52 protein-coding genes, 1 tRNA gene and 1 riboswitch (2 of these 54 only partly in view) are annotated in these 56,410 nt (G+C 63.6%); of the genes, 24 read left to right on the top strand and 29 right to left on the bottom strand.

Translation table 11 applies throughout. The features are described from left to right. A protein-coding gene (locus J3A64_RS14405; RefSeq protein WP_210066170.1) for a pseudouridine synthase crosses the window boundary here: on the bottom strand, window positions 1-164 show its 5' portion. The gene continues 766 nt to the left of window position 1, outside the view; the window shows 164 of its 930 coding nt (coding positions 1-164); it begins with the start codon at window positions 162-164; its stop codon lies beyond the left edge, outside the window. 152 nt (window positions 165-316) lie between these two features. Between J3A64_RS14405 and J3A64_RS14400 the strand changes: the two genes are divergently transcribed. Continuing rightward, entirely contained in the window at window positions 317-982 is a 666-nt protein-coding gene (locus tag J3A64_RS14400) for a helix-turn-helix domain-containing protein (protein ID WP_210064625.1), read from the top strand. Further along, on the top strand, window positions 975-1,667 hold the full coding sequence (locus tag J3A64_RS14395; RefSeq protein WP_210064624.1) for an SRPBCC domain-containing protein: 693 nt from the start codon (window positions 975-977) through the stop codon (window positions 1,665-1,667). The genes J3A64_RS14400 and J3A64_RS14395 overlap by 8 nt, the downstream gene beginning before the upstream one ends. Before the next feature lie 23 nt (window positions 1,668-1,690). On the opposite strand, the gene J3A64_RS14390 is transcribed toward J3A64_RS14395, so the two are convergent. Further along, window positions 1,691-2,266 (bottom strand): TetR-like C-terminal domain-containing protein, encoded by a 576-nt coding sequence (locus J3A64_RS14390; protein WP_286176332.1) that lies wholly within the window; start codon window positions 2,264-2,266, stop codon window positions 1,691-1,693. Window positions 2,267-2,353: 87 nt separating this feature from the next. Here J3A64_RS14390 and J3A64_RS14385 point away from each other — a divergent pair, with 87 nt between their 5' ends. Next, the gene (locus J3A64_RS14385; RefSeq protein ID WP_210064623.1) at window positions 2,354-2,836 is read left to right on the top strand and encodes a DUF4188 domain-containing protein; all 483 of its coding nucleotides are present in this window, start codon (window positions 2,354-2,356) and stop codon (window positions 2,834-2,836) included. 23 nt (window positions 2,837-2,859) lie between these two features. Here J3A64_RS14385 and J3A64_RS14380 read toward each other — a convergent pair whose 3' ends face one another. Continuing rightward, window positions 2,860-4,323, bottom strand: a complete 1,464-nt coding sequence (locus J3A64_RS14380; RefSeq protein ID WP_210064622.1) for a PLP-dependent aminotransferase family protein — start codon at window positions 4,321-4,323, stop codon at window positions 2,860-2,862. Between the two features lie 60 nt (window positions 4,324-4,383). On the opposite strand from J3A64_RS14380, the gene J3A64_RS14375 reads away from it, so the two are divergent. Beyond that, the gene (locus J3A64_RS14375; RefSeq protein WP_011773523.1) at window positions 4,384-5,013 is read left to right on the top strand and encodes a YitT family protein; all 630 of its coding nucleotides are present in this window, start codon (window positions 4,384-4,386) and stop codon (window positions 5,011-5,013) included. A gap of 17 nt (window positions 5,014-5,030) precedes the next feature. Here J3A64_RS14375 and J3A64_RS14370 read toward each other — a convergent pair whose 3' ends face one another. Genes J3A64_RS14370 through J3A64_RS14360 form a run of 3 tightly spaced genes read right to left on the bottom strand, consistent with a single transcriptional unit; the run spans window position 5,031 to window position 8,686 of the window. Beyond that, window positions 5,031-6,263 carry a glycoside hydrolase family 26 protein gene (locus tag J3A64_RS14370; protein ID WP_210064621.1) on the bottom strand — a complete coding sequence of 411 codons (1,233 nt, stop codon included), beginning with the start codon at window positions 6,261-6,263 and terminating at the stop codon, window positions 5,031-5,033. After that, on the bottom strand, window positions 6,254-6,691 hold the full coding sequence (locus tag J3A64_RS14365; protein WP_011773525.1) for an STAS domain-containing protein: 438 nt from the start codon (window positions 6,689-6,691) through the stop codon (window positions 6,254-6,256). Before J3A64_RS14365 ends, J3A64_RS14370 begins: the two co-directional genes overlap by 10 nt. A gap of 51 nt (window positions 6,692-6,742) precedes the next feature. Beyond that, a complete protein-coding gene (locus J3A64_RS14360) occupies window positions 6,743-8,686 on the bottom strand; it encodes a glycosyltransferase (RefSeq protein WP_210064620.1) in 1,944 nt (647 codons plus the stop codon). Between the two features lie 293 nt (window positions 8,687-8,979). Here J3A64_RS14360 and J3A64_RS14355 point away from each other — a divergent pair, with 293 nt between their 5' ends. After that, a complete protein-coding gene (locus tag J3A64_RS14355; protein ID WP_210064618.1) occupies window positions 8,980-10,242 on the top strand; it encodes a ricin-type beta-trefoil lectin domain protein in 1,263 nt (420 codons plus the stop codon). Between the two features lie 180 nt (window positions 10,243-10,422). Here the strand turns inward: J3A64_RS14355 and J3A64_RS14350 are convergent, their stop codons facing one another. The 8 genes from J3A64_RS14350 to J3A64_RS14315 all read right to left on the bottom strand — a co-directional run bounded on the left by J3A64_RS14350 (window position 10,423) and on the right by J3A64_RS14315 (window position 20,179). Then, window positions 10,423-11,253 (bottom strand): DNA-formamidopyrimidine glycosylase family protein, encoded by an 831-nt coding sequence (locus tag J3A64_RS14350; RefSeq protein WP_014920771.1) that lies wholly within the window; start codon window positions 11,251-11,253, stop codon window positions 10,423-10,425. Then, entirely contained in the window at window positions 11,246-16,192 is a 4,947-nt protein-coding gene (locus J3A64_RS14345; protein ID WP_210064616.1) for an ATP-dependent helicase, read from the bottom strand. The genes J3A64_RS14350 and J3A64_RS14345 overlap by 8 nt, the downstream gene beginning before the upstream one ends. 55 nt (window positions 16,193-16,247) lie before the next feature. After that, window positions 16,248-16,895: a DUF4232 domain-containing protein gene (locus J3A64_RS14340; protein WP_210066166.1), complete on the bottom strand. Its 648-nt coding sequence runs from the start codon at window positions 16,893-16,895 to the stop codon at window positions 16,248-16,250. A gap of 104 nt (window positions 16,896-16,999) precedes the next feature. After that, window positions 17,000-17,734 carry a YcnI family protein gene (locus J3A64_RS14335; protein ID WP_011773531.1) on the bottom strand — a complete coding sequence of 245 codons (735 nt, stop codon included), beginning with the start codon at window positions 17,732-17,734 and terminating at the stop codon, window positions 17,000-17,002. Between the two features lie 124 nt (window positions 17,735-17,858). Next, window positions 17,859-18,479, bottom strand: coding sequence for a hypothetical protein (locus tag J3A64_RS14330; protein WP_210064614.1), 621 nt, complete (start codon window positions 18,477-18,479; stop codon window positions 17,859-17,861). Window positions 18,480-18,689: 210 nt separating this feature from the next. Continuing rightward, window positions 18,690-19,241, bottom strand: coding sequence for an SRPBCC family protein (locus tag J3A64_RS14325; protein WP_014920774.1), 552 nt, complete (start codon window positions 19,239-19,241; stop codon window positions 18,690-18,692). A gap of 133 nt (window positions 19,242-19,374) precedes the next feature. After that, complete coding sequence (locus J3A64_RS24140) at window positions 19,375-19,545, bottom strand: PLDc N-terminal domain-containing protein (RefSeq protein WP_374100564.1); 171 nt, start codon at window positions 19,543-19,545, stop codon at window positions 19,375-19,377. Window positions 19,546-20,089: 544 nt separating this feature from the next. Further along, window positions 20,090-20,179: transfer RNA gene (locus tag J3A64_RS14315), tRNA-Ser, on the bottom strand. Between the two features lie 127 nt (window positions 20,180-20,306). On the opposite strand from J3A64_RS14315, the gene J3A64_RS14310 reads away from it, so the two are divergent. From J3A64_RS14310 to J3A64_RS14295, 4 genes are all read left to right on the top strand, one after another. After that, window positions 20,307-21,314 carry a zinc-binding alcohol dehydrogenase gene (locus J3A64_RS14310; RefSeq protein ID WP_210064610.1) on the top strand — a complete coding sequence of 336 codons (1,008 nt, stop codon included), beginning with the start codon at window positions 20,307-20,309 and terminating at the stop codon, window positions 21,312-21,314. 3 nt (window positions 21,315-21,317) lie between these two features. Continuing rightward, window positions 21,318-21,716, top strand: coding sequence for a 6-carboxytetrahydropterin synthase (locus J3A64_RS14305; protein ID WP_210064607.1), 399 nt, complete (start codon window positions 21,318-21,320; stop codon window positions 21,714-21,716). A 185-nt stretch (window positions 21,717-21,901) separates the two neighbouring features. Further along, the gene (locus J3A64_RS14300) at window positions 21,902-22,720 is read left to right on the top strand and encodes a glycosyltransferase family 4 protein (RefSeq protein WP_210066164.1); all 819 of its coding nucleotides are present in this window, start codon (window positions 21,902-21,904) and stop codon (window positions 22,718-22,720) included. 27 nt (window positions 22,721-22,747) lie between these two features. Next, entirely contained in the window at window positions 22,748-23,992 is a 1,245-nt protein-coding gene (locus J3A64_RS14295) for a DNA glycosylase AlkZ-like family protein (RefSeq protein WP_210064605.1), read from the top strand. 18 nt (window positions 23,993-24,010) lie between these two features. On the opposite strand, the gene J3A64_RS14290 is transcribed toward J3A64_RS14295, so the two are convergent. Together J3A64_RS14290 and J3A64_RS14285 are read right to left on the bottom strand one after the other, a co-directional pair. Then, the gene (locus tag J3A64_RS14290) at window positions 24,011-24,391 is read right to left on the bottom strand and encodes a VOC family protein (protein WP_210064603.1); all 381 of its coding nucleotides are present in this window, start codon (window positions 24,389-24,391) and stop codon (window positions 24,011-24,013) included. Window positions 24,392-24,413: 22 nt separating this feature from the next. Then, a complete protein-coding gene (locus tag J3A64_RS14285) occupies window positions 24,414-24,947 on the bottom strand; it encodes a nucleoside deaminase (RefSeq protein ID WP_011773541.1) in 534 nt (177 codons plus the stop codon). A gap of 22 nt (window positions 24,948-24,969) precedes the next feature. Between J3A64_RS14285 and upp the strand changes: the two genes are divergently transcribed. The 5 genes from upp (at window position 24,970) to J3A64_RS14260 (ending at window position 29,423) form a co-directional block, all read left to right on the top strand. Continuing rightward, window positions 24,970-25,605 carry a uracil phosphoribosyltransferase gene (upp, locus tag J3A64_RS14280; RefSeq protein WP_011773542.1) on the top strand — a complete coding sequence of 212 codons (636 nt, stop codon included), beginning with the start codon at window positions 24,970-24,972 and terminating at the stop codon, window positions 25,603-25,605. Between the two features lie 277 nt (window positions 25,606-25,882). Beyond that, window positions 25,883-26,332, top strand: a complete 450-nt coding sequence (locus J3A64_RS14275; RefSeq protein ID WP_210064602.1) for a hypothetical protein — start codon at window positions 25,883-25,885, stop codon at window positions 26,330-26,332. 505 nt (window positions 26,333-26,837) lie between these two features. Next, window positions 26,838-27,215 (top strand): VOC family protein, encoded by a 378-nt coding sequence (locus J3A64_RS14270; protein ID WP_011773544.1) that lies wholly within the window; start codon window positions 26,838-26,840, stop codon window positions 27,213-27,215. A 60-nt stretch (window positions 27,216-27,275) separates the two neighbouring features. After that, entirely contained in the window at window positions 27,276-27,980 is a 705-nt protein-coding gene (locus J3A64_RS14265) for an HAD-IA family hydrolase (protein ID WP_210064601.1), read from the top strand. 51 nt (window positions 27,981-28,031) lie between these two features. Next, complete coding sequence (locus tag J3A64_RS14260; protein WP_210064600.1) at window positions 28,032-29,423, top strand: aminotransferase class V-fold PLP-dependent enzyme; 1,392 nt, start codon at window positions 28,032-28,034, stop codon at window positions 29,421-29,423. A gap of 3 nt (window positions 29,424-29,426) precedes the next feature. On the opposite strand, the gene J3A64_RS14255 is transcribed toward J3A64_RS14260, so the two are convergent. From J3A64_RS14255 to J3A64_RS14240, 4 genes are all read right to left on the bottom strand, one after another. Then, window positions 29,427-30,518: a dolichyl-phosphate beta-glucosyltransferase gene (locus J3A64_RS14255; protein WP_286176329.1), complete on the bottom strand. Its 1,092-nt coding sequence runs from the start codon at window positions 30,516-30,518 to the stop codon at window positions 29,427-29,429. Window positions 30,519-30,729: 211 nt separating this feature from the next. After that, complete coding sequence (locus J3A64_RS14250) at window positions 30,730-31,590, bottom strand: hypothetical protein (protein ID WP_210064599.1); 861 nt, start codon at window positions 31,588-31,590, stop codon at window positions 30,730-30,732. 1 nt (window position 31,591) lies between these two features. Next, window positions 31,592-31,776, bottom strand: a riboswitch (cyclic di-AMP (ydaO/yuaA leader). A gap of 109 nt (window positions 31,777-31,885) precedes the next feature. Continuing rightward, window positions 31,886-33,382 (bottom strand): cell wall metabolism sensor histidine kinase WalK, encoded by a 1,497-nt coding sequence (locus J3A64_RS14245; protein ID WP_210064598.1) that lies wholly within the window; start codon window positions 33,380-33,382, stop codon window positions 31,886-31,888. A gap of 21 nt (window positions 33,383-33,403) precedes the next feature. After that, a complete protein-coding gene (locus J3A64_RS14240) occupies window positions 33,404-34,144 on the bottom strand; it encodes a response regulator transcription factor (protein ID WP_011773550.1) in 741 nt (246 codons plus the stop codon). A 674-nt stretch (window positions 34,145-34,818) separates the two neighbouring features. On the opposite strand from J3A64_RS14240, the gene J3A64_RS14235 reads away from it, so the two are divergent. Both J3A64_RS14235 and J3A64_RS14230 read left to right on the top strand, forming a co-directional pair. Further along, window positions 34,819-35,685: a winged helix-turn-helix domain-containing protein gene (locus J3A64_RS14235; protein WP_014920786.1), complete on the top strand. Its 867-nt coding sequence runs from the start codon at window positions 34,819-34,821 to the stop codon at window positions 35,683-35,685. Window positions 35,686-35,929: 244 nt separating this feature from the next. Then, window positions 35,930-36,454 carry a histidine phosphatase family protein gene (locus J3A64_RS14230; protein ID WP_011773552.1) on the top strand — a complete coding sequence of 175 codons (525 nt, stop codon included), beginning with the start codon at window positions 35,930-35,932 and terminating at the stop codon, window positions 36,452-36,454. 48 nt (window positions 36,455-36,502) lie between these two features. On the opposite strand, the gene J3A64_RS14225 is transcribed toward J3A64_RS14230, so the two are convergent. Beyond that, entirely contained in the window at window positions 36,503-36,829 is a 327-nt protein-coding gene (locus J3A64_RS14225; RefSeq protein ID WP_307807199.1) for a hypothetical protein, read from the bottom strand. Window positions 36,830-36,955: 126 nt separating this feature from the next. After that, the gene (locus J3A64_RS14220; protein ID WP_210064597.1) at window positions 36,956-37,873 is read right to left on the bottom strand and encodes a LysR family transcriptional regulator; all 918 of its coding nucleotides are present in this window, start codon (window positions 37,871-37,873) and stop codon (window positions 36,956-36,958) included. Between the two features lie 73 nt (window positions 37,874-37,946). On the opposite strand from J3A64_RS14220, the gene J3A64_RS14215 reads away from it, so the two are divergent. After that, window positions 37,947-38,861, top strand: a complete 915-nt coding sequence (locus J3A64_RS14215) for an EamA family transporter (protein ID WP_043805795.1) — start codon at window positions 37,947-37,949, stop codon at window positions 38,859-38,861. 42 nt (window positions 38,862-38,903) lie between these two features. Here J3A64_RS14215 and J3A64_RS14210 read toward each other — a convergent pair whose 3' ends face one another. Both J3A64_RS14210 and J3A64_RS14205 read right to left on the bottom strand, forming a co-directional pair. After that, on the bottom strand, window positions 38,904-40,382 hold the full coding sequence (locus J3A64_RS14210; protein WP_210066158.1) for a gamma-aminobutyraldehyde dehydrogenase: 1,479 nt from the start codon (window positions 40,380-40,382) through the stop codon (window positions 38,904-38,906). 113 nt (window positions 40,383-40,495) lie between these two features. Beyond that, a complete protein-coding gene (locus J3A64_RS14205; RefSeq protein ID WP_286176327.1) occupies window positions 40,496-41,173 on the bottom strand; it encodes a TetR/AcrR family transcriptional regulator in 678 nt (225 codons plus the stop codon). Between the two features lie 194 nt (window positions 41,174-41,367). On the opposite strand from J3A64_RS14205, the gene J3A64_RS14200 reads away from it, so the two are divergent. The 6 genes from J3A64_RS14200 (at window position 41,368) to J3A64_RS14175 (ending at window position 49,735) form a co-directional block, all read left to right on the top strand. Beyond that, the gene (locus tag J3A64_RS14200; protein WP_210064594.1) at window positions 41,368-43,059 is read left to right on the top strand and encodes an amidohydrolase; all 1,692 of its coding nucleotides are present in this window, start codon (window positions 41,368-41,370) and stop codon (window positions 43,057-43,059) included. Further along, window positions 43,056-44,768, top strand: coding sequence for an ABC transporter substrate-binding protein (locus J3A64_RS14195; RefSeq protein WP_210064593.1), 1,713 nt, complete (start codon window positions 43,056-43,058; stop codon window positions 44,766-44,768). The genes J3A64_RS14200 and J3A64_RS14195 overlap by 4 nt, the downstream gene beginning before the upstream one ends. A 1-nt stretch (window position 44,769) precedes the next feature. Further along, on the top strand, window positions 44,770-45,795 hold the full coding sequence (locus tag J3A64_RS14190) for an ABC transporter permease (RefSeq protein WP_210064592.1): 1,026 nt from the start codon (window positions 44,770-44,772) through the stop codon (window positions 45,793-45,795). Continuing rightward, the gene (locus tag J3A64_RS14185; RefSeq protein WP_011773561.1) at window positions 45,792-46,649 is read left to right on the top strand and encodes an ABC transporter permease; all 858 of its coding nucleotides are present in this window, start codon (window positions 45,792-45,794) and stop codon (window positions 46,647-46,649) included. The genes J3A64_RS14190 and J3A64_RS14185 overlap by 4 nt, the downstream gene beginning before the upstream one ends. Then, on the top strand, window positions 46,646-48,250 hold the full coding sequence (locus tag J3A64_RS14180; protein ID WP_210064591.1) for an ABC transporter ATP-binding protein: 1,605 nt from the start codon (window positions 46,646-46,648) through the stop codon (window positions 48,248-48,250). The genes J3A64_RS14185 and J3A64_RS14180 overlap by 4 nt, the downstream gene beginning before the upstream one ends. 66 nt (window positions 48,251-48,316) lie before the next feature. Then, entirely contained in the window at window positions 48,317-49,735 is a 1,419-nt protein-coding gene (locus J3A64_RS14175) for an FAD-binding oxidoreductase (protein ID WP_210064590.1), read from the top strand. A gap of 88 nt (window positions 49,736-49,823) precedes the next feature. Here the strand turns inward: J3A64_RS14175 and J3A64_RS14170 are convergent, their stop codons facing one another. The 5 genes from J3A64_RS14170 to J3A64_RS14150 all read right to left on the bottom strand — a co-directional run bounded on the left by J3A64_RS14170 (window position 49,824) and on the right by J3A64_RS14150 (window position 55,596). Continuing rightward, the gene (locus tag J3A64_RS14170; RefSeq protein WP_286176326.1) at window positions 49,824-50,459 is read right to left on the bottom strand and encodes a hypothetical protein; all 636 of its coding nucleotides are present in this window, start codon (window positions 50,457-50,459) and stop codon (window positions 49,824-49,826) included. 144 nt (window positions 50,460-50,603) lie between these two features. Next, window positions 50,604-51,248, bottom strand: a complete 645-nt coding sequence (locus J3A64_RS14165) for a TetR/AcrR family transcriptional regulator (protein ID WP_014920797.1) — start codon at window positions 51,246-51,248, stop codon at window positions 50,604-50,606. Beyond that, window positions 51,245-53,281 (bottom strand): YhgE/Pip domain-containing protein, encoded by a 2,037-nt coding sequence (locus J3A64_RS14160; RefSeq protein WP_210064588.1) that lies wholly within the window; start codon window positions 53,279-53,281, stop codon window positions 51,245-51,247. The genes J3A64_RS14165 and J3A64_RS14160 overlap by 4 nt, the downstream gene beginning before the upstream one ends. Beyond that, complete coding sequence (locus J3A64_RS14155) at window positions 53,278-54,066, bottom strand: ABC transporter ATP-binding protein (protein ID WP_210064585.1); 789 nt, start codon at window positions 54,064-54,066, stop codon at window positions 53,278-53,280. Before J3A64_RS14155 ends, J3A64_RS14160 begins: the two co-directional genes overlap by 4 nt. A gap of 72 nt (window positions 54,067-54,138) precedes the next feature. After that, a complete protein-coding gene (locus J3A64_RS14150; RefSeq protein ID WP_210064583.1) occupies window positions 54,139-55,596 on the bottom strand; it encodes an NAD(P)/FAD-dependent oxidoreductase in 1,458 nt (485 codons plus the stop codon). Window positions 55,597-55,752: 156 nt separating this feature from the next. Between J3A64_RS14150 and J3A64_RS14145 the strand changes: the two genes are divergently transcribed. After that, window positions 55,753-56,410, top strand: the 5' portion of a protein-coding gene (locus tag J3A64_RS14145) for a sulfurtransferase (RefSeq protein WP_210064581.1). Its footprint extends 164 nt past the window's final position; the window shows 658 of its 822 coding nt (coding positions 1-658); it begins with the start codon at window positions 55,753-55,755; its stop codon lies beyond the right edge, outside the window.

Here is a 56,410-nt window from a genome sequence, read left to right as displayed (position 1 = left end):
TCGCCCACGATCTCGCCGGCGTCGAATCGGTCCTCGATGCCCTGGGGGTCGATGTGTCCCCAGCGGTGCATCATGTAGTCCATTGCTGTGGTCCACGGTCCCTCGTCCGGCAGGCGCAGGCGGGTCGCGTTCACGCCGTCGCGCACGGGGAGGGGGGATTGCATCACCGAACAATTCTACCGGGGCTGCGGTGCGGGGCCCGCTCTGCACCCCAAATCGCGCTCAGAGCATGCAGAGTAGGCCTCGCAACGGGAGAGCTGATCCGACGATAAAAAAGTTCTTGACAAGAAAAGTTGTCGGTGACAATACTTGAAGCATGTTGGACATCGAAGTCATCGAGGACCCGGCCGCGGCGGAGGCCTCACTGGACCCGATCCGCACCCGCATCCTCCAGGAGCTCTCCGAGCCGGCGTCCGCCACGCAACTGGCGGCGAAGGTTGGACTGCCCCGGCAGAAGGTCAACTATCACCTAAAATCCCTGGAGCGCCACGGCCTGGTGGAGTTGGTGGAGGAACGCCGCAAGGGCAACGTCACCGAGCGAGTACTGCGTGCGACGGCGGCCTCGTACCTCATCTCACCGGTGGCACTGGCCTCCGTGGCCCCGGATCCCCGGCGCTTCTCGGACCGGTTCTCCGCTTTCTGGCTCCTATCGCTCGCCTCCCGCACAGTGCAGGAGATGGGCAAGCTCATCGCCGGCGCCGCCGTGGCCAACAAGAAGCTGGCCAGCTTCGCGATCGACGGCGAGATCACCTTCCGCTCTGCCGCGGAACGCGCGGCGTTCGCGGAAGAGCTCGGCGTAGCGGTGACGAAGCTCGTGGATAAGTACCACGACGGCGGTGCTACCGCGGTGGCGGGCGGCGCACGCAAGCACCGGCTCGTCGTCGTGCTTCACCCTGCCCTTAAGACCCCTCCAATTAAGATCCCTCCAATCGAACATGCCTCCTCGGAGAAATCAGCAGAAAAGGACCACAGCAATGACTGACAACCGTAAATTCGAAATCGTGGCGGACACCGAACTGCCCGGCACCCCGGAGCGTGTGTGGCAGGCGGTCACCAAGGACACGCCGGCTTGGATGTTCCCCACGGATCAGTGGCCGGACGTCAAGACCACTGAGGAGTACCCCAGCCACCTGGTGTCCCGGATGGATGGTCCGGACGGATGGTTCAACCAGCTGGAGCACGTCCTTGAGCCCCTTGAAGGTGGCCGTGCCAAGCTGCACTACGTCCACAGCGGGATCTTCGCCGACAACTGGGATGAGCAGTACGACGGTGCCAGCAAGCACACAGAGTTCTACCTCCACACCCTTGGCCAATACCTGCAGCACTTCGACGGCAAGCCGGTGGTGTTCACGGATATTCAGGCGCCCCCTTCATCACAGACGCCTGACGGTTTCGTGCAGCTGAAGCAAGCGTTGGGTGTGGACGGGCTGCCCGCCGGTACTTCCGTGGACGTGGATATCGACGGCGTCGGACGGCTTAGCGGCGAGGTGGACTTCTCCAACGAGAACTTCCTGGGCCTCCGAACCGCGGACACCATGTACCGGTTCTTCGGCCGCAACGTGTTCGGTGCTCCGGTTGGCATGACGGTGCACGAGTTCAGTGGCTCGGGCGATTCGGAACTCACGGCCAAGGCTTGGGGCGCGTTCTTGGAGAAGGTGTACGCGTAGGAGGTTCTCCGCCAGTTTCCCCTTTAGGGGGCCCAAGCCCGTGTCACGGATTCCAAGGCGGCTTCGTAGATCCCCGGCCAGTCCGTCGCGGGGTCGTTCATCTGCGCCAGCTCCAAGCTGACGAGCCCGTGGACCTGCCCCCAGATGGCCATGGCTATCACCGTGGGGTCGTCTTTGCGCAGGGCGTCGGCTGACTGGGCGGCGACTACCGCCTCCACCAAGGGGAGCATCGAGTCGGAGGCGACCTCCGGCGTCGGACTGCAATCAACAAAGGCGGCCAGGGCGCCGCCGAACATGAGGCGGTAAAGGGCTGGATGCTCAAGTGCCCAGACGCGGTACGCCCGGCCGAGCCCGGGAAGCCCGTCTGCGGAGGCGTCCCGTTGGGACTCGCCAAAGGATCGGAAACCGTCGTCGACGGCGGCCGTCAACAGTTGCGATTTCCCGCCGAACAGCGAGTAGATCGCAGTGGTGGACGTTCCCGCCGCTGCTGCTACGTCCCGAAGGGTGACGCGGGCGGGCCCATCGCGGTCCACGAGCTCAGCGGTCACCTCCAAAAGTCTCTGCTGGACGTGCTGGTCATGAATTATGGGTCTTGCCATGCCTTCAAGTGTTTCATAACATTGTTTCATAACAACGTTACGGAACCCGGGTTCGGAACCGGGCTGTTCTTCAACCGAAAGAATCACATGGCACAGGAGATTTTTCCCGGCCGCTTCACCGCGGATATCGGGCGCGATACAGTGACCGTCTTCCTCATCGGAATGCGGGCCAACAGATGGTGGAAAATGGGCCGCGTCGCGAAGGTAGCCTCGGCCATGCCCACCATGATGCAGCACCTAGCTACTCATCCTGAGGCCGGGCTCCTGGGCAGCGAACAGTGGTTCGGGCGTACCACCATTCTGCTCAGCTACTGGGAGAGTCCGGAGCATCTGCGTCGATTTGCCGCGGACAGGGATTCGCCGCACCTGGGCCCGTGGCGGAAATTCATGAAGGAGATTGCGGGGAGCGGCGACATCGGCGTGTGGCACGAGACGTACCAGGTGCCGGCGTCGGGCATTGAAGTGGTGTACAACGGCATGCCGCTGTTTGGTTTGGCCAAGGCGACGCAGCACGTACCTGTGGGACCCGGCAGCAACACGGCGAAGCAGCGGATGGGCTCGGTGGGGTGAGTGGCTCCCAGTCGGTTGGGTGGCTAGGCAACCGCGACGGCGGGTGGCCGTGCGGACTTGAGCGTCCGGCGGAGGTGGGGTGAGGCGTCCAACTTGTTCTGCGCGGCGCGGAGCGCACCGACGGCGAACTCCAACTGTGCAGCCGGCAAGGTGTAGGGAACGCGTAGGTAATGCTCGAAAGCGCCACCCACCCCAAACCTAGGTCCGGCCGCCAAGCGTACGCCGAAGTCGGGGGCGAGCACGGTCAGGGCAGTGCTGCACGGCGTGGGAAGGCGACACCACACTGTGAGTCCGCCGCGGGGTCGCTCCACGTCCCACTCCGGCAGGTGCTCCGAAAGCAACCCCAGCAGCGTTTCCCGGTTGTTCCGAAGCTCCTCAAGCCGGGCATCAAGCGGCTCTGCGAAGGACCGCACCAGGCGTGCCGCCGCCAGTTGCTCCACCACGGGCCCACCCAGATCCATGACGGTCCGGGTAGAGACAAAGCGGGCAATCAGGGCCTCGTCTGCCCGGATCCACCCGGTCCTCAGCCCGGCCCAGTGCGACTTGCTGAGTGAGCCGATGGAAACAACCGCCGGACTGTAAGCCGACATCGGCGCGGTGCGGACGCCGTCGAGGTTCAGCCCCCGCAGCGTTTCATCCACCACCAGTATGGTCCCGGAAGCAGTGGCTGCCCGTGTGAGTCGTCGGCGTTGAAGATCGGACATGATGCGCCCGGTGGGGTTGTGGAAGTCCGGCACCAAGTAGGCCATGGCAGGACGTTGATGATTCATGGTCGCCACCATGGCATCTATGTCCCACGCCGGTGACGTACTCGACTGTATTAGAGGTAGTGCTACGGGCAGCGGCTTGCACCCTGCAGCACGGATGGCGTCCAAGGCATTGGGGTAGCTGGGGTGTTCCACCATCACCCGGTCCTGCTTTCCAGCCAGCGTGCGCAGCACGATGTTGAGTGCATGCTGCGCACCCGAGGTGACCAGGATTTGGCCGGGCGTCGTTGGCACCCCTTCCGCCGTGTATTTGTCTGCGATGGCTTCCCGGAGGGCCGGCACTCCCACGGCCTCGTACCCGAATCCGGGCAGGAGGGCAGGTAACTCGGTCAGGGCGTCGGCGAAGGCCCGATGCACTACCTCGCCGGCGGCCGGCAGCGACGCATACGCCAGGTCCAAGAGACCCTCAGGAACGGCAAGTCCGGGCGCACTCACTGGCGCGGTTCGGTGGGGGATGCACGTCCGCCCGCGGCTGCCCTGGCCTGCCGTGAGGAATCCCTGTTCGCGCAGGCTCGCATACGCGGCAGTGACCGTGGTGCGGCTGAGGCCGAGTGTCTGGGCGAGCGCCCGCTCGCTGGGCAGTGCGACGTCCAGCGGTATGCGCCCGTCCATCACCAGCAAACGCACGACGTCGGCCAGCTCGCGGTAGGCGGGCAGGGCGCCTGAGTTCCAGGAGCCGAGGAGGCGGACGAGCGCGGTGGGATTCAGGGAGCCGGACATAAGACCAGTATTGCAAACTGGCTATGGAATACAAGGCCAGTTTTCAGCGACCATGGATTCATGATGACCCGAAGAATCACACAACTCCTGATCGGCCTCGCAATGTACGGCATCTCCTTGGCCATGTTCATCCGGGCCGGCCTCGGCTTGGACCCTTGGGACGTCTTCCACCAAGGTGTGTCCGAAAAGACCGGATTCAGCATTGGCGTTGTGGTCATCGCGGTCAGCTTCCTGGTTCTCCTCCTCTGGATCCCGCTCCGGCAGATGCCAGGGATCGGAACCATCGCCAACGCGGTCCTCGTGGGGCTCTTCGCCGATCTGGGGCTATGGCTCATCCCGGAGTTCTCACACCTTGGCGGACAGATCGCCATGCTCGCCGGCGCTGTGATCCTCAACGGCATCGCCTCCGCTTGCTACATCGGTGCCCGCCTTGGGCCCGGCGCCCGTGATGGCCTGATGACCGGACTGGTCCGCCGCACCGGTTGGTCCGTGCGGCTGGTCCGCACGGGCATCGAAGTAGTTGTCCTTGCTGTGGGTTTCCTGCTGGGCGGATCCGTGGGCGTGGGCACCGTGGTGTACGCCCTGGCCATCGGCCCGATTGTGCAAGTGCTGCTGCCGAAGTTCATGGTTCCGGAGCGGGCAAAGGCAACGGCCCCCACGGAAGCCGTGGAGGCCGCGCCTGCAGCGTAGGGCTTAGCGCGCAAGCACTAACGGCACGCCTCCAGGTCCTCGCCGTACCGCAACCAGTCCGGCAGGTCCTGGGCCAGCGCATCGCGGATGGCGGGCGATCCAGCGCTACGCCAGTCGACGTCGTCGTTAATCTCGATCTCGTATTTCTTCCACTCGAACCAGTTGATCATTTTCAGCTGCGGGTACTTCTGGTGGGTTTCGGCGGAGAAGACTTGCCTCCACCAGGCCTGCTTGACGTCCAGCTCGGAGGCCCCGCCCCGCGCGGGCGTGTAGATGGCCGCGGTCTCCGGAATGCCCACCGGCTTGCCGTGGTCCACCCCGTACACCTGGTAAAAATCGGGGACGGAACTGTCATCACCCGCGGTGCCGCTGTAGCTGCCGGTGAGCATGGCCAGGAATTTGCCCGGTTCCGAAACGTCGTTGTTGCCCCATGGCCGCTGGTTGCCCCAGTGATACAAGGAAACCCCCACCCAGTCCACGGCGTCGTCCCCCGGATAGTAGGGCGCGTAGGTGTCGTCGGCCATGGTGAGGGTGCCGTCGTGATCGGTATCCAGGGCAGCGAAGTCCGGGGTGCCTGGCCGCGCAGCGAACTGGCCACCCGTGAACGGATAGCCGCCGCCATAGTTTGGCGCCCACATCATGGACGTCCCCGGAGCCTGCGAGTGCACCGCCGCCGCCACCTTGCGGAAAACCTCCACGTAGCGGATCGGCTGCTGTCCCCACGAGTACCAGGAGCCGTTCATCTCATGCGCAAAACGCACGACGACGGTGGTCCCCTGATCGTTGATGGCCCGTAAGTCGGTGGCCAGTTTGGCGATCACTTCGTCGCTCATGGTCTCCAAACCGCCGTGGGGCTCGAGGGTCAGGAGCAGCGCGCCGCCCGTTTCCCGGACTTGCGTGACGGCGTTGGTGGTGTGCGACCACGTTTCGTCGTCGTAAGGGATATCCGAGAACTGCACCACTACCGCGGGATCGTGGCCGAGGTTTGCTCGGTGTTCGGCCAAGGTCTCCGAGTCCCAATCCAGGTTGACGCCCAAGAGCACGCCATCCCGGGGGATCAGGGTGGAGGCATCTCCGGCCCGGCAAAGGGACAGGGCCTGGACCACGGGCACCACCTCCTTGGAAGCAAAACCCAAACACGTGGCAGCCAGTGCCGTCACCACCAAGGGGATGAGCAGGCTGGCCCGCCGTCGTTTTCGGTTCGGATGCCCGGTGAAAGCTGGTGGAGTCTGCGCCATGGTCAGCCCCATCCGAGGGAGCGACGCCGGCGCCCGAAGAGGGTGCGCCAACTGAACCGCGGCGCAAGCCCGCGCGGCCGTACGAGTGCTGCGCCGCCGTCGATCGCTTCCTGGCGGTTTGCGTAGATCCGGGCCACGTGACCCAGATGGGCCTGGAGGCGGGTTTCCGCCAGGGCGCTGGAGTCCCCGAAGAGGCGCAGATCGCCGCCTCGGGAGCGCAGCAGGTGCAGCACCTCAAGGAGCCCTACGACCCCGGACGCTCCCACGGAAGTCACCGCCGCGATATCGAGCAGGACCAGAACGGGACCGTCTGTGGCGGCCTTGGCGGACGTTTGGCGAATAGCGAGAACGGACGCAGCGTCCAAGGTGCCGGTAATGGTCAGGTCCACCGATTTCAAGGTGGTTGAGATGGTGTTCGGGGCATGGGAAAGAGTGGACATGGGGGGTCGCTCCTTGCTGGGGGATGGAACGGCGTCTGTTGACGGTTGCTGTCAGTACATGGGTTTGCTTGGCGAACCTTTCGGCGAAGCAAGGACGCTGGTGAGCTCCTTAGGTGTGGGCATCGGTTCCACGAGGTCCTCTCCCGGCCCCCGGTACCTTGCGGCACCAATCACCACGCTGAGCAGGGCCAGGTCCAAGGCGACCCAGGCCAGCGTGATCAGGGTTGGATAGAGCGGCGCTTCCCCGGATGACACCCGGGCAACGCCGATGAGCGAGGACACAACGAGCAACCCCATCGCCGCCACTTGGAGCCTGACGTGCTGGAACCCGCGTCCTGTGGCTTGCTTACTCTTGGCTGTCACGGAGAAGGTGAGGTGCCTGCCCAGGAAGACCGCGGCCGCACCTGAACACGTGGCCGCGATCCAGGTGGGAAACAGCGCGAAGGACCACTGCTGGCCTCGCCACAGCCCCTTCGACCCGTTACCTGCAACTTGGAAGAGCAGCTGGCACGAAATGAAGAAGGGAAGAAAAAGGCAGAAGAACACCACAGGACTGGCAGTCAGCGGGTAGGTACCGGCCACCAGGAAAACCACCGGCGCTGCGATGTAGCTCAGCGCGGCGAAGCCATTCAAGTAGCTCGTCATGGTGCCCAGGTACATGAGGCGCTGGGCCAACGTCAGACCCCGAAGGAACAGAGGATTGTCGTTGAAAAACACCTGCATGGTGCCCGCCGCCCAGCGATGCCGCTGCGAGAGCATGGTGGACACGTCCTCCGGGGCAAGCCCATGGACCAGGACCTCGTGGTGGTAGATGCTGCCCCATCCCATCGCGTGGAGGTGCATGGCCGTTGCCATGTCCTCGGTGATGGTGGTGGTATCCATAGGGTGGATCGCCAAAGCCTGGTCCGTATGTGCAACATCCACGGATTCCAGGACGGCGTCCAGTTCCGGCACAACGTCATCCATCGCATCCGGGACTGCCAAAGCGGCGGCATGGAAGGCCACACGGAGCTCGAAAGTGATCTCGGCCAGGACCTCGCCCCTACGCACTTGGTGCTCAGCACGCGCCACCGCCTCCAAAGCACTTTCCACCACGGGCATGGCGGCGGGATGGCGCCTGCCCAATTCGCTGTGAAGGTCCTGCAGCCGCGACCGACCCCTGCGCAAAGCACGCCACGTCTGCTCCGTGGCTGTCCGCGTGTAGCGGGTCAAACCAAGAGCCATGAGGGCTTCCCTGCGAAGCACAGCGTTCGAACCGCAGAAGAACGCTGCGTCCCAGCCGTCCTTGCCCTGCTGGATCGGCCCATAGAAAAGTTCCGCTTGGCTTCCCAACGGGTCCCGGTCCGGAACATTCCAAAAGTGTTGCGGCGTCTGGACGAAAGCCACTTCCTCGGCATCGAAATAGCCCAGAACGCGGTCCAGGAAACGCGGTTCAGGAACCTGGTCCGCGTCAAAAATGGCCACGAACTCGCCGGTGGTCATGGACAGGGCGTTGTTGACGTTTCCTGCTTTCGCGAACCGTTGCCGGCCATCCCACTCAGGACCGCGGGTGATGTATCCGACGCCGATCTGCCGGGCTGCGCTCGCAAACTCGGCGCGGTCGCCGTCGTCGAGTATCCACGTTTCGTGGGGGTACTCCATGTCCCTGGCCGCTATGGCCGTTTTGAGTACCAGGTCCAGTGGCTCGTTGTAGGTGGCGATGAATACGTCCACCGATCTGCCCGGCAGGGCAGGCGGGGGAGGCGGCCGTCGTCGTGCGTTCCACATGGTGACCGCATACAGCGCCGACTCGCCCAGGCTGTAGGTCTCCGCGGCCACCAGGGGCAGCGAAATCCACCAGGCGTCCCAGGCGACGGTGCTTGACCAGCGCCAACTGATGTAGATCAATCCGAAGGAAACCACCAGAACTGCAAGGATCCTTACCAGTATTTGTCTGTAAATGCCCATCTTTAGCCTCCGGTAACTGCTGGGGAAAAGGCCAAGGCGCGTCAGCATGTCCAACGCCCCTCAGGGCGAAGTTTGGGAGGACACGGCTGACGCGCCTGGAGCTGCATCGTCGATGCTCAAGGGAAGGAATTCGGCTGCGAACGGAATGTCCTTTTGCCAACAAACTTGAAGGAATTCTTTTCAAGCTAATTGGTTCCTGATTCCACCATCTCCCGCCGATATTTCGTCCTCGTTACGGAATTGAAAAGTAAAACCGCGTTGATTATTTCCGGGCTGTGACGTTTTGCGTGTCGCGTCGAAAAAGCTTGCGCGCCACGGGGATGGCCCTACAGAGTGGCACCATGAAGCGAAGACTCATGCCCCTGACGATGCTCGTCGCAGGCCTGACCATCGCAGCTACCCTCATAGCCCCGGAGCCTTCTGCACTTGCAGCCGCTGGCATGCCCGCCCCCGGAAAACTGGTCTGGAGCGATGAATTCAACGGCCCCGCCGGCACGGCGCCTGACCCCGGGAAATGGACTCACGACACGGGAGGATCCGGATGGGGCAACGGCGAACTGCAGTACTACACCAGCAGCACCAGCAATGCCGCAGCTGATGGCCAGGGAAACATGGCCATCACCGCCCGAAAGGAAAACCCTGCTGGATATCAGTGCCACTACGGGCCGTGCCAGTACACATCCGCCCGGCTGATAAGTGCTGGAAAGTTCAGCCGGACACAAGGCCGGTTCGAAGCCCGGCTCAAAGTGCCCAAGGGGCAAGGCATGTGGCCCGCTTTCTGGATGCTCGGAGACAACGTGTTCACCGACGGTTGGCCCGCCAGCGGTGAGCTGGACGTCGTGGAAAACGTTGGCAAGGAACCCGGAACGGTGTGGGGAAGCATCCACGGACCCGGCTATTCGGGGGCAAACGCCTCCAACGCCAGTTACACACTGCCCGGCGGTAAGGCCTTGGGGGATGCTTTCCACACATTCACCGTGGACTGGGGACCCGATTCCATCACCTGGTACATCGACGGAATTTCCTACTCACAAAAGACCAAAGCCACAACGTCCGGACCGTGGGTCTTCGACCACGATTTCTTCCTCCTGTTGAACCTTGCCGTGGGCGGCTACTGGCCGGGAGCGCCGAACTCGGGGACCCAATTCCCGCAGTCGTTGCTGGTTGACTACGTCCGCGTGTACGAGCTTGCCTCAGGGCCGGCGAGGCCCGTTTCGCCAGCCAGCACGCGCATCCAAGGCTATGCCGGAAAGTGCATTGATGTGGCCGGTCGGCAGGCTGCTGACGGGGCCCCACTGCACCTGTGGGATTGCGACACAGCGGCATCAGAGCAGTGGACCTTCGCTGCCAACGGCACCATCCGCTCGCTGGGCAAGTGCATGGACGTGGCGTGGGGTTCAACGGCCAACGGTGCACCAGTCCAGCTCACCAGCTGCAATGGCAACCCGGCGCAGCAATTCGTCCTGAACAATGCCGGGGATCTGGTGAACCCGCAGGCCAACAAATGCGTGGACGTAGTTGACTGGAATTCAGCCAACGGTGCGAGGCTGCAGTTGTGGGATTGCGCCGGTACCACCAACCAAAAGTGGTGGCGGATGGCGTAATAAAAACGTCCGACGGCGGCGCGCAGCTTTGCGGGGTCCGGCGGCTATTGCTGGGGCGGCTGGGGAGCTTCCTGGAGTAGCGGGCCGGGCTGGCAAGTGCGCGCAGCCGTCGCGGCGGTTGTTGGCCGGACCTGGCCGGCTATCATGTGGCTGGGTCCGGCCGGTGGTTGGCGTTCTTGATTAAGGCGCCGGCTGGCAGCGTGGGCAGAAGTAGATGTCCCGCTCCTCGGTGCCGTCCGGTCCTGCAAGCAAGCCGCGGCGTACAGTGGTGCCGCAGCGCCTGCAGGGTTGGCGTTCCCGGCCATATACCCAATACCCGGGCCGCATGGCGCGCGGTCCCAGGGTGGTCCTCCGCCCTGGGCCCAGGTTTTCGCCGAGTAGCCGTTTGGCGTCGTTGACTGTCTTGGCGAGGTCGGGGACTTCGCCTACCGGCAGGGCAGGGTGAATCCCGGACAGGAAGCATGCCTCGCATCGGTAGATATTGCCGATGCCCGCAAGCTTCCGCTGGTCCAGCAACGCGAATCCCACGGTGACGTCCGGTTCAGCGCGAAGCCTGCGCAACGCTTCTTCCTCGTCCCAGTCGGGCCCGAGCAAGTCCGGCCCGAGGTGCCCTACTATCTTGTCTTCCTCGGCTGTGGGCACCACTTCCAGGATGCCCAACGAGAATCCGACCGCGTCTGCGGAGTCCGTACGGAGCACACACCGTGCGGTGTGGCCGGGTTTGGTCCAGCGACCACCCGGCGGGTAGATCATCCAGTTCCCTTCCATTTTGAGGTGGGAGTGGATGGTCAGGGTCCGGGGCTTCCTGCTGGCGCCTGGTTCTTCATCAACGGGGCCGGCCAGGCGCATGAGCAGGTGTTTGCCCTTGGGAACAACTTCGGTCATGGTCCAGCCAGACAGGTTCAGGGTGGCGAACCGGGGCACCCGAAAGTCGGAGGACGTGATGACCTTCCCAGCCAATGCCTCGTTCAGTCGCGTCGCAGCCCGCCATATGGAATCGCCTTCAGGCACGGATTCGTAGTCCCTTCGGAGTGGAGTACGCCCCCGCTGCCGCGAGGGCAACGGCGATCGGAGTGCCCAGGAGATCGTGGCCGTTGACTTTCTCCATGAAGAGCTTGTCCACGGCACCGCGGCGCACCACGTCCACCAACGCCTGGGCCGCAACTGTCAGCACGGCGTCGTCCTGGCTGAAGGTGAGCAGCGTCTTGCCGCCGCGTTCCACGTAGAGGACCAACGCGCCGTCGACCATCACCACCAGCGCTCCGGCCTTGCGCCCCGGACGGTGACCGGAACCGGCGTCGACAGACAGCGCTGGCCAAGGAAGGGCAGCGCCGTAGGGGTTGGCGGGGTCGGTCGCGGCGAGTGCAAGGGCGGCTGGTTCGGCCTTGGAAATGCGGGCATCCTCCGTGAAGGACCTGAGCCGGTCCACCGTGGCGGGGACGGCGAACTGGGCTGCCCCCAAATGCTCGATGAAGTAACCGCGGCGGCAACGCCCGGCTTCTTCCAAGCGGGCCAGCACTTTGTACATGAGCCCGAAACCGCCGATGATGTTCTCTGCCATGACCGAACCGCGAGTTACCACGCCGTAGCGGTCCAACAGGAGCTCAGCCGTGCCGCGTGCGTGGATGGTCGGGTCCAGTTCCGGGGCGGGAAGAGCGGACCATCGACCCACTGCCGACGGCGGTGCAGGCGCAATTCCGCCTGATACCGAGCCGTAGCGACCCCCCGTTAGTCCGGGGGAGCCGAGCAGGCCCGTCCCATGGGAACGGCCGAGCCTGCTCATGCGCGGGGCCCGGGCCCTGGGCGCCTTGGCTACTTGCCGGTGCGCGGTTTTCCCTCCGGCGATCATGGCTCTCACGGGTGCAAAGGTATCGCCCGTTACGCGGCCGGCCCAGACGAGGTCCCAGAGCGCGGAGACCACGGCGTCGTCGCTCAAGACTGCATCCATGCCGCCGGCAACGTCCGTGAGTTGCCGGAAGAAGTAGCCACCGCCCGCACTGAAATGTTCCAAGAGACGCTGTTGGGCATCGCCGGGTTCGAACTCGGGGTCGGGGTTGAGCGTCAGCTCAGCGGAATCGGCTACGTGCAGGCTGATCCAGCCATCGTTTCCGGGCAGCGAGCCTGCGCCGGACCAGAGGAGCTCGCCGGCCGCCATGAGTTCGTCCAGCATGGCCGGCTTGTAGTCCGCCACCCTGCTCGCCAGTACCAAGGGTTCCCACGCGGATGCCGGGATGGGTACACCGGATAGTTGGTCCACGGCTGTGATGATGCCGTCCAACCCCCGCAATGCCTGGCTTCGAGACTTGCCCGGCGCGGTCACGTTCTGCCAGGCAGGCAGGAACCGGCCGTAGGCGGCGGTGTCCACTGGCTCCACTTCGGCCCGCAGCGCAGCGAGCGAGCGACGCCGCAGTTTCCGGAGGACTTCGGCATCGCACCACTCGCTGGACGGTGGGGCGTCAATGGTCATAAGCTCTGCGTCGGGTGCGTCCGCAGGCTGCTCCGCGACGGCGTGCGGACGGAATTCGCCTTCCACCACGCGACCGTCACCAGCCAACCGCTTCAAGGCGGTGTTGACTACCGCGACGCCAAGCCCCAGCCGCGCCGCAGCTTCAGCGGCAGTGAAGGGGCCATGGGTGCGCGCGTACCGGGAAACGAGGTCGCCCAGGGGATCGTGGACTGGCTCAATGAAAGCAAGCGGTACGCCCATGGGCAACGGAACACCGATTGCGTCACGCAGCCGCGCCGCGTCCTCAACTGCGGCAAAGCGCTCGACGCCGCCGATGGTTACCTTGAGTGCGCGGTTGGCTTTCTGCAATGCCGCAAGGTGGGATCCGGCGTCGACGACGCTGCCATGTGGCGCAGCCGCCGGGGCTTCGTCGAAGTGGTCCGCGCCTTCAACCTCGGCCTGTTCCACGCCTTGGAGCCGCTGGGCCACTTCTTCAACGCTCAGGGGGCCCAGCAGCCGCAGCAGATCCGCGACGCCTTCCATTCCTCGAACGCGTCGGTCCGGGGCGAGGCGCTGCAGCTCCAACTCAGTTGAGTCGATAACCGCGGCATCCAGGAGCTCGCGCAGTTCCACGCGGCCCAGGAGCTCATTGAGGAGCGTGGAGTCCAAGGCGAGGGCAGCGGCCCGGCGTTCGGCCAAGGGGGAGTCGCCCTCGTAGAGGAACTGGGCCACGTACCCGAACAACAGGGACTTCGCGAAAGGGGAGGGTTGCTGAGTGGTGGTCTCCACGATCCTGAGCTCCCTGCGCTCCACAGAAGCGGCAATGTCTTTCAGGGCGGGCAGATCATAAACATCCTGCAAGCATTCCCGCACTGTTTCGAGCACGATGGGGAACGAAGGATACTTCCGGGCGACATCCAGCAACTGGGCAGAGCGCTGGCGTTGCTGCCATAGCGGCTGACGCTTGGCCGGATTCTGTCGTGGAAGAAGCAATGCACGGGCGGCACATTCGCGGAACCGGGAAGCGAACAGTGCGCTGCCGCCTACTTCTGCGGTGACGATTTGCTCGAGTTCCTCCGGGTCGAAGAGAAAGAGCTCAGCGCCGGGCGGCTCATCTTCCATCATGGGCACGCGCAGCACGATGCCGTCGTCTGCTGCCATAGCGGATCCATCGAGGCCGTAGCGCTGTTGAAGGCGTTGGCCTACTGCAAGAGCCCACGGGGCGTGAACGGGCATGCCGAAAGGACTGTGGAGGACTACCCGCCAATCGCCGAGTTCGTCGTGGAAGCGCTCCACCACCAAGGTTCGGTCGCTCGGGACAATCTCCGTGGCTTCCTTTTGCTCCCTGAGGTACTGGATCAGGTTGCTTGCGGCGAAGGCATCCAATCCGCTGGCCTGGCAACGTTCCATGGCCGGGGCTTCGTCTGCGGCCGAGAGTTCCCGGATGAAGGCACCCAGCGCGCGGCCCAGGTCTACGGGCCTTCCAAGGGAATCGCCCTTCCAGAAGGGAAGCTTGCCAGGTTGGCCGAAAGCGGGGGAGACCAGCACGCGGTCGTGGGTGATGTCCTCGATCTTCCAACTGGTGGCACCGAGCGCGAAGACATCTCCCACCCGGGATTCGTACACCATCTCTTCGTCCAGCTCGCCAACGCGGCGTCCACCCTTGGCGGCACGCGCCGAAGCGGTGGGTTCACTGCCGTCCGCGTTGGCGGGGGAAGCTGAGCCCTCAACTTCCGTACCGATGATGTACACGCCGAAGAGTCCACGGTCCGGGATGGTGCCACCGGATGTGACGGCCAGGCGCTGGGCTCCGGGCCTGCCCTCGATGGTTCCGGCGTGCCGGTCCCAGATGATGCGGGGCCTGAGCTCGGCGAATTCGTCTGAGGGGTACCGGCCGGCGAGAAGGTCCAGCGTGGCCTCAAATGCAGAGCGCGGCAGGCTCGCGAAAGGCGCAGACCGCCGCACCGTACTGAACCAGTCCTCAACGTCTATGCTGCCCAAGGCGGTTGCTGCCACCGTTTGCTGGGCCAGGATGTCCAACGGGTTGGCTGGGATGCTCAGGCGCTCAATCTGCCCACTCAGCATGCGTTCCACCGTGACGCTGGTGTGGAGGAGGTCCGCGCGGTGCTTGGGGAAGAGCACGCCCTCGGAGATCTCACCCACTTGGTGCCCTGCACGCCCGACACGCTGGAGGCCACTGGCCACCGATGGGGGAGACTCCACCTGGACCACCAAGTCCACAGCACCCATATCGATGCCGAGTTCCAGCGACGATGTTGCCACCACGCAGCGGAGCCTGCCGGACTTGAGGTCGTCCTCGATCATGGCGCGCTGGTCTTTGGACACCGAGCCGTGGTGTGCGCGGGCCAGCACGGGATCGGCGCCAGTAGAGCTTCCGGCCTGCGCCATCATGTGCGCAGGGGTTGCCGTGGAGGCCGGGATTCCCGGGTTGGATTGGGGGGCCGCCCCGGGAGCAGCCCACTCGCTGCCGCCTACCGCCATCAACTGGCGCTCGGCGTAGATCTCGTTGAGGCGGGCTGTCAGGCGTTCTGCCAAGCGGCGGGAGTTGGCGAACACGATGGTGGATTGTTTGGACAAGACCAAGTCCACAATCTGCTCCTCCACGTGCGGCCAGATGGACGCCTGTGGCTGCAACCCCGACGCCGGCCCGGAGTCGAACGCTCCGGCAGCGCCCTGCAGATCGGACATGTCCTCCACAGGTACGGTGACCGTGAGGTTCCAATTCTTCTTGGACGGCGGAGCGACGATCTCTACGGGGGCTTGGCCGGCCAGGAACTGCGCCACCAGCTCACGCGGCTGAACGGTTGCCGAGAGCCCGATGCGCTGCGCAGGCTTCGGAAGCAGGGCATCCAGGCGTTCCAAAGAAACGGCCAAGTGTGCGCCACGTTTGGTGCCGGCTACAGCGTGCACTTCATCGATGATGATGGTGTCCACTTCGCTGAGCGTTTCCCGGGCACGGGAGGTCAGCATGAGGAACAGGGATTCCGGCGTTGTGATGAGGATATCCGGCGGGTTGGTCAACAGCGTGCGGCGATCCGCCGCCGTCGTATCTCCTGAACGTACGCCGACTGTCACCAGTGGTGCGGGGAGTCCCAACCGCTTGGCAGTTTGGGTGATGCCGATCAGGGGTGCGCGGAGGTTCCGCTCCACATCCACACCCAGCGCCTTCAGCGGCGAGATGTAGAGGACGCGGGTCTTGGTTTTAGGCCGCTTTGCCCGACCCTTGCCATTGGCTGGGACAGTCTCAAGACCTGGCAGCGTGTCAGTGGGCTTGGAATGCAGGCGATCGAGCGCCCACAGGAAAGCGGCCAGGGTTTTGCCGGAACCCGTAGGAGCCACTACCAAGGCATGGGAGCCCGAGGAGATCGCGTTCCATGCACCATCCTGCGCGGGTGTGGGCTCGGAAAAAGCGCCGAGGAACCATTCCCTGGTTGCCTGGCTGAAACGGCTGATAGCGCCATCCGACGCTTTCGGCTCCTGCATTCCTCCATCATGCCTCACGGCTCCGACAGAATAAGCCGGAGCCGTGGGGAGACGGTCAGACTGCCTGGAAAGCGGTGATGGTCAGGAGCTTGATGCCGGGGTTGCTGCACGCATCGTGGGGCTCCGGGATGAACAGTGAGGCCGTGTCGTTCGGCGGGTAGATGCGGAAGCCGGCGGCGGGGACCTTGGTGCAGTCGCCGTAGTTTCCGGCCTGCGTGTACCGGATTTCCGCCCAAGCCGACTTCCCCGGAGCCAGTTCGATTTTGGTGACCGGGGTTGTGGTTTCCCGGGTTGCCGGTTCGCCGATCGGTTCACCGTTGGCGTCGGCAGTCAGCGATACGCCGGCGAAGCCCTCCAGGATGCAGGGCGCTGTGCCTGAGTTCGTCAGGATCAACTTTTCGTAGATGCTGCCGGCCGCGCCGCCGCCGGTGGCGTCCGTTGCGGCGGTGAGCGATGCCGCCTTGCACAGCGCAGGTGCTGCGGGTGCGGCGGACGTTGCTGTCGCTGAGGGGGATGGCGTCGTCGTCGCCGTTGCGGACGGCGTCGCTGATGCCGAGGGAGACGAGGCCGAAGGCGTCGAAGAGGTTGGCGGGGCACTGCTGGTTCCCGACGGGCTGGGGCTTGGCCCGCAGGCAGCAAGAAGGAGCAGCGCAGCGGCTGCCGTCGTCGTCACAAGTCCGGTTTTGATGCGCTGAGTCCACATGGGCACCAGCCTTGCCCCGGCCCTGATCCGAGTCAATTCAGCCACGGTCAGGAGTGCGGATTGGCGCCCGGATTGTGATCTTCCGGGCGCCAATCCGCTTTCAACTATTTGGTGTCGGCTTTGGCCACGGCCGGCTTGGCGGAGCGGCTGCGGAAGAACGCAGCACCGCCCAGACCCAAGCCAGCGATGCCGGCGATCAGGCCAGCCCAGCTTCGCGCCTGCGAGCCGTCGTCAGTCACAGCGGCGGCCTGCTCGGTGGAGACGGCTTCTGCAGCGTGGTGGTCGCCTGCGGTATCGGCTGCCGTGATGGTGACTGACGGCGCCGGTGCCTTGAGATCGTGCGGATCCTGGCCCTCCTTGGCGATCTCGGACCAGTCTGTCTGGCCCGTCTCGCAGGTCTGCAGCGTGGGGAAGTAGATGGTCTTGCCCGCTGCGTCCGGCAGCTTGACCGACAAAACAAGGGCGTCGCGCAGGTGCGGATCCAACGGCGCCTTGGCCGTGTAAACGATCTGGCTTGTCCGCTTGGTGATGGTGGTGCCGTCATCCAGTTTCTTGGGCTCAGCGAGCGTCTCCGTGACCTTCTCTACGGTCCAGTTGGGGTTGACGGTCGGCTGAGCGTCGTTCAGTTCCTCAGGGAGTGAAATGGCCACTTTGGTGGTGCCGGACGTGTCGCAACCGTGGGGGATTCCAAAGGTCACCAGCGCGTACGAGTTAGCTGCGGTCTTGTTGGGGTCGGCGCCGACGTGGGCGGATGCTCCGGCCAGACCGGCCATCATCAGGGCAGCGGTTCCACCGGCAACGGCGGTAGCGGACAGGGTGCGACGAATCGAGGATTTCATGGGATGTGCCTTTCGGGGGCGCCAGATGAAGCGGCGCGGGGGTACGGGTTTGAGGCCCGTCACCATGCAAAGGCTGTGCTGTTGCAGCGCGTGGTTTGTTGTGCGCAGAAGGTGCCGGGCGGAACTAAGGAAGTACGACGACGGCGGGCGGGCCGCGGCGGCTGTCTTGCCTAAGGTTCCGCCAAGGGCGGGGGATAAAGACGTTGGGTGTGCCGACCGCGACAGGCGAGGCGCCGGCGTCGGGCCTGAACACCAAAGTTGGCAGGGCGAGCAGCGGCCGCAGCCAGGCGGCGAGCTGCCACAGGGCATCCTCACCCTTGGCCAGGACGACGGCAGAAGCGATGGTGGCGAGCACGTGGCCCACAAACATCATGGTGCCGAAGGCTGTGCCGAGTTCATGAGTGTGCGTCGCCGCTACGTCCAGCCCGGAGCTCAACGGTTCAGCGCCGAGGTGGTGATTTGTCCCCTGCACGTTGGCCGTGATCGGGCTCAAGGCCGTGAAGGCTTCGTGGAGTGCCAACTGTCCCGAGCCCAAGAGCCCCGCCATGGTGAAAAGGTTCAGCTTGAACCGGGTGGCAAGTGTGGCAGCCAGGGCCGTCAGCGCAACGAGCGCCAGCAGGACCGGTGCTGTGGGGAGTTCTCCGCCGCCTATGATGTGGGCCCCTGCAGCAAGGAGAACCACCACAATCGAGACGGCGCCCGACCGCAACGCATGAAAGGGTGCCCGGGACTGCGATGTGCGCACGGGTCCTCCCTCATCTGGCTGTTTGATTGATCGGCGTCTTGATTCTATCGGGAGTTCGGCGCGGGCCTGGCCTCGGATGGGTGCGTACGTGCACGTTCCTGCGTTCCTCCCCAGTTACCTCCGGCTTTCCGGTGCTCGCCATGCCCGGACTCCTGGAATTCCGCGGTACGCCTGGGGTGAGGGCTGAAGTAACCGGGAAGGAACGTCAACCTAGCGCTGCGCCCACCGCGCGAAGGTTGGCCTCGGAGGCTCCGGAACGTTTGTTGAGCCCGCGGGTGAACGCCGACGGCGGAGCTCAAGTTTCAGGCTTTCCTCACCGCGTGCCATGGCCCAGTGATGGTTGGCAGAGAACGCCGGTTTGAAGAGCCAACTCAGACGGCGAAGCAAGGGCTTGGCTGCGCTGACCCGCCAGTCGTAGGTGATGACGACCTCGGGCCCGTCGGTCTCGAAAGTCCAGCGGCCTGTGCCGTTGAGGTCTCCTTCAGCGGTGAGCGCGAAGCCGTCGAGGGTCACCGGTTCGGTAATGGTGAGCCGCCACCGCAAGGTGTACGGGAGCCAGCCCTTGGTATGAAGGTCGAAGGTCGCGCCCACGCCATCGGGTCCGCCCTGCGCTACGGGCGTCACCGTGAGGTAGACAGCGGGCCACCACTGTTTGAGGGCCGCGGCGTTGCCCAGGATGTTGACGACTTCCTCGCGTGTGCCCGCCACACGCCACACGGTGACGAACGCGTAGTCGGTGCTTTTGGCTTTTCGCTGGGCCATTGTTGCCTCCGCGGTCCGTGTCGGTTCCGAGGGTGTCTTACGGCATCCGGGAACAATCTACGCCTGCCCGCGCCGAAGGGTTAGATCTCGCGGCTTTGCGCATGAGAGAGTGCCGAGATCTCGCCCCTCGCGACTACCTCGACCGCGAGGTTGGTTCGATTTCCTTTGGCCCGAGCCAAAACCACGCGATAGCCCCAAGAACAGGCGCAACCAGGACGATAAAAATCCAGATAGCTCGCGTCATAGGATCGAAGGCCGGGCGCTGCGCAATCTGAACTAAAGCCCTAAGTATGAGTGCAGTCATCGCGAGACCAACGGCGCCCATCAAGAGTACGTCCCAGAATTGACCTGCGTCGTCACCAATTCTCATGTTTCCCCCCCAAAACAGGGCAGCCGACAGAGCCACCGCTTGGACCTCACGGTACTCGTCCGGTCAGGGATGACAAAGGTGTTTAGAGTTGGACCATGAGCGACACGAAGCAAGAACCTCCCCGGCTCTGTCTGGCCTGCAACGCAGACTCCTTGTTCGGCCCCCTGTATCTGTACCCGGAGACGGGGATGGGAAAGGGCGAAGTATTCGTCGCAACGTCTGGGTCTGCTCGGGCATTCGGGAAGGTGCGGACTGTGCCAATCAAGGCATTTGCCTGCCGGCAGTGTGGCAATCTTCAGCTCATCGCTGCAGACCCGGAGGCACTCTACGAGCACTGGTCAGCTGAGCAACACCAACGTTAACGAAGGTCTTGATGTCGGGTGGCAATCTCTCGGTGGCTATGGCTGCCGGCCCCAACCCGGGCATAACAAAAGGCCCCGCATCCCTCATAAACAAAGGGAAGCAGGGCCTTTCTCATTGGCGGTGACGGTGGGATTTGAACCCACGTTGGCTTTTACACCAAACAACATTTCGAGTGTTGCACCTTCGGCCGCTCGGACACGTCACCAACTGAAATAGGGTACCGGAGTTGAGGCCGGTTCCCCAAAACGAGCACCGGGAAGCAAGCAAGCGGAGCGCGCAGAAACACAGCCAACTTCCGTCCGCAGCGCCCCACCGATAGATTCGTAAGTACCATGACGATTTCGCAGCACCACGAACAAGAACACGAAGCACGGGCCTACTGGGTCACTGAGACCGGCGATGGCGAGCTGCGCCGTGAGGCCCTGCCCGCGAGGCGAGACGGGGAAGCCCTGGTCAGGACCCTGTACTCAGGCGTTAGCCGAGGCACAGAGCGGGTGGTCCACGAAGGCCGCGTCCCGGAGCGAGTGGCTGATCTGATGCAGGCCCCGCACCAGGAGGGTGACTTCCCGGGCCCGGTGAAGTACGGCTACCTGAACGTCGGCATTGTGGAAGAAGGCCCGGACGAATGGCGAGGACAAACGGTCTTTAGCCTGCATCCGCATCAGGACTTCTACGTGATCCCCACGAGCCAACTCACCGCCATCCCGGAGGAAGTCCCCGCGAAACGCGCCGTGCTCACGGGCATCGTTGAGGTTGCCATCAATGCGCTCTGGGAAGCCGGACCGAGGCTGGGAGACCGTGTCGCCGTCGTCGGTGGCGGTTTGGTGGGTGGCGTTCTGGCGACGCTGCTGCGGAAGTATCCGCTGGGCCGCCTGCAACTGGTGGACGCGGACCCGGAGAAGCGAAACCTCGCCGAAAAGCTCAGCATCGAATTCGCCGAGCCCGAAGACGCCAAGAACGACAACGACATCGTCTTCCACTGCTCCGCCTCCAATGAGGGCCTCAAATTGAGCCTCCAGCTCGCGGGCGACGACTCCGATGTCATCGAGCTCTCGTGGTTTGCGGACAAGGAAGTCACCCTGCCGCTCGGCGAGGATTTCCACGCCCGCAGGCTGAATATCCGCTCCAGCCAGGTGGGCGCCGTCGCCCTGCCCAGGAGGCACCGGCGGTCCAACGCCCAGCGCTTGGAGCAGGCGGCAACCGAACTAAGGGACCCGCTGTTCGACACCTTCATTACCAGCGAATGCCTGTTCCAGAACCTGCCCGCCACGCTCACAAAATTGTTCGAACGGCCCGGCGGTTTCTGCCACGTGGTCGCCTACCCCCACCCGGAGGATTAATACATGTTCAGCTTGACCGTCCGACGCCACTTCATGATCGCCCACAGCCTTCCCCGCGAAGCTTTCGGCCCGGCCCAGGGCCTGCACGGCGCCACGTTCGTAGCCGAGGTCACCTTCCGCCGGCCCAACGTCAACGACGACGCCATAGTCCTTGACATCGGTGCCGCCGGCGGCATCCTCGAGGAAGTGCTCGCCGACCTGAACTACAAGAACCTGGACGAACACCCCGCTTTCAAGGGCAAACTCTCCACCACCGAAGCGCTCGCGAAGCACATCGCCGACGCCATGGCCACCCGAATCCAGGACACTGCGGACGGTCCGGCCCTCACCGGCATCGACGTGGTCCTCCGCGAAAACCCGGACGCCTGGGCAGGCTACTCGCTGGAGCTCCCGGTCAAGTAAACCCGGTCAAGTAAGTGCACATCCGCTTCCTGGTCCCGGGGAACGTCCGGCACGGCTCCGGCGGCAACAAGTACAACGCCAAGCTCGCCGAGCACCTGTCCGCCTTGGGCGTCGAAGTTGAAACAGTAACGGTCGACGGCGACTGGCCGGTTGGGAGCCCCGCGGACCGGCAGCGCTTCGCTGACATGCTCGACGGCGCCACAACAGTGATTGCCGACGGCTTGGTGGCGAGTGGGGCACCGGACGAGATCGCCGGTGCCGCAGGTAAAGGAACACGGGTCTGGATCCTGTCCCACATGGCGTTGGCGGACCATCCGGATCTTGAGGCCAAGGCGCTGGCTGCGGCGACCGGGATCATTTGCCCGAGCGCCCATGCCGCCGCGGAACTGCGAGCCAGGCACGGGCACCAGGACATTGTCGTGGCCACACCCGGGGCTGTTGAAGCAGACCCTGCCAAGGGATCGCAACCGCAGCACATCGTGGCTGTCGCGGCGTTGTTGCCTAACAAGAGCCAACTCGAACTCGTGGAGGCCCTCAGCCACACGCAGGATCTCCCCTGGACCGCAGCCCTCATCGGCTCCAACGACGCTGACCCGAGGTACGCCGCGGAGGTGAGGGCCGCCGTCGAGCATCACGGGCTCCAAAACCGTATCAGCGTCACCGGTGAGCTGACCGGCGAGGCCCTCGAGGATCAGTGGCACCGGGCGGACCTCAGTGTCCTTATTTCACGCTCCGAAAGCTATGGAATGGCGGTCTCGGAGTCGTTGGCTCATGGCATCCCCGTGCTTGTGCGGCAGGGGACGGGAGCAGTGGAAGCACTGGGTAAGACAGGGGCGGGCACTGCCTTGGAACTCCCAGAAAACGGGAACCTCACCAACACCCTCCGTAGGTGGCTCACTGACCCCGCGCTCCAAGAGCGTTGGCGGACCGCCGCCCTCAAAGCCCGGGACCATCTCCACGGCTGGGACACCACCGCGACCATCGTCCTGAAAGCCCTCACGTAGCAGCGGGGGAGGGTGCAGAATGGGGCCATGACTAGCACAGTCCAGACCGCAACTAGCACGGTCCAGACCCTCCCGGCACCGGAAACCCTCACGCCTGAGCGCCTGAGGGCGTGGGCCTGGCAACGGCAGGGACTTGACGGCTCGCTGAACGGCAAGACTTCCGAAGAAGTCCTGGACCACGCTGGCTGGGCCCGCTCGGTAGGAGGCGCCAACCCGTACCTCACATTGTTCGCCAGGGCAGGAATCAGCCGCGAGCAAGCAGACCGGGACGTCAAAGCGCTGAAAATCCACGAACTCCCCACAGCCCGAGGATGCACCTACGTCCTGGGCCAGGCCGACTACGCCTGGGCCCTCCAGATCGGCCGCGACGCCGCCATAGCCCCCTTCAAAGTACTGGCAAGGCTGGGCGTCGAACGCGGTGAGATTACCCTCCTCGAGGACGAGGTGGAGCACGCCCTCAGAGAAACCAGCAGTCCCATGGACCCCAAACAACTCCGGGATGTGCTGGGCGACTCGGTCCGCAGCCTAGGCGAGGAAGGCAAGAAAAAGGGCGCCTCCACCACGCTGCCCACCGCCTTGGGACTCCTGCAGGCAGACGGCCGCATCCGCCGCGTCCCCGTCAACGGCCGCCTCGACCAGCAGCGCTACGCCTACACCAAATGGGGCCTTCCGCCCGGCAAACTGGACGACGACGGCGCCCGCCGCCTTTTGCTCGAACGTTACCTGCGCTGGACCGGGGGAGCGACCTTCAAACAGAGTCAGTGGTTCACTGCGTTCACCGTGGCTCAAAGCAAAAAGGCGCTCGCCGCCATTGGCGCAGTGGAAGTGCCCACAGCGTGCGGTGAGATCCTGTGGATGCTGCCCGCCGACGTCGAACGCTTAGCTGACTTTGAAGAGCCCGGTGACGAGCAAATCCAGCTGCTGGCAGGCACCGACTCACTGGTCCTCCTCAGGCGGAACTCGGCAGACATGTTTGCGGACGAGGACAGGGGCAAGAGCGTCCTGGGCTCCACGCTCGCGCTGCAGGCCGACCTCCCGGACCATCCCATCTTGGACCGTGGGAGGATCATCGGGCTCTGGCAGTACGATCCCGGCAAGGAAAGGATCGCGGCGTGGACCTTCGATCAGCCGACAGAGGCGGTCCGCGAAAGAATCACGCAAGTAGAAGCATGGATTCGGGACGAACTCGGCGATTTCAGGTCGTTCAGTTTAGATACCCCGGCATCACGCCAAATCCGGATCGACGCGCTGGATGAGGCCGCCGGACGCTGACGCCTTCAACGAACCAGCTCAGCCCGAGCCATACGGCCTGGTGATCGCCTCAAGGAAGTGCCCGTCAGGGTCGCAGAAGTACATCCCACGGCCGCCGTCGTTGTGGTTGATCTGTTGTTCGCGGGAACGGGCAGGATCGGCCCAATAGGGGATGTGTTCCGCGGTGATCCTCAGGAAGACCTGATCGAACTCCTCCTCGCTGACCAGAAACGCGTAGTGCTGCGGGGCGATCTCCCCGGAGGCCTCAAGGAAGTCCAGCGCTACCCCGTTCTCCAACGCCACGGTCACGAAGGACCACATGGGCTGCGGCTTCGGAAGCCCCAAGATGCGGGCCAGGAACTCCGCCGAACGGTGCTTGTCCGTGGCATAGACGATGGTGTGGTTGAAAGAGACAGACATGATGTGCTCCCACTTGGAAAGATCAGACGGGGCGGTGCTCCACGGCCGGTACCCGGTGTGTAGCGAAGAAGTCCCTGAGCAAGGCAGCGCACTCGTCCTCGCGAACGCCCGCGTACACCTCCACCCAGTGATTGAGCCGGCGCTCGCGGAGGATATCGAAGACAGACCCCACGGCACCGGCTTTCTCGTCCCACGCGCCAAACACGACGCGGGGAATACGGGCAAGGACAATAGCCCCGGCACACATGGCGCAGGGCTCAAGGGTGACCACCAAGGTGCAATCCTCAAGCCGCCAACCGTCGCCAGAGGCGCCCGAATCGTGAGCGAGCTGACGCAGCGCAGCGGCAGCTTCGCGGATGGCGACGATCTCCGCGTGAGCCGTCGGGTCCCCGTGAGCCTCCCGTTCGTTGCGTCCGGAACCCAGCACACCGCCGTCGGGCCCCAACACCACGGCGCCAATCGGCACGTCGTCCGTTTTCAACGCCAACCGGGCTTCGTCCAGGGCAAGGCCCATCCAGGCCAGGTGATCTGCGTGATACGGCTCGGTGGCGCTCATGTCTCAATGATAGTTTTGGGGGATGCGCACACTCGTCGTGGACCACCCGCTGGTCGCTCACAAGCTCACCGTTCTGCGGGATAAGAACACTCCTTCACCGGTCTTCCGGCAACTCACTGAAGAACTCGTCACCCTCCTGGCCTACGAAGCCACCCGCGAGGTCAAGACGCAGCCAGTCGAGATCGAAACACCTGTCACCAAAACCGTGGGCACGGCGTTCACTAAACCCACTCCGCTTGTGGTCCCCATTCTGCGCGCAGGCCTTGGCATGCTCGAGGGCATGACCAAGCTGGTCCCCACTGCTGAGGTCGGCTTCCTGGGCATGGCCCGCGACGAAGAAACCCTGGACATTATCACCTACGCCGAGCGCCTCCCCGAGGACCTCACCGGCCGTCAGATCTTCGTCCTCGACCCCATGCTCGCAACTGGTGGCACCTTGCGCGAGGCCATCAAGTTCCTGTTCAAGCGCGGTGCCTCGGACGTGACCTGCATTTGCCTGCTGGCCGCTCCGGAGGGATTGTCCAAGCTGGAAGAAGAGCTCTCCGACGCCAACGTGAAGATCGTTCTGGCTTCCATTGACGAGAAGCTCAACGAAAAGTCGTACATCGTGCCCGGCCTGGGCGACGCCGGCGACCGCCTCTACGGCGTGGCGGGTTAAGGCATTCACGGTCCCCTTTCTTATTCCCGAGCTGTGGTGCGCTTATCGCAACTGCGGTAGGCTCACATGCCGCCTTGCTCCGAAGGTTGCTTGCTTGCCGCTTCACGCGGTGCAGTGACGCGATGTGCCGGCAGTACTCGTCGTCATTCGGATTCCTTGACTCGTGTCTGCTCATAACGGACTAAGTCTTCCCCGTTGTGGTTCCCGTCACGATTCGTGCCCTTGGCTCACTTCAATAGTGGGCGGACCCTCCGCTCCGCGTTGTGATGGGGGACGAATGAGATTGAAACAATTCGCTGCGCTCGCTTGTGCTTCGGCCATCGCCATTTCCCTTGTGGTGCCAGCGGCTGCGCAAGCCAGTGAGCATGATGAATCCGTTAAGGAAACTGCTGAGACGGCGGCCGCCGTCATACAGGAGGCGGTGGTCTCCGCGGGCCAAGACTCGGCTGCTGCCGCGCAACCCGACATAGAGTCGTCCGATTCGGTAACAACCAATGTCAAGGAATCGACCGTAGAAGTTTCAAAGGATGGGGGCGATGCCACTGCATTGCTGGACGGAGGCTCGGACGGATTACAACTCTCATTGGAACTGCCGACGAGCGGTCAAGCTGATGATGCGGAGGTGGCCGGGGATGGTACAACTGTCTTTGCGGACCCAACCAGACAGACTGATGTTGGAATTCAAACGCTTGAAGATGGCGCCGTTGCCGAGACATGCCGTGCGTAAGTGGGTCCTGCTGGGAGCTGCCTTGATTCCGTGGGCACTCGGATCCTTCGCCGTTTATGTTACGTCCGCGCAGTATTCCGGTCTCGGCATCTTCGAGTCTTACGGGGCCTTTGAGGGCGGTTCCAACCTAGGCAACATCTTGTGGTTCCTCGTGTGGACAGGGGTCTCTGCTGCGGTTTGTTGGTTTCTGGTACGAAAGCCGGGCGCCATCGGAGTGATCCAACCCGTGTCTCGCGCACTGTATTGTTACGGCACCCCGGCCGCCCTGTTGGTTTTTCCAGACGCAGCCATGGGATTCGCCATTTCGCACGTCCGCGCGTTCACTGACGACACTGCCTTGCATTCGCCCTTGGTCGAGTTTCTTGTTATCAGCGGCGTGGGGGCCCTGGCTTGCGCTTCCCTCATGTCCCTCGTATTCAGGAAAGAGAGACCGCAGAGGACGGCTTAGGCTATCGAAATCAAACACCCCTACCCGTTTTCGACGCCCCCCGCTAGCCTGTGGCGCATGGACTGGAAACTTGAACTGGTGTTTGTCCCTGTGTCCGACGTCGATCGCGCGAAGGACTTCTACGTCAACAAGGTTGGTTTCAACGCCGATTTCGATGAACGTCCCATGGACGGCATCCGCTTCGTGCAGCTGACACCGCCGGGGTCGGCGTGTTCCATCGCCATCGGGGAGGGCCTCAGCGACGCTCCTCCAGGCACAGCGCCAAGCCTTCAAGTGGTGGTGGCGGACATCAACAAGGCGCACGAGCAACTCAAAGCCAACGGCGTGGATGTCAGCGACATCGACGTCCAGGACTGGGGTCACTTCGTCTACTTCGCTGACCCCGACGGCAACAAGTGGGCGATCCAGTACATCCCGCAGCGGCCAAACGGCTAGGCAGTCTTCGGCCAAGTCACACTTCGGCGCTGTACCCCGGACGTGCGGCAGGATGGAACCATGACCCAACCTGCCGAGCCCGCCCTCCCCACCGGGCCACCCACACTGACCGTCCGCGCCGTCCTTTTCGACATGGACGGCACACTGGTGGATTCAACGGCGATCGTTGAGCAAGTGTGGCTGGAGTTCGCCGAGCGATACGGCTTGGATTTCGACGAGATCCTCCGCACCTCGCACGGCGTCCAGGCCGGCGATACTGTCCGCCGGTATGCGCCAGCCGGCGCTGACTTCGACGCCCTGACTGCCGAGCTCGGCCAGATGGAACGTTCCCGGACAGACGGCGTGATCGCACTCCCCGGGGCAGAAGACCTGCTGGCGGGGCTTCCTGATGACGCCATCGCTTTGGTCACCTCGGCGGACCGCATCCTTGCTGAGATCCGCATGCAGGCGGCCGGACTCACCATGCCGTCCACAACAGTCACTGCCGAGTCGGTCACCCGCGGTAAACCGCATCCTGAGGGGTACCTGAAGGCGGCGGCGCTGCTGGGAGCCGACCCGGCCGACGTCGTGGTCTTTGAAGACGCACCTGCCGGTATCGCCGCGGCGCGTGCTGCGGGGATGCGGACCGTTGTGGTGGGCAAGGCCGCTGCCAGGCACAATGCGGAGCTGGAGCCGGGCATGTGGCGCATCCCGGACTACTCGGCGGTCACCGTCACCGCGGCGAAGGACGACGACGGCGGTCACCTCCTGACGCTGACGCTGTAGCTGTTCCTGAGCGGGCTGTTCCAAGCGGGAAACCCAGCGTAGGCTGTGCGCATGTCTGCGATGCCGGAGGCGTACAGTGCTGCATTGAAGCGGGCCATGGTGCACGCGACGGACTGGTTGGCGTCGGTTCCCGACCGCCCCGTCCGTCCCGCGGTCGACGCCGATCAGGTGGCCGCGAGCTTGGCATCGATCCTCCCGGACGGGCCAACTGAAGCCGCTGATGTGGTGGACGAGCTTGCCACCCTGGCCGAACCGGGCTTGATGGCCATCCAGTCCGGACGGTTCTACGGGTGGGTCATGGGTGGAACCCTGCCCGCCGCCATGGCCGCCGACTGGCTGGTTTCGGCATGGGACCAGAACACCGGACTCCGCTTCGCCACTCCGGCTGCGGCTGCCATCGAAGAATCCGCCGCCGCCTGGCTTCTTGACCTCCTGCACCTGCCCGCAACCTCCGACGTCGGCTTCACCACCGGGGCCACCACCGCGAACTTCGTGGGACTGGCCGCTGGCCGCCAATACCTTATGGATCAGGCGGGCTGGGATCTTCAGTCCTTGGGCCTCTCGGGTGCTCCGCGCATCACCACCTTCGCGGGACGGGAGCGGCACGCGGCCGTTGACCTGGCGCTCCGGTATCTCGGGTTGGGGGCCTGCGTTCCAGTGGACGCTGATGAGCAGGGTCGCATTCTGCCCGAGGCACTGGCGGCTGCCCTGGATGAGCAACCCGGGCCATCGTTGGTCTGCCTGCAAGCGGGTAACCTGCACTCCGGCGCCTTTGACCCCATGAAGGAAGCTGTGGCCGTTGCCCATGAACGCGGGGCATGGGTGCACGTGGATGGTGCTTTTGGTTTGTGGGCGGCCGTCAGCCCAACGTTGCGGGAACGGCTGGCTGGTGTTGAGGGCGCCGACTCCTGGGCTACCGATGCACACAAAACACTCAATGTTCCCTACGACTGCGGCTTGGCGATCGTTGCGAGCCCGGAAGCACTTCGCCGGGCGTTCAGCATCCACACGAGCTACTTCATCGCAACGGACGCCGGACCGGGGGACCCTTTCGAGAAGGTTCCCGAGTTGTCGCGCCGCGCCCGCGGCATTCCCGTGTGGGCCGCCCTCAGGCAGTTGGGCCGCCATGGAGTGATCGCCATGGTTGAGCGGCTTGCGGCGAACGCCCGTGCGTTGGCTGAGGGCCTCGCGGCAATCCCGGGCGTCGAGGTCCTCAATGATGTCGTCTTTACGCAGGTCTCGGTGAGCTTCGGCAGCGACGACCGCACGCACCGCGTCACGCAACGGCTCATGGCCGAGGGCGCGGTGTGGATGTCGGGCTCGGCCTGGCGCGGCCGGGAGATCCTGCGGATCTCGGTCAGCAACTGGTCAACGGACGCGGGGGATGTTGCAGCGTCCATCGCAGCGGTCCGGCGTGCGGTGGAGGCCGAACCGGAGGCGTAGCGCTCAGAAGTTGCTTCCCCGCATCACGTAACGCCGGAACGGGCGCGTTACCCAAGTGGTGAGCAGCAACGCCACGACGCTCGCCATCCAAGGGTCCGTGGCGTTGCGGACCAGAAGGAAGACCACAGCGTAGGCCAAGGTCCACGTCAAGGTCCGGAACACGCCCCGGGACAGACTGCCCCTCAACGTCGCTTTCACTCCCAGTTCACGCCGAAGCTCGTGGATCGGAATGCGGCGCAGGTTTCGGTTCAGGCGCGCCATACCGCGCAGGTCGGCCAGGGCGGTTCGTACGACGTCGACACGGGAGTCAGCGTCGTCGGTCCAGTCGACGGGTACTTCATGGACGCGCAGACCACAGCGTTCAGCGATCACCAGAAGTTCGGTATCGAAGAACCACGAGTCGTCCGTGGTGTGGGGGAGGAGGCTGTGCGCTACGTCGGCGCGGACGGCCTTGAAGCCGCACTGGGCGTCGGAAAAACGAGCCCCCAAGACCGTCCGCAGGAGCGAGGTGTAGCTGCGCGAAATGAACTCACGATGCGGACTGCGGGTGACACGGGAACCCGGTGCCAGACGCGTGCCGATGGCGAGGTCCGAGTGGCCGGAGATCAGCGGTGCCACAAGGGGCGCCAGCGCGGAGAGGTCCGTGGACAGATCCGCTTCCGTGTAGGCAAGAACAGGTGACGGCGACGACTGCCAGACCTGGCGGAGAGCGTTCCCGCGTCCCCTCTCTTGGAACCGGACCACCGTCAATTCAGGGAGTTCACGGGCAAGGCGCTCGGCAATCCTCAGCGTGCTGTCTGTGCTGGCGTTGTCCGCCACGGTGATCCGGAACGTGTGCGGAAAGGACCTCGTCAGATGCCCGTGCAGCTGGCGGAGGTTGTGTTCCAGGCGCGCTTCCTCGTTGTAGACAGGGACGGTGAGGTCCAGGACGGGAACCACAACACTGGTGTCAACGGGGAGACGCCGGGGCTGGGGGCTCGGACCCGTCTGGCCTTGGAGGAGAGCCGGGTGACCAGTGGGCAACGCCGCGCCACGCAAGCGAGCCGAATGAGTCCTTCGTGCCAAAGCGCTGGTGGTGGGACCTGTGAGCGTCATGTATCCAGCATGGGACCGCCGATTATGAACGCTTTAGGCGGTAGCTGTGACCTCACTGTGAACCACGTGCTGGAGCTGTGAACCACGTGCTGGAGCTGTGAACCATGCGCCACAGCTGTGAAACGGCAAAAGCCGCGCCCGCTCCCGCCATTCGCTCCAGTTGGTACTGGTGCAAACGGCGGCAACGGGCGCGGCGATCAAGCGGCTCGGCTTAGTACCAGTTGTTGGCCAAGTGGAAGCCCAGAGCGGCGGACGGGGATCCGTAACGCTCCTTGATGTAGTTCAGGCCCCACTTGATCTGGGTCTGGTAGTTGGTTTCCCAGTCAGCGCCGGCAGTGGCCATCTTGGAGGCCGGCAGGGACTGGACAATGCCATAGGCGCCGCTGGAAGCGTTCATCGCCGTGGTCTTCCAGTTGGATTCCTTCTCCCACAGCGTGTTCAGGGCAGCCATTTCACCGGCGCCCCAGCCGTAGTTGCCCAGGATGCTGAGTGCATAGGCCTTGGCAGCAGCGGGGTCGTCAACAGCCTTGGGTGCTGCAGCAGCTGCTGCGGCTTCCGCGGCGGCGGCAGCAGCTGCGTCGGCTGCTTGCTTGGCGGCAGCGTCAGCAGCAGCCTTCTCAGCAGCAACCTGTGCGGCGGCCTGATCGGCGGCAGCCTTCTCAGCAGCAGCCTGTGCGGCGGCGGCCTGGTCTGCGGCAGCCTTCTCGGCAGCGGCCTTCTCAGCGGCTGCCTTGGCAGCAGCGTCAGCAGCGGCCCTGTCAGTTGCGCCCTTTTCGGCGGCAGCATTCAGGGAAGCGGAGATCTCAGCCGACTTGTTGGAGTTGACCTGGGCGCTCGCTTGGGTTCCGGCTACGCGGCTTGCCTCGGGGAGGGTCAGTGCGGCGTTGGCGGCGGTTCCGAGCGATGCAACGCCCAGTGCAGCTGCCACGACACCGGCTACGACGGACATGCGGTGGCCGGACTTACCCTGGCGGGCTGCGTTCTTGAGGACGGACTGCGACTTGGTGAGCGGTGCGTTGTTCTCGTCGCGGCGACGCGCGGAAGGGCGCGTCTGATCGTTAAATTCAGACATGTGATTACCTCTCAGCGCCTGCGGAGTTAGCTGTCGGGTTCGGATGAGGTCATCCGGCCGCGCATCACGCTGCGGCTTCACCCCAAGGGCCGGCAAAAAGCCTGGCCCGGAGACTCTGGGTCCCCCGTCTCTGCCTCGGAGAAAGAACGGACTCCGGGAAGTGGCAGAGCTCGGCGCATCCCGGATGTGGGCCTGCTAGGGGCGACCCACCCTTTCGACGGTACAGGAGGTTTCCGCAGAAGTCACATTTAGGTAACAGAGATCACGACGCCGGTGAGTCGCCTTGCCCGATTCGTTACAGGCCTTCGGTGCTCACCGTGGGAAGTCGAAGGGCGAACTCCGTGCGCCCCGGCCGTGAGGTCACTTCCACGCTACCGCCGTGAGCTGAAACAATGGATTCCACAATGGACAGGCCGAGTCCGGAGGTGCCTTCAGAGCCCGATCGTGCGGCGTCGGCGCGGGCAAATCGCGAGAAAATCCGGCCCTGGAAATCTTCCGGAATGCCGGGGCCGTTGTCCGTCACGCTGACCACGGCGCTGCCATCGGCGGAGAGCATGACGCCGGTGACCACAGTGGTGCCGGGGTCGGTGTGTTTGCGGGCGTTGGACAGCAGGTTCGCCAGCACCTGATGCAGTTGCGTGGCGTCGCCGCGGACCGTGATGGGCTCGTCCGGGAGCTGGAGCTGCCAGATGTGATCGGGTGCCATGACTTTCTCGTCACTGACCGTCTCGATCACCAACTGAGTGAGGTCCACATCCTCAACTTTCACGGGTTGGCCCTCGTCCAACCGCGCCAACAGCAGCAGGTCCTCCACCAACGTGGTCATGCGCTCGGACTGGCTTTGGACGCGAGCCAGCGACTTCCGGCCGTCTTCGGTGAAGTTCTCGGTCATCCTCAGCAGCTCGGTATAGCCCCGGATGGCGGTCAGGGGAGTCCGCAGCTCGTGCGAGGCATCGGCCACGAACTGACGCACCTTCGTTTCGCTTTCCTGGCGGGCTTCCAAAGCGCTGGAGACGTTGTTCAGCATTTGGTTCAAGGCATAGCCGACACTGCCCACTTCCGTCCCGGGATGAGAAGCCGACGGCGGTACGCGCACCGCAAGTGCCACCTCACCGGCGTCGAGAGGCAGCCGCGAAACCTTCGTGGCCACTTCGGAGAGCTGCTCCAGCGGACGCATGGTGCGGCGGATGATCACGGTGCCGGCCAGGCCGATCACCACCAGGCCGCCCAGCGAAACCAGCACCATGGTCCACACGAGCGAGGCCTCCGCACTCTGTTTGTCCGCCAGCGGCAGGCCCGTCACAATCACGTCGCCGTACGCGGTTTCGACCGCTACCAGACGGTAGTCGCCGTTGGACAGGGAACGGTCCACTGGCCCGTTGTCCCTGGGGAGCGAGAGCAGCACCTGCTCGTCGTCGGCCGAGAGCGAGACGCGGTTACCTTGGGCATCGATCAAACCGGAGCTACGCACGGTTGAGCCGTTGATCCTCGCGTTGAGCGTGCCAGCCGCTTGGCCGCGCGCCTCCAGCGGATCAGGCCTTCCGGAGGGTGACGGAAAGTTCGACGGCGGCCTGCCGAAGTCATTCGCGCGGCTGGACGCCTGTTCCAGCTGCCTGTCGAGCTGCTTGTTGAAGACCATGTCCATGGACGCGTAGCTGACCACTCCCACGGCAGAGCAAATGGCGACCAGCAGGGCCATGGCCACCAGGACCAATCTGGTGCGCAGGTGCCACGTGGAGGGGTTGAGCCAGCTGCGCTGTGTCTGTAAGGCCGCACCTGACCTTTTGGCCACTCCTGAAAGTGTGCTCAACGCCTAGTCCGCGGGCTTGATGACGTATCCGGCACCGCGGATGGTGTGGATCATGGGCGGGTGGTTCGCTTCGATCTTCTTGCGAAGGTAGGAAATGTAGAGCTCCACGATGTTGGCCTGGCCGCCGAAGTCGTAGTCCCACACGCGGTCCAGGATCTGGGCCTTGCTGACCACTCGTTTGGGGTTTTCCATGAGGTATCGCAGGAGCTCGAACTGGGTGGCGGTGAGGGAGATGTCTTCGCCGCCGCGGGTTACTTCCCGGGTGTCTACGTTGAGGGTGAGGTCACCCACCACCAGCTCGGCAGTGTCCATGGCGGCCACCCCGGAACGTTGGACCAGGCGGTGAAGGCGCAGGAGCACTTCCTCCATGCTGAAGGGCTTGGTGACGTAGTCGTCCCCGCCGGCAGCCAAACCGACAATGCGGTCCTGCACGGCGTCCTTGGCGGTAAGGAACAGGGCCGGAACTTCCGGGGCGAAGGTGCGGATGCGGTTGAGGACCTCCACGCCGTCGAAGCCGGGGAGCATGACGTCGAGGACCAGCACGTCCGGCCTGAAGTCCTTGGCCAGCTTTACTGCCCCCGGACCGTCGCCGGCTACCGCCACGGACCACCCCGCCATGCGCAGGCCCATGCTCATGAGCTCGGCAAGGCTGGGTTCGTCGTCCACCACCAGGGCGCGGATCGGTGAGCCGTCCGGGTGGGACAGCTGGGGAAGGTTGTTGGTCATGGAGTGCGAGGAGGCCATGAGACAACTCTCCGTTCTGCCGGTAAGCCAGCGCTATGCCCGTCCTGTGAGGACGCTGTGAACTCCACCCTAGCGAGGTGGGAGTGCAGGGCCACGTAAGTCGGCGGCGGAACTTTATCTCCCGATTCCCTCTGTTTTCTACAGCTTGTAGCAGATTCCGGGCAGAAAATCGGCGAGAAAAGCAGCCTGCGATTGGACAACAAGTGTTTCAGATCGTGAGATTCCGCTTGAGGGGAGTTCACTGCAACAGAGGTGCTCAAAATGCCAGAAGAGTCGAAGAAAATTCAGCAGGGGAGCAATAATCCCTACTTCACCCGAATGAAATGGCGTTCATTTATGACGCCTACGGAATTGTGATTTGCAACACAATAGACGTCTACGTCTCAAAATGTGGACGTTTCCGCGCTTTGTTACTTGCGTGTTGCCATTGTTACGTTGCACACTTCCAATGTGAACAAGAACTCAACAGCACCTGCAGCCGCAGCAACCTGGCCCAGCACACCCGCTGGCCATGATGACCGCTGTTGTCGAATGCAAGCCTAACTTTCCACCCCAAGAAGTTTCAGGCATTCGCCCCCTTGCCCAGCGTTGGGCGCCCCTCCCCAAACTCATTGCGGGGACAACCAGCATTCGAAGCCGCGATGACGGCTATTCACTTTTGAGGTAAGCACTCCATGTCAGTTGCATCTGGATACGTCCACATCTCCGTCCGTAACGCCAACAAGGCCGCGTCAAACGCAGGGCTTCGCCCCGGCTTCGGCAACCGTCCCGGCTACTCTCCCGCTCCACAAGGAGCCGGGCAGCAGGCTCCCGGATACGTGCCGCAGGGCTACAACCCCAACTCCTACGGCCAGTTGCGCGCAGTCCCCACAGCAGAGCCGGCGCCCATGACGGCGCCCACCCCTGTGATTGCCCAGTCGGACAAGCTCCGCCCCGTTGCCAACGACAACGTAGCCCGCGGGTTTGTCCTCTACATGGGCATTGACGAAGAAACCGCAGCCGCTGCAGGAACGTCCATCGCCAAGCTCGCCCAGGAAATCCGGGCATACGCTCAGTCCCTCGTGACCGGCGCGGAGAGCTACGCCGCCGTCGCAGTTGCCCCCGCCGGGGCACCCGGCTCGGCACTCGACGTCGTGCGTTCCACCTTCGGTGACCCCACCGTTGCCGCACGCCAGCGCACCGAGGCCGCACGTCCGGCGCCGCAGCAGGAATCCCGTCCGTCCGGCGTGCTGATCGACCTCGCACGCCGCGAAGTGCACCTCGACGGCGAATCCCTGAACCTGACGTTCAAGGAATTCGAACTCCTCAACTACCTCGTCGAGAACGGCACCCGCACCGTGGGCCGCGACGAACTCCTTGAGGGCCTGTGGCGCAACGCCGAAGAGGTGCCCAACGAGCGCACCATCGACGTCCACATCCGCCGCCTCCGTTCCAAGCTCGGCCGCCTTGCCAACACCGTCCGTACGGTCCGAGGCCAGGGCTACCGCTTCTACGAGCACCCCGAAGTTATTGTTTGGGCAGCACCCGAATACTCGATCTAGTCTCAGCACATAGCGCCCGTCTCCCGTGAGGAGGCGGGCGCTTTCGCTTTGGCGGGACGATCCCGCGGCAGGGCTGCGTGCCGCCACCACCCACATTGGCCGCGGAACCCGCTCAACACACCCGCTGCGCCGCGTGTCTGGGGTGCTGGGAAGTCAAAGTTGGTGACGGCGGACCGGCTGCTCTCTTCCAAAGAAGGTCGGGAAGCCCCGGGCCGAAGAGAACGTGGGCGGATAGGGTTGGGGTATGAGTGACCATCACATTAAGCGCCTGGTGATCATGCGGCATGCCAAGGCAGATTGGCCCATGGGCGTGCCTGATCATGAGCGTCCCTTGGAGGAGCGCGGGCACCGGGAAGCTCCGCTGGCCGGAAAATGGTTGCTCAAGCACGGCGTGGTTCCCGATTTCATTCTGTGCTCGTCAGCGTTGAGGACCCGGCAGACCTGCACCTGGGTGTGCGATGAGTTGGGGGACAAAGCTCCGACGCCCAAACTCGAGGACGGCCTGTACTCCGCCTCGGCCAACCGCATGTTGACGGTCATCAACCATGTTCCGGACACCGTGACCACGCTGATGGTGATCTCGCATATGCCCGGAGTCCAGGATCTGGCCATGCATTTGGCTTCCCGCGATTCGGACCACGACGCTTACATGGACGCCGCTACCAGTTACCCAACGAGTGCGTTGACGGTCATGGAAACGGAAAAATCGTGGGCTGAGCTTGATGGGCAGGACGCGCGGCTGACGCACTTCAAGGTGCCCCGCCACTAACCCAAACTGGCTGGCATTAGTGGTTGTTTTCAGGGCTCAGAACAATCACTATTGCGAGTTGCTTGGGTCCCCGTAGGCCAGCTGCGGCATGCACATGCAGCGGATCTCGAACACCGGCAGGCCCGCCGCTTCTTCGCCGTGCCCTGTTGCGATCAGGTATTCGCCGTCGAACATGTACACCGGCAACTGCGGCGCCATGTACTCGTTGTAGCGGCTTGGGTACACCCACTGACCACGGATGTCGAAAGCGGGAAGCGCATAGGGATCCCGCCGGTTATGAGCGCTCGGATACAGTGCGTCGTCGATCATGATGTAGCTGGCCAAGCCATACGTGTGATGGTGGTTCATGTCCGTGGGAAAGAGGATTGCTTCCACAGTTGGGCCCCTTCAAAGATTTCGACGACTGCACCCCGAGCGGCGCAGATAGCTAGGTAAGGTTAGCCTAAGCTAACGACTCTCCGGTCGTCGAATGTTCCACTGTGTGACCTTGATCGCTCCTGGTCAGCCCTGCGGCAGGGGTAATTCGGCCGCTATTTCGCGCAGCATGCTCACAGCTAAGCGAATGTTGGGGCTGGCCGTCATGGTTTTCCGGTACACCACGCCCACGGACCGTTGCTGCACAGGCCGGATCACCGGAATGGCAACCACGCCGGCGGGAAGCGGAGGCCTGCCGAGCCTCGGAACGAGTGCCACGGCCACGCCCTGTTCCACCATGGCGATGTGGGTGGAGAAATCGGGATCGTAAACGCGGATATCGGGGACCTTGCCCAGCCCGGCGAAGATCTGCAGCAATGCTTCGTTGCAGATGGCTCCTGCCGGGGTGCTGATCCAGGTTTCGTCCAGCAAATCTTCACGCTCGACGGCGGCGCGTCCGGAAAGTGCGTGGGTGCTGTTGACGAGGACATCGGCTTGGTCGATGCACAGGTCCTCATGCACCAGGTTCTCCGGGATCACCAGGGGCACGGAGTTCCAGTTGTGGACCACCGCGAGTTCTGCTTCGCCTGAGGCCACCCTGTGGACCGCCTCGCGGGGGTCCTCGGCCAGAACGGTGACCTCCAGGGCGGAGTGGGCAGCGGCCATGCGCCCCAGCATGGGTCCCACCAAGCCGCGGCAAGCCGTGGAAAACGCAACGAGCCGCAGGAGTCCCGAAGGTTTCGCTGGGTCGGCGAGCAGGGTGGCCTGCAGCTCTTCAAGCTCGCCCATGATCCTCCGGCCATAGCCGGCCAAGGCCAAACCCCGCTCGGTGAGGAGTACCCCGCGGCCATTGCGTTCCAGCACGGAGACGCCGGTTTGCTTCTCAAGTTTCTTGATTTGCTGCGAAATGGCCGAAGGGCTGAAACCCATCACGTCTGATGCTGCCACTACTGAGCCGTGCTGTTCCACGGCCACCAAGGCCCTCAGTGATGAAATATCGATCATGAAGCAAATCTACGCTGTCCCATGTCGAATTCAACGCTGGTGCTTCAACCAAAAGAAGGCCAGAGTGTTACTTGTGAACCTTCGCCACTCTGCCCTAGCCGTCTTAGTCGCTGTCCTGTGGGGCATCAACTTCGTCGCGATCGACCTCGGCCTGCACACCAACGGCAGGGAGGTCCCGCCGCTGCTCTTCGTCGCCATGCGCTTCTTGCTGGTGGTCTTTCCCTTCATCCTGTTCATCCGCAAACCAGACGTCGGCTGGAAGGCGATTCTCGGCGTCGGGCTCTTCATGAGTGCGGGCCAATTCGGCCTCCTGTACCTGGGCATGGCCTTGGGGATGCCCGCAGGTTTGGCCTCCCTGGTCCTTCAGGCGCAAGTGTTGTTCACCATCTTGCTCGCGGCGAAGTTTCTCGGAGAGCGGCCGAGCCGCCGCCAACTGGCAGGCGTGGCACTGGGTATCGCGGGCTTGGCAGTGGTGGCATGGGGGCGCAGTGCCGTGGCGCCGGTGCTGCCGCTCATGATCGTTCTGGCCGCGGCGTTGTCCTGGGCGATCGGCAACGTGGTGGCCCGGCACACGAAAGCGGCTTCCGGCTTGGGCCTGGTGGTGTGGTCCGGTGCCGTGGTGCCGGTCCCGTTGGCTGGCCTCTCACTGTTGGTGGATGGGCCGGGCGCCGTGTGGTCAACCATCATCGACCTGCAGCCGGCCACCATCCTGAGCGCAATCTACACGGCCGTGTTCGCGTCCCTGATCGGCTACGGCATCTGGAACCGTTTATTGTCGCTGTATCCGAGTTCCGACGTCGTGCCGTTCACGCTTCTTGTCCCTGTGGTGGGGATGACGGCCGCGTGGCTTGTCTTGAACGAGATTCCCACGCTGACCGAGATCCTGGGCGGATTGATCCTGCTCCTGGGAGTTGCCACCGCCGTCCTCGGAGCCGGACGCAAAATCCGCCCGGAAACTCCCGTTGTGAGGCCCGCTCTGCGGCTCTAGATCCCCCGAAGGCATGCAGAGCAGGCCACGCAACGCAAGGAATTAGCGCAGGTTGAAGATGGTCCGGTGCCAGTCCTTCTCGGTAACACCCTCCAGTTCGAACATCACATGCTTGACCTGGGTGTACTCATCAAAGGAATAAGCGGACATGTCCTTGCCGAAACCGGATTGCTTGAAGCCGCCATGGGGCATCTCGGAGATGATCGGGATGTGGTCGTTGACCCACACGCAGCCGGCCTTGATCTCGCGGGTGGCGCGCAATGCCCGCTGGAGGTTGTTGGTCCAGGCAGAAGCGGCCAGCCCGTAGACGGTGTCGTTGGCCAACGCGATGGCTTCATCATCAGTTTCGAACGGGAGGACTACCAGGACGGGGCCGAACACCTCGTCCTTGACGATCTCCGAGTCCGGCGCCGCATCAACTACCAGTGTGGGCCGGTAGAAGGCGCCATTTTCCAGGCCCCCACCCGTGGGTGAGTAACCACCGGCCATCACCTTGCTGTAACTGCGGGCCCGGTCCACCATTCCGGCCACGTGGTCCCGCTGCTTGAAGGAAACCAAGGGGCCAAGGTTGGCGTCGGTATCCACGGGAGTGCCCAGGACGATCCCATCAAAGCGGGCGGCGACCTTGGCCACGAATTCCTCGTACACGCTGCGGTGCACGATTGCCCGGGTGGCTGCGGTGCAATCCTGGCCGGTGTTGATCAGCGAGCCGGCCACAGCGCCGTGCACAGCGGCGTCAAGGTTGGCGTCATCAAACACCACGAAAGGCGCCTTGCCGCCCAGTTCAAGGTGCACGCGCTTGGCATTGACGGCGGCGGCCTCCAGGACCGTGCGGCCAACCGTGGTGGAACCCGTGAAGGAGACCATGTCCACGTCCGGGTGACGCATGAGGGCTGCCCCGACTGTGGCGCCGTCGCCCACCACCACGTTCACCACGCCGTCGGGCAGTCCCGCGTCGGTGAGCGCCCGCGCGAACATCAGGGACGTCAGCGGCGTGATCTCGGCGGGCTTGAGAACTATGGTGTTGCCGGCGGCGATGGCCGCAAGAATCTTCCATGCGGCCATTTGCAGGGGGTAGTTCCACGGTGCGATGGACCCCACCACTCCGATGGATTCCCGGCGGATGGATGACGTGTGCTGGGGGGAATACTCTGCGGTGGCCTTGCCTTCGAGGTGCCGGGCGGCTCCTGCGAAGAAGTCGATGTTGTCGATGGTGCCGGGGACGTCGAACTCCCGGGTCAGCCGCAGTGGCTTACCCGTCTGCGAACTCTCAACCCTGGCGAACTCCTCCGCACGATCTTCGAGGATACGGGCGAATTTCTGCAGAATGCCTGCGCGTTCGCCGGGCGCGGTGCGGGACCATGCCGGGAAGGCGCCGCGGGCCGCTGTCACTGCCGACTCAAGGTCCGCCAGCGAAGCGAGTTCAACCGTTTCCACCACCTCTGAGGTGGCCGGATTGATGATGTCGAGGCTGCTGCCGGAGGTTCCGGACAGCAGTTTTCCGTTGATGAACTGGTGCATGTGGGTACCGTGCTTTCCCTGCCGGGCGTCGCTGTCCGGGCAGTGCTGAGCGGACGACGCCGGACGGTGGCGTCGTGCGGGGAGGGTGGTTGCGTTGCTGGCCAAGCAGGCGGTCAGGCCTGCGTGCTTTCGCGTTCGGCGCTGTCCAGGATGGCTGCAAGGCCGGCTTGGAACGCTTTGAGAGAATCGAGGTTTTGCAGTGCAGCGTGGTGTTTTTCAAGGAGCGGGTGCCCGGTGATGCGCGTGAAAACTCCGGGGTTGAGCCAAGGATCGTGGCCCTCGGAATCAGGGAGCCGTTGGATTTCAACCGCAATCCCTGCGCCGAGTGCCAAGGTGTAGCTTTCCAGGGCTGCGTAGTAGTGCACCACGCGGTCCTCTTCAAGCCCGGCGTCGGTGAGGCATTGCAGGACGAACTCGATCGCTTTCAACTCACCGGGACCGTAGGTGTCCGTGGCGAACGACTCGCTGCCCAAGGAGGGGTGTTGCATGAAGGACCTGAGGAGTTCGTCGAGGTAGGCCTCCAGCCGGGCACGCCATCCCTGGTTGCGCGCCGTGGCCTGTGTTCGTTGCACGGACAGCATGAACAGCTGGTCCAGTGCTGCCCTGACGATCGCGTCCCGGTTCCGGAAATGCCGGTAGACGGCGGTGGCGTCCACGTCGAGTTCCTGTCCCAACCGGCGGACCGTCAGCCGTTCGCCGAGTTCCTGGCTGGAAATCCGCAGGACGGCGTCAATGATGGTGGCTGGGTCCAGGCGCGTGCGGCGGTCCGTCGACTGTGCTTGCTGCACCATCAGTTGTCCGCCTTCCATGCGATCCCGTTCCCTGTGATCCCGGGTTGATTATCAAACTACATGATTCATGGCGTCCTCCTTTCAATGATCAGTCAAAGACTTTGTCAGCAGTGATGTCAACACTGTTGACTTTAGTGTGACTTGGCTCATAGTGTGTCTCGCAGAGTTGATTTTCCCCACGAAAGGACTCGAACGTGCACGCAGAGATTTTGTTAGAGAACGGATGGGTGTACACCGGCAACGACGCCGGACCCGTCCAAGCAAATCTGGCCATAGCCGAAGGCCGGATCATCGCCATCGGAAAACCCGACGACGTCAACGGAACCGTCACGGCCGATACCCGCAGGGTGGACCTGCAGGGGCAGCTGGTGGTGCCCGGATTCCAGGACGCCCATATCCACCCCATCTTCGCCGGGATCGAGCTGCTCCAATGCGACCTGACGGAGGCCACCAGCGCTGAAGAGGCCGTGGCCAGTGTGGCCCGCTACGCAGCAGACAACCCCGACGAACCTTGGATCCTGGGCGCTGGATGGTCCATGGATTTCTTCCCGGGCGGCACTCCCACCCGGAGACTGCTGGACGCCGTAGTGCCGGACAGGCCCGTCTACCTCGTCAACAGGGACCACCACGGGGCATGGGCCAACACCGCCGCCTTTGAGGCGGCGGGCATCAGCGCAGAAACACCCGATCCCGAGGGCGGACGGCTGGAACGCGAAGAAGACGGGACACCGGCCGGGACCCTCCATGAGGGAGCCATGGATTTGTTCAACGCGGTCAAGCCGGCGGTGCCGTATGACCTGGCGTACCAAGGCTTGCTCGCCTCCCAGCAATTGCTGTTGTCGCAGGGCATCACCGCCTGGCAGGACGCCTGGGTTCCCATTCCGGAGGGCGACCATGCCGACCACTTGGACGTTTACATGGACGCAGCGAAGGCCGGAGACCTGAAAGTCCGGGTCACCGCATGCCAATGGTGGGACAGGACCGCTGGAATGTCCCAGCTGGACTTGATTATCAAGAGGCGCCAACGTGTAGCCGAAAACTTCGACCACCACCGGCTCAACGCCAACACGGTCAAAGTAATGGTGGACGGGGTGGCAGAAAATTACACAGCCGCCATGCACCACGTTTACCTGGACCACCACGGCCACCACACGGACAACCGCGGCATCGAATTTTTTGAACCTGATGAACTGAAGGAATACGTCACCGCGATTGACGCATCAGGCATGCAGGTCCACTTCCACGCACTTGGAGACCGTGCGGTGACCGACGCTTTGGATGCGCTGGAGGCAGCACGGGATAGCAACGGGGCCAACGACAACCGGCACCACTTGGCGCACCTTCAGGTGGTCCGCAGCGAGGATGTTGCCCGTTTCGCCGAGTTGAAAGCCGCAGCCAATGTGCAGGCTCTCTGGGCCTGCCACGAAGAACAGATGGACACCCTGACCCTCCCGTTCCTTGAACCGGGCGCCGAGGACAGGCACTACCCCTTTGGCGAACTTGCCTCCGCCGGCGCCCGCTTGGTGGCGGGAAGCGACTGGCCCGTCTCCACTGCCGACCCTCTCGCAGCCATCTACGTCGCAGTAAACCGGACAGCGCCCGGGGAGGACCAGCCCCCGCTCGGACCGGAATCACAGAAACTCAACCTTAAACAGATCCTGGATGCCTACACGCAGGGATCAGCGTGGATCAACCACCTGGAGGCGGAGACGGGAACGCTGGAACCGGGAAAACTCGCCGACCTCGCCGTTGTGGACACCAACGTTTTCCGCCTCCCGGCCGAGGAACTGTACCGGGCGGTGGTGACGCAAACGTGGATTGGGGGCGAATGCGTCTATGACCGCGCAACCGCCCGCCACGCCGTGCCCGCCTCGGTGATGCCATGAAGCCGCCAACAGCCCCACCGCCTGCGCCTCCCACTGCGTACGGCGCCGCCGTGCGTCTCAAACAGCGGACGACGCCGTCGCGTATCACAGCGGTTGGCGTCGCCGCCGTCGTGGCCGGCCTGGTCCTGGGCGGCTGCGGCGTCCGGCCCGCCGGCGTGACGGACGCCGCGGGCGGAGCCAAGTTCACCCTGTCCGACTCCACTCCGGCCCCCACCAAGGAAATCGACAACTTCAACTGGGCCATGTACGCGGAACCGTTCTCCTTGGACTACGCGTACGCCTTCGACTACCCGGACAACACTGTCCTGTCCAACGTGTGCGAGTCCTTGTTCCGCTGGAACTCTGACCTTTCCACATCGCCGGGCCTGGCCACGGGAGTGGAGAACCCGGATCCGCTGACGTGGATTTACACCATCCGGCAGGGTGTGAAGTTTCACGACGGCAGCGAGATGACAGCGGACGATGTTGTGGCCTCCCTGAGCCGGCACGTGGACCCCGAAGTAGGTTCCTTCTGGGCATCGGCCTACCAGAACGTGGAATCCATCGAGAAGACGGGTGACTTCGAGGTCACGGTCACCACCACCCGGCCGGACTATGTGTTCAACAGCTCCTTGGTGGGGGCCACGGGTGTGGTTGAGTCTGCCAAAACACTGGAAGCTGCGGGCAAGGACTACGGCAATTCAAGCACCGGCGTGAATTGCACCGGACCCTTCCAATTCGAACAATGGGAAGCCGGGGAAAGCATCACCCTCAAGCGCTTCGACGACTACTGGGATCCCGAACTCAAAGCGAAGTCCCAGCGGGTCACCTTCAAAATGCTGCCCGATGCCACCTCCCGGATCAACGCGTTCCAGACCGGCGAAATAGACGGTGGCTTCGCGATCCCGTCCAATGCCATGGACATCCTGAAAGCCAACAAAGACGCCGGATCGCTCTACTTCGGCGAGGACACCTCGGTGCAAAGCATGGTTTTCACCAACCTTGGCGGCACGTTCCAGGACGTCCGGGTTCGCAAGGCGCTGATGATGGCCATCAATCGTGAAGCCTTGATCAAGGCGGCCGAACAGGGCTATGCGAAGAAGACAGATGCGTTGACCACAAAGAGTGTGTGGAAGGACGTGCCAGCCGCGACATCGGACGAGGCTTTTGACGGCCTGCTGTCCACACCCTACGACGTTGAAGAAGCCAAGAAGCTCGTCAAGGAAGCAGGGGCGGAGGGCAGCAAGTTCGTCTTCGCCACTGCCTCCCTCAATGCAGCCTTCGACATCACCGCAAGGGCCATCGCGTCCGCGGCCAAGGAGATCGGCCTGGACCCGGAAATCCAGACCATGTCCAACGACAAATACACCACGCTTTTCTCCGATCCCGAGGCCCGCAAGAACGTGGACCTCCTGGTGACGTCCTGGTACCTCTCCAGCACCGAGCCCTTGGAAATGTACAGCGTGCTGCGCACCGGGGATTTCAGCAACTACGGCGGCTGGAGCAACCCGGAATTCGATGACCTGGTCAATACCGCGTACACCATGCAGGACCCCGAGGCCCGGGGCAAACTCACGGGCCAAGCCGCCAAGCTGGCCGCGGATGACGTGGTGTGGGGTCCTCTCTATGAGACCGTCACGTCCATGTGGCTGGGCAAGCGCATCACCGGGGCGGACCCGTCCATCAACTACATGTACTTCCCGTGGGCAGCCCGGATAGGAGGTCTCTGACATGGCCGTTATGGATCAAGCGCAGGCACCCGCACCCCCACAGGGGCCAGGCAAGCGGGCCAAAGGCAGGGCAGTCCGCCCTGCGGTCTTTATCGCCAAGAAAGTTCTGGCACTGGTGGCCACACTCTTTGTCGCCTCACTGGCCGTGTTCTTCTCACGCTTCCTGGTTCCCGGCGATCCCGCACGCTTCCTGCTGAGGGGCCGCAGCCCCAAACCCGAGGCTCTGGAAGAAATCACCCGGCAGTTCGGCCTGGATAAACCAGCCTGGGAACAATACCTCAACTGGCTCGGCGGCATTCTCCAAGGAGATTGGGGCCGGTCACTGACCTACCGCCAGGACGTCTCAGACGTCTTGCTCGGACGGTTGCCCACCACCCTCCAGCTCGTGGCGCTCGCCGCGGTTTTCATCACTGTGTTGGGATTGTTCGCCGGCATTGTGGCCAGCCTGAACAAGGGCTTCGGGGACCGCTTCATCCTCATCACCCTCACCGCAGCGGGCGCAGTGCCGCCGTTCGTCGCAGCCATTGCCCTGGTAGCGCTCTTCTCCGTGGGCTTGGGCTGGTTCCCTTCCTTTGGAAGCGGCGACGGCGGATGGGACCGGATCTGGCATCTCACCCTCCCGGCGCTCGCCTTGGGCATCACCTACATCGCCATGGTGGCCAGGGTGACCCGCTCATCCATGAACGAGCAACTGCTCCGCGAACACGTGGAAGTGGCGACGAGTCGCGGACTCACCCGCGGATCCGTGGTGGCACGCCACGTCCTCCGCAACGCTCTGGGGCCCATCCTTACCGTGAGCGGTGTTCTCGTGGCCGGACTCTTGGTTTCCAGTGCCATCATCGAGCGGACGTTCGGGCTCTCCGGCATAGGACAACTCCTGGTGCAGTCCATCGACCGGCTCGATTTCGGCGTCGTCCAAGCCATCGTCATGGTGGTGGTGGCGGCCTTCGTTCTGGTCAACACCGTGGTGGACCTCGTCCAACCCCTCATTGATCCGCGGATCGCGGCCGGAACGGAGTCCCGATGACGTTAGCCATCCAGCTGCCGCAGGCAGGCTTTCGCCGTTACGGAAGCCTCCTGTCACCGATGGCGTGGGGTGCGCTTGCCGTCGCTGCCGCCGTCGTACTTCTCTCACTTTTCGCCCCGGTCCTGGCGCCGTACGACCCCGACTATGTGGACCTCAACAACGTCCTGGCCGGTCCCAGCGGGCAACACCTGCTGGGGACCGATGCGCTGGGCCGTGATCTGCTCAGCCGGCTCATGCATGGCGGGCGGACCTCGCTGCTGGGGCCCACCATCGTGGTGATCGGATCTACTGTGCTCGGCCTGCTGCTTGGCTTGGTTGCCGGCTGGTCAGAGGGCTGGCTGGGCAAGGTCCTCGGCAGGCTTTTCGATCTGTTGTTCGCTTTCCCTGCACTGCTGATGGCCATGCTCGCCATCGCCTTGTTCGGCAAGGGGCTCTTCGCTCCCATCCTGGCGATGACCATCGCTTATGTGCCGTACGTGGCCAGGCTGGCCCAATCCCTGGTGGTTGCCGAGCGCAGCAGGCCCTACGTCCAGGCGTACCGGGTGCTCGGATTCCGGACGCCCTGGGTGGTGCTGGGACGGGTTCTCCCCAACCTGATTCCCACTGTTGGCGCGCAGTCAACACTGAACTTTGGCTATGTGCTGGCCGACCTCGCGGCGCTCTCCTTCATCGGGCTCGGCGTGCAACCGCCCACCAGCGACTGGGGCGCCATGATCGAGGAATCCCGTGGCGCCCTGCTGGGCGGCTACATCCTCCCCGCCTTCTGGCCCGCGTTGGTAGTGGTCCTGGTGGTGGTTGCCGTCAACGTCATCGGCGAGGAACTCTCAGACCGCATCGGAGGAAAACTTTCATGAGCCAGCTTTTGCAGATCGAAAACTTTACGCTCGGTTTTCCGGGCAGGCCGCCGCTGCTGGACAGCGTCTCCCTGCACGTGAACGACGGCGAGGCGGTCGCCTTGGTGGGGGAGTCCGGCTCAGGCAAATCGCTGACTACCCGGGCCGCGCTGGGGCTTTTTCCTGGTGGCTCGCAGTCTTCCGGCGTTGTGTCGGTTCAGGGCCTCGACACCCTGACGGCGAGCAATCAACGCCTCAGGGAGCTGCGGCGTGGCCACGCGTCCATGATTTTCCAGGACCCCAGGGCCGGTATCAACCCGGTCCGGACCGTGGGGGACTTCCTCACGGAAACCCTCCTGAGGCTCGACGGTTCATCCCGGGCCGAGGCCACTGAACGGGCCGTGAAGCAACTGGAGCAGGTGGGTCTCCGGCGGGCCAGCGAGCTCATGGACCAGCACCCACACCAGCTCTCGGGCGGCATGCTCCAACGCGTCATGATCGCAGCAGCACTCCTGAACTCACCGGATCTGTTGCTGTGTGACGAACCCACCACCGCCCTGGACGTCACTACCCAGGCGGGGATCGTGCGACTCCTCCGCGAAGAGCAACAATCGCGGGGAATGGGCATGCTGTTCATCACGCACGACCTCAACCTTGCCGCCAGCCTGTGCGAACGCGTCTACGTTCTTCGTCGGGGTGAAGTGGTGGAGCACGGACCAACCCGGACTGTTTTCCTGACTCCCCAGCAGGACTACACGCGGCAACTGGTGGAGGCTACCCCTGCCATTGAGGTGGGCGCTTTGGCTGCACCGGCGGTCCCGGGGTCACCCCTACTGAAGGTTTCAGGGCTATCCAAAACGTACCAACTGCCCCGCGGCGACACTATTACCGCCTTGGATGCCGCCGATTTCAGCCTGCCGGAGGGTGGGTCCTTGGGCATCGTGGGGGAATCCGGTTCCGGAAAATCCACCCTGGCCCGGTTGGTGGTGGCACTGGAAACCGCTACCTCCGGTGAACTTACGCTGCGGGACATCCCCCGGCCGCGCCGGGCCCTGAAAGCCTCCGAACGGAAAGTCCTGGCCAAGGATGTCCAAATCGTTTTCCAGGATCCCTACCTTTCTTTGGACCCGCGCATCCCTGTGGGGAACGCTGTGGCCGATGTCTTCCGCCTGCATCAGAAACAAGGACGCAAGGAAGCCAAGGACAGCGCCCGCGAGCTGCTGGGGCGGGTGGGCATCGGACCGGAACGTTTCGATGCCCGGCCCCGAGCCCTCTCCGGTGGGCAGCGGCAACGCGTTGCGCTAGCCAAAGCGCTGGCTGCCCGCCCCCGGCTCCTGGTTTTGGACGAGGCCACCAGTGCCCTGGACGTCTCGGTCCAAGCCCAGGTTCTGGAGCTCGTGGAGGAACTGCGTGACCAGCTCGGACTGACCATCCTGTTTGTCACCCATGACTTGGCTGTGGTCTCGCGCCTGTGCTCCGACCTCTTGGTAATGCATCAGGGACGGATTGTGGAGCAAGGACCCACGGCTCGCATCCTTGAGGACCCCGGGGACGACTACACGCGGAACCTCATCGCCTCCCGTCCCCGGCCATTGTGGGACGCCGAAGCGGTCACTGCCTAGGGCAGACCGGCCACCAACTAGATTCCCGGCGCCTCCTCAGCGCGCCCAGAAACAGGAGAATTTCCCGTGAATACCACCGTTTTCGAACGGAACGTCCCGCAAGCCGCCGTCGTATCCCGTGCCTTGGCAGGTGCGGCCCACCGGCCGTTCTGGATCGACGACCTTAATGACTCCGCCACGCGCTACCCTCAACTCGACGGCGACGCTGCCGCAGATCTCGTGATTGTCGGCGGCGGCTATACCGGCCTGTGGACAGCGCTGCGGGCGAAGGAACGCGATCCTGGCCGAACAGTGATCCTGCTGGAAGGGGAGCGTGTGGCATGGGCAGCTTCGGGCCGCAATGGCGGCTTCTGCGAGGCGAGCCTCACCCACGGCCATGAGAACGGCAAGAACCGTTGGCCGGAAGAATTGGAGATTCTGGACCGCTTGGGCATGGAGAACCTGGACCGCATGCAGGAAGCCGTGGAGAAGTACGGCATGGACTGCGAGTGGGAGCGGACGGGCGAACTCAACGTTGCGGTAGAACCTCATCAGGTGTCCTGGCTCCAGGAGGACGACAGCCCCGGCAGCGTCTTCCTGGACCAGGAGGCTGTGAGGGCCGAGGTCAACTCACCAACCTACCTGGCGGGCCGCTGGCATAAGGATTCCGTGGCAATGGTCCATCCTTACAAACTGGGACTCGAACTGGCGCGCGTGGCAACAGAGCTGGGCGTGGTGATCCACGAGGGCACACGCGTGCGCGAGCTGAAGGACCACGAGCAGGGCGTCACGGTGGTCACGGAGCGGGGCAACGTAGAGGCGGGACTCGTGGTCCTGGGTACCAACGTGTTTCCGTCGCTGCTGAAGCGCAACCAGTTGATGACGGTGCCCGTGTACGACTACGCGCTCATGACCGAGCCCCTCACTGCCGAACAGCTGGAGTCAATCGGCTGGGGCAAACGCCAAGGAATAGGGGATGTCGCCAACCAGTTCCACTACTACCGCATCACCAAGGACCACCGGATCCTGTTCGGTGGCTATGACGCCCTCTACTTCTGGGGCCGCCGCGTGGACCAGCGGCACGAACACCAGCCTGCGACGTGGGAGAAAATCGCCTCCCACTTCTTCACCACGTTCCCGCAATTGGAAGGCCTGAAGTTCACGCACAAGTGGGCCGGACCCATCGATTCGAGCACACAGTTCTGCGCGTTCTTCGGCACTGCGCGGAAGGGGCGGGTAGCGTACGCGGCTGGCTTCACGGGACTTGGGGTGGGCGCCACAGCCTTCGCTGCCGACGTTCTCCTGGACCTCCTGGCGGGCCTCGACACCGAACGAACGCGGGTTGAAATGGTCAGGAAACGGCCACTGCCCTTCCCGCCTGAGCCGCTGGCCTCCCTGGGCATCAACCTGACGCGTTGGTCCATGGACCGGGCCGACCACAACCAGGGGAAACGTAACCTCATCCTCAAAGCCCTCGACGCCGTCGGGCTGGGCTTCGACTCCTGACCCCCTTCGTTGTGGGGCCTGCTTTGCACGTTTAGATCCCGCGTTAGCGTGCAGAGCGGGCCTCGCAACGCAGGGGTGGGAAGGTGAGCTAGCGTTTGGGGGCCGGCTTGCGTTGAGTGGAAGCGCTCGACGCCGGACGCTTGGCTGCCGTGGTTGGCGTACGCGGTGCGGGACGCTTCACTGCAGGGGGCTTGGCTGCATTGGATGGACGTGGAGACGAAGCAGCCGGACGTTTGGCAGGGGTAGACGGACGGGAAACTGGTTTGCGCGGCGCCGGGGTTCGCTTCGCAGACGTCGGGGGTCGTTTGGGAGGAGCCGCAGCCCGTGAACCGAACGATGGCACCACAGCACCTAGAAACAGCACGCCCAGCGTCCCAAACCCTGCCACGGCGGCCAAGTAGAAGTAGATGTCTGAATCCTGGGTGCTGGCCGGGCTGCCCAGCGCTGCACTGCCCAAAGCGTTGGCGTCCTGGTTGAAAGCAATTCCCCACATTCGCAGGAACGCGATGCTGCACCCGATGAACAAGCTCGTGCCCGCTGCACCAAGGAGGACCACCAAGTAGCGTCGCCGGTTGAAGACCTGCACGATGGACGCCAGGTAGCAGATCAGCACGGAACCCAGGAAAAGGTACAACACCAGTTCCTCAAGCACAACAGCGGCCAGAACCAATAGCCCGAGCGAGACGAATGCGGACACCACCGCAAGCTTCCCACTGTTCCCCATGTGACGCATGAGGTTAATCATCGCCGACCAAGTAGCCACGCCACGCCGTCGTACATTGCAGTTGGATACCGTTGCGGGGCCCGCTCTGCGCCCTAAAAGCCAAACATAACGCGCAGAGTGGGCCTCACAACGGGCTGCCCATACCTACTTGATGACGTACCCATGCATGATGGTCATCACGGCTGCCACGCTCTGCTCGCGAGTGCGTTCAGGGTTGTACGTCTGCCGGTCGAGGCCCACCACGAAGATGGCCCCGAAAATCGCTGCTTCCAAAGAGCCTCGGGCAATGCTCTGATCAACCTTGTAGCCGGACGCAACGCTCTCCACAGCCGAGCCGATCACAGCCAGAAGTTCAGCCCGGAGCTCGGCAAATACGGCACTCCACTCGCCGGGAGTGCGCCAGTTTTCACTGACCCACAGGCGGGCGAAGGAGGGGTAGTCGTCCATGAACTCCATGGCCTGTCCCACCATGTTGTTCATGGATTCCAGCGGATCACTGCTATTACCCCGAACGTCCTGCAGCCGCACCAGCATGATGTCCACACCGTGCCGCAGCAATTGCGCGATCAGATCGGATTTGCTGCCGAAGTTGTAGTAGACAGTTCCCTTGGACACCCCGGCGGCGGCCGCAATTTCATCCACGGTCACCCCCGCAGCGCCGCGTTCGCCGATCAGCTCCATGGAAGCCTCGAACAGGCGCTGCTTGGTGGCGTTGGTGCGGCCCGGGCGGAGTTTCTTCTCCGACAGGCCGGAGTCGGTTGCGGAAGGGAGCGGCTCGGTGGTGCTCATACTGCGATCTCCGGCTTCAGGGTCTTGAGGGTCCACACCTTGTGTTTGCGGACGGCGAGCGTGGACAGCGCCATTCCCAGCAAAGTGTATCCAAGCAGGCCAAGGACCGTGGGCCAGATCATGCTGAGCTCACCACCGTAGATCAGGTGACGCATGCCGGTCACCACGTATCCCATGGGCAGGACCTCGTGCACCACGTGCAGCGGCATGGGCGTGGTCTGCCACGGGAACGTACCGCCCGAGGAAACGAGCTGCAGGACCAATAGGATCAGCACCACGAACTTTCCGGGCGTCCCCATCAGCGCCACGATGCCTTGGATGATCGCGCTGAATGCCATCACCGCGGCCAACATGAACAGCCACATTCCGATGGGATGTGCGGGGTTCAAGCCGAGGCCAAGGTTCACTACCAAGGTGAGGATGGTGGCCTGCAGGACCGAGACCACGAAGAACGGCAGCCAGCCTCCGACGGCGATCTTCCAAGCGGGGGCGTTCGACGCCAAGGCCCGCTGGGTGATGGGTCGCATGGCCTGGACCAGCATGAACACGCCGATCCAGAGGGCCAGTGTCAGGAAGAACGGTGCCAGCCCGGCGCCATAGGAGCCCGCCTTTGCCTGGGACACGTTGTCCACGGCCACCGGATCCGCGATCACCTTGGACACACTGTTTTTCTGCTCATCGTTCGGGTTGGGGATGTCTCCCGCGCCCTTGGCGAGCTCAGTGGCCAGGGTATGCGAACCATCGGATGCGGTCACTGCGCCGCTGGCAAGCTGGCCTGCGCCATTGTCCAGTTGGTGCGCGCCGTCGTCGAGCTTGGCGGCACCGTCCAAGGCGGTCTGCTGCCCGGCGGCCAACGTTGATGCACCAGCGTTCAGCTGCCCGGCCCCGTCGGCGGCCTTCGAGATGGCGTCGGTGAGTGCCGGTGTCGCGGCGGCGAGCTTGGATGCTCCGGCGCTCACAGCGGCTGAACCGTCGGAGAGCTGCTGGATCTTCGCAGCATCGCCTGTGATCTTGGTCTTCGCGTCCGTCACGGGGCTTGACGCTGCGGCGGCGTCGAAGTCCGCCAAAACCTTGTCGGCCTGTTCCTGCGTCAGGACACCGGCACTAACCAGCCGGGCGTTTGACTCGAGCACACGGGTACGGAGGCCCTTGTCTGCCGCTTCGAGCTGCCCGACGACGTCCTGGACTTTCGTGTTCAGCTCGGCGTTCCCGGCGGCTACTTGGGCGGCGCCATCAGCGAGCTTTTGGGAATCCGTTGGAAGGGTAGCGGTCTTGTTCTTGAGCTCTGTGAGGCCGGAACTGAGCTGGCTGGCGCCGGTGTTCAGCTGCACAGCGCCATCGCGCAACTGGGTCTGCCCGGCGACGAGTTGGTCTGCGCCGATGACCAGTTGCGTGGTGCCGGTGTGCAGCGTCGCGGCGCCATCACTAAGTTTCCCCACACCCGTGGCCAACTCCGAGGCACCATCGGCGGCTTTCACGATGGACGCATGGATGGTGCCAAAACCGGTGAGGAGCTGGTTGGCGGTTTCCTCGCCCACTTCCTTGGCGACAGTGGAGTGCACAGCCGTGGTGAGCTTGTCCACGATGGTGCTCAGAAGGTAGTTATTGGCATCGTTGGTGGTGACGTGCAGCATGGCCTGGTTGGCGGCGTCGAAACTGCCAGGGGAGACCAGGTTGGCCGAGAAATCCTTGGGTATGCGAAGGGCGAAAGCGTACTCACCCGTGCGGACACCGGCATCCGCATCCTCAGCGCTGGAGACCTGCTTCCAGTTGAAGACGTGACCGTCCACCAGGCTGTCTGCCACCTTCTTGCCGGCCTGCAGTTCCGTGCCGTCTTTTGAGGTGGCACCCGTGTCTTCTACCACCAAGGCGGCGTCGATCTGGTTCAGGTTGCCGTACGGATCCCAGTTCGCGTAAAGGTACACCGCGCCGTAGAGCAACGGAACCATGGTGAGGGCGAGGATGGTCAGCTTGGGCAGGAGCCCGCCGGTCATGCGCTTGAGTTCGGAGCGGGCCAGCCGCAGAACAGTCACTTTGCAGTCCTTTGAAGGTTTTCGGATTCAGCGTGGGCAGCCGATGTAGTTTCAGACGCCGGTTGGGCGGCATGCTTGGCTTTGGGCTCAGTTTCGGGCTCGACGACGGCCGCTGGCTTGGGCTGGGTGGGTGCGGCTTCAGCTTCGGGTTCAGGCGGGTGCGAGACGGAGTTGCCGATCACCGCAGCGGCGCCGGTCCAGTTGTCCGGGAGGGCACCCACGACGGCGACGACGGCAAGCGGCCGACCGGCGTCGGACGCCAATGCCTGAAGTCGGGGCAACCATGCCGAGGGGTCAGCGCTGTGGCGGTCCGGGGAGTCCACCACGAGGAGGTCCGTGGCCGGATCTGCCAGGGCCAGCGCGGTGAGGAGTTCCAAGCGGCGAGCGGCGGGAATCTGTTCTATCCAGAGACCAGCGATGTCTTCAAAGCTGTTGACCTTCAGCCACGGTTTGCTCAGCAGCGCGCCGCGGTAACGGCGGGGGATGAGGGAGAGGTCTTCGGTGACGAGGTCGCGGACGCTGAGGTGTTGCTCGGGTTCGTTGACGCCGGGGGAGTCCACCAAGGCGCTGGAGAGGCGGATCTTCTTGGTTTTGGTGGTGGCGTCCCAGCTGAGGATCCCGTTGCTTGGCTTCATGCGGCCGCTCAGAGCCAACGCCAAAGCGGTCCTCTGGTCCTGGCCCTCTCCAGCGACGAGCAGGAGTTCGCCGCGGCGGACTTGAAGTGACGTTGCCGGAAGGAGATCGTCCCGGCGGCCGTTGATCTGAAGTTGCTGTACGGACAGCACAATGAAGCCTTTCGCAGAAATGGTGTCTGCTGAAAGTCTAACTAAACTGACCAGTCAGTTCAAATAGGAGTTTTAGAGTCCGTACTTTTCCAGAAGCCGCAGCCACACTTCGCTGACGGTGGGATACGACGGAACTGCATGCCAGAGCCGATCCAAGGGAACCTCACCCACAATGGCGATGGTCGCGGAGTGCAGTAGCTCGGACACGCCCGGACCCACGAAAGTGGCTCCGAGGATGACCTTCCGGTCCTCGTCAACCACGATCTGCGCCCACCCCTTGTAGTCCGGGGAGTACAGCTGGGAACCGGACACGTCGATGGGGAGCTCAACGCCCGTGACGTTCTTGCCCTGCAGCAGTGCCTGTTCCAGGCTCGGGCCTACAGATGCCACCTCGGGATCGGTGAAGACGACGCTGGGGATGGCGTGATCGTTGGCCGTGTGGGCCCACGGGCTCCACGGTTTGGGTGTCCCGGTGAGTTTGCCGTTGGCCCTGGCCACAATTGCGTCACCGGTTGCTCTGGCCTCGTACTTGCCCTGATGCGTCAGGAGCACCTTGCCGGCTGCATCCCCCGCGGCGTAGAGCCACAGTCCGCTGGTGCCGTCACTGGCAGGGCCTTCCACCAGGCCGCTGGCATCCGTTGTGAGTCGGAGGGGTTTGCCGTCCTGTGCTTCAACGCCCACGTTTTCCAAGCCCAGATTGACCAGGGCGGGGTGCCGTCCGGAGGCGACCAGGAGTTTATCGGCTGTGATGGTTTTGTCGTCGAACGTAACTGTCAATGAGCCGTCGTCGTTCTTCTCCACTTTCTCCACATCAGTGTGAAGATGAACAGCCACACCGTCGGCACGAAGCCCGGCCAGCACCAGGTTCGCGGCTTCCTCCGTGTAGCTGCTCAGCAAGCGGCCACGGGCGATGAGCGTGACATCCGAGCCGAACCGGGCGAATGCTTGCGCCAATTCCACACCCGCCACCCCGCCGCCAAGGACCACAAAGCGCTTCGGAATTTCCTTGGCTGCCGTGGCGCCGCGGGTAGTCCAGAAAGGTACGTCCTTCAAACCGTCAATGTCCGGGATGGTGGGGGTTGAACCCGTCGCGACCACCACGGCATGGTGAGCTTTCAGAGCGTAATTGTTGCCGTCGAGTCCATCCACCTGGACCTCGCGAGGCCCTGTGATGCGGCCACGTCCTCGGATCAACTCGATCCCGGCGCTGTCCAGCCATTCAACCTGGCTGCCGTCCTGCCAATTATTGGTGAACCAGTCCCGGTGCTTCAGTGCGGCCTCGGCATCCATGGTTCCAGTGATCGCCTCTTTGGCGCCGGGCACCACTTGCGCGGCGTGAAGCACGCTGCCCGGACGAAGCAGCGCCTTGGAAGGAATGCACGCCCAGTAGGAGCACTCGCCGCCCACCAACTCGCTCTCGATAATCACCGCCGTCAGGCCGCCGCGAACCACCCGGTCCGCCACGTTTTCTCCCACGGCGCCAGCGCCGATCACGATTACGTCGAATTCCCGGGAGCTCTCGGCAGTCATGGGGAAAGCCTACAACCGCTGCCTGAGCGTTGTGAGGCCCGTTTTGCTGGGTTGGGGTGGGTTTTTGGGCGCAGAGGGGGCCTCGCAACGTGATCTCCCGTCCATATATTGGGATGAGTATCTCAAAATATGGAAGTCCTGTTTAGGCTTCGATGCATGGGAGATGAACTGAAGCCTTTTGTTGACTGGAATTGGTGTGCCCGCAACCTCGGGACCGTCGTCTTCGTGGACGCGCGCTGGTACTTGGACGGATCTTCGGGGAAGGACGCCTACGACGCCGGACATCTCCCGGACGCAGTGTTCGTGGATATGGATCGTTGGCTGTCCGGGCCCGCTACACCCGAAGCCGGCAGGAACCCGCTACCCGAGCCGGAAGTGTTTGCCCAGGGGATGCGTGAAGCCGGTATTGGTGATTCGGACGCCGTAGTGGCCTATGACGACGCCGGGGGAGTCATCGCGGCCCGGCTGGTCTGGATGCTCCGATCGACGGGACACACTGCGGCGATCCTGGATGGGGGCATTGGCAACTATCCCGGGGATCTCTCCACGGAAACACCGCTACGCCGGACCGGGAGCTTCACCGCCAAAGCCTGGCCTGCAGACCTGCTGGCAGACATTTCGGAAGCTTCCTCTGACACCTTCCTCGCAGTGGATGCGAGGAATCGTGACCGTTTCGAAGGCCGCCAAGACCCCATCGACCCCCGCCCCGGACACATACCCGGCGCCGCGAACGTCCCGTGCCGTGAGAACCTCGATTCCACGGGAAACTTGCTCCCGGAGCCGCAAATTCGCACGAACTTCGAGCGCGCCGGAG

The organism is Pseudarthrobacter sp. PvP004, assembly GCF_017876035.1.
GTDB classification, from domain to species: Bacteria; Actinomycetota; Actinomycetes; order Actinomycetales; family Micrococcaceae; genus Arthrobacter; species Arthrobacter aurescens_A.
The sequence above is the reverse complement of the archived record's forward strand: the minus strand, read 5'-3'. Positions and strand labels throughout refer to the sequence as shown.

What these genes read in the sequence shown, in the direction of transcription:
- J3A64_RS14395 (WP_210064624.1), top strand. Translation starts at nt 975, where the DNA reads ATGACTGACAACCGTAAATTCGAAATCGTGGCGGACACCGAACTGCCC.
- J3A64_RS14270 (WP_011773544.1), top strand. Translation starts at nt 26,838, where the DNA reads ATGGACTGGAAACTTGAACTGGTGTTTGTCCCTGTGTCCGACGTCGAT.
- J3A64_RS14370 (WP_210064621.1), bottom strand. Translation starts at nt 6,263, where the DNA reads ATGGGGCTGACCATGGCGCAGACTCCACCAGCTTTCACCGGGCATCCG.
- J3A64_RS14195 (WP_210064593.1), top strand. Translation starts at nt 43,056, where the DNA reads ATGAAGCCGCCAACAGCCCCACCGCCTGCGCCTCCCACTGCGTACGGC.
- J3A64_RS14325 (WP_014920774.1), bottom strand. Translation starts at nt 19,241, where the DNA reads ATGGCCCAGCGAAAAGCCAAAAGCACCGACTACGCGTTCGTCACCGTG.
- J3A64_RS14390 (WP_286176332.1), bottom strand. Translation starts at nt 2,266, where the DNA reads ATGGCAAGACCCATAATTCATGACCAGCACGTCCAGCAGAGACTTTTG.
- J3A64_RS14190 (WP_210064592.1), top strand. Translation starts at nt 44,770, where the DNA reads ATGGCCGTTATGGATCAAGCGCAGGCACCCGCACCCCCACAGGGGCCA.
- J3A64_RS14205 (WP_286176327.1), bottom strand. Translation starts at nt 41,173, where the DNA reads ATGGTGCAGCAAGCACAGTCGACGGACCGCCGCACGCGCCTGGACCCA.
- upp (WP_011773542.1), top strand. Translation starts at nt 24,970, where the DNA reads ATGCGCACACTCGTCGTGGACCACCCGCTGGTCGCTCACAAGCTCACC.
- J3A64_RS14235 (WP_014920786.1), top strand. Translation starts at nt 34,819, where the DNA reads ATGTCAGTTGCATCTGGATACGTCCACATCTCCGTCCGTAACGCCAAC.
- J3A64_RS14255 (WP_286176329.1), bottom strand. Translation starts at nt 30,518, where the DNA reads ATGACGCTCACAGGTCCCACCACCAGCGCTTTGGCACGAAGGACTCAT.
- J3A64_RS14250 (WP_210064599.1), bottom strand. Translation starts at nt 31,590, where the DNA reads ATGTCTGAATTTAACGATCAGACGCGCCCTTCCGCGCGTCGCCGCGAC.
- J3A64_RS14360 (WP_210064620.1), bottom strand. Translation starts at nt 8,686, where the DNA reads ATGCTGACGCGCCTTGGCCTTTTCCCCAGCAGTTACCGGAGGCTAAAG.
- J3A64_RS14400 (WP_210064625.1), top strand. Translation starts at nt 317, where the DNA reads ATGTTGGACATCGAAGTCATCGAGGACCCGGCCGCGGCGGAGGCCTCA.
- J3A64_RS14185 (WP_011773561.1), top strand. Translation starts at nt 45,792, where the DNA reads ATGACGTTAGCCATCCAGCTGCCGCAGGCAGGCTTTCGCCGTTACGGA.
- J3A64_RS14300 (WP_210066164.1), top strand. Translation starts at nt 21,902, where the DNA reads ATGCTCGACGGCGCCACAACAGTGATTGCCGACGGCTTGGTGGCGAGT.
- J3A64_RS14230 (WP_011773552.1), top strand. Translation starts at nt 35,930, where the DNA reads ATGAGTGACCATCACATTAAGCGCCTGGTGATCATGCGGCATGCCAAG.
- J3A64_RS24140 (WP_374100564.1), bottom strand. Translation starts at nt 19,545, where the DNA reads ATGACTGCACTCATACTTAGGGCTTTAGTTCAGATTGCGCAGCGCCCG.
- J3A64_RS14275 (WP_210064602.1), top strand. Translation starts at nt 25,883, where the DNA reads ATGAGATTGAAACAATTCGCTGCGCTCGCTTGTGCTTCGGCCATCGCC.
- J3A64_RS14240 (WP_011773550.1), bottom strand. Translation starts at nt 34,144, where the DNA reads ATGGCCTCCTCGCACTCCATGACCAACAACCTTCCCCAGCTGTCCCAC.
- J3A64_RS14310 (WP_210064610.1), top strand. Translation starts at nt 20,307, where the DNA reads ATGACGATTTCGCAGCACCACGAACAAGAACACGAAGCACGGGCCTAC.
- J3A64_RS14220 (WP_210064597.1), bottom strand. Translation starts at nt 37,873, where the DNA reads ATGATCGATATTTCATCACTGAGGGCCTTGGTGGCCGTGGAACAGCAC.
- J3A64_RS14295 (WP_210064605.1), top strand. Translation starts at nt 22,748, where the DNA reads ATGACTAGCACAGTCCAGACCGCAACTAGCACGGTCCAGACCCTCCCG.
- J3A64_RS14180 (WP_210064591.1), top strand. Translation starts at nt 46,646, where the DNA reads ATGAGCCAGCTTTTGCAGATCGAAAACTTTACGCTCGGTTTTCCGGGC.
- J3A64_RS14335 (WP_011773531.1), bottom strand. Translation starts at nt 17,734, where the DNA reads ATGAAATCCTCGATTCGTCGCACCCTGTCCGCTACCGCCGTTGCCGGT.
- J3A64_RS14375 (WP_011773523.1), top strand. Translation starts at nt 4,384, where the DNA reads ATGATGACCCGAAGAATCACACAACTCCTGATCGGCCTCGCAATGTAC.
- J3A64_RS14170 (WP_286176326.1), bottom strand. Translation starts at nt 50,459, where the DNA reads ATGGGGAACAGTGGGAAGCTTGCGGTGGTGTCCGCATTCGTCTCGCTC.
- J3A64_RS14285 (WP_011773541.1), bottom strand. Translation starts at nt 24,947, where the DNA reads ATGAGCGCCACCGAGCCGTATCACGCAGATCACCTGGCCTGGATGGGC.
- J3A64_RS14265 (WP_210064601.1), top strand. Translation starts at nt 27,276, where the DNA reads ATGACCCAACCTGCCGAGCCCGCCCTCCCCACCGGGCCACCCACACTG.
- J3A64_RS14210 (WP_210066158.1), bottom strand. Translation starts at nt 40,382, where the DNA reads ATGCACCAGTTCATCAACGGAAAACTGCTGTCCGGAACCTCCGGCAGC.
- J3A64_RS14345 (WP_210064616.1), bottom strand. Translation starts at nt 16,192, where the DNA reads ATGCAGGAGCCGAAAGCGTCGGATGGCGCTATCAGCCGTTTCAGCCAG.
- J3A64_RS14290 (WP_210064603.1), bottom strand. Translation starts at nt 24,391, where the DNA reads ATGTCTGTCTCTTTCAACCACACCATCGTCTATGCCACGGACAAGCAC.
- J3A64_RS14150 (WP_210064583.1), bottom strand. Translation starts at nt 55,596, where the DNA reads ATGACTGCCGAGAGCTCCCGGGAATTCGACGTAATCGTGATCGGCGCT.
- J3A64_RS14260 (WP_210064600.1), top strand. Translation starts at nt 28,032, where the DNA reads ATGTCTGCGATGCCGGAGGCGTACAGTGCTGCATTGAAGCGGGCCATG.
- J3A64_RS14165 (WP_014920797.1), bottom strand. Translation starts at nt 51,248, where the DNA reads ATGAGCACCACCGAGCCGCTCCCTTCCGCAACCGACTCCGGCCTGTCG.
- J3A64_RS14355 (WP_210064618.1), top strand. Translation starts at nt 8,980, where the DNA reads ATGAAGCGAAGACTCATGCCCCTGACGATGCTCGTCGCAGGCCTGACC.
- J3A64_RS14380 (WP_210064622.1), bottom strand. Translation starts at nt 4,323, where the DNA reads ATGTCCGGCTCCCTGAATCCCACCGCGCTCGTCCGCCTCCTCGGCTCC.
- J3A64_RS14365 (WP_011773525.1), bottom strand. Translation starts at nt 6,691, where the DNA reads ATGTCCACTCTTTCCCATGCCCCGAACACCATCTCAACCACCTTGAAA.
- J3A64_RS14340 (WP_210066166.1), bottom strand. Translation starts at nt 16,895, where the DNA reads ATGTGGACTCAGCGCATCAAAACCGGACTTGTGACGACGACGGCAGCC.
- J3A64_RS14385 (WP_210064623.1), top strand. Translation starts at nt 2,354, where the DNA reads ATGGCACAGGAGATTTTTCCCGGCCGCTTCACCGCGGATATCGGGCGC.
- J3A64_RS14305 (WP_210064607.1), top strand. Translation starts at nt 21,318, where the DNA reads ATGTTCAGCTTGACCGTCCGACGCCACTTCATGATCGCCCACAGCCTT.